The sequence below is a fragment of the Cupriavidus sp. 291-E7 genome, from assembly GCF_057798835.1.
The window spans coordinates 168,153-224,232 of record NZ_JBYOJV010000005.1; the positions used below are offsets into that span (position 1 = coordinate 168,153).

At 65.4% G+C, this 56,080-nt stretch carries 52 protein-coding genes, 1 tRNA gene, 1 pseudogene and 2 riboswitches (2 of these 56 only partly in view); of the genes and pseudogenes, 36 read left to right on the top strand and 18 right to left on the bottom strand.

The annotated features are described in order from the left end of the window. The 4 genes in view from AC3FLX_RS11220 to AC3FLX_RS11235 are tightly spaced (at most 36 nt apart) and all read left to right on the top strand, a layout consistent with a single transcriptional unit that may run on beyond the window. Positions 1–174, top strand: the 3' end of a protein-coding gene (locus AC3FLX_RS11220) for an outer membrane lipoprotein-sorting protein (RefSeq protein ID WP_488696489.1). 1,833 nt of this gene lie to the left of the window's left edge; the window shows 174 of its 2,007 coding nt (coding positions 1,834–2,007); the start codon falls outside the window, past its left edge; it ends in the stop codon at positions 172–174. Between the two features lie 27 nt (positions 175–201). Beyond that, on the top strand, positions 202–1,521 hold the full coding sequence (locus tag AC3FLX_RS11225; RefSeq protein WP_488696491.1) for an ABC transporter permease: 1,320 nt from the start codon (positions 202–204) through the stop codon (positions 1,519–1,521). Positions 1,522–1,557: 36 nt separating this feature from the next. Next, positions 1,558–2,433, top strand: coding sequence for a class I fructose-bisphosphate aldolase (locus AC3FLX_RS11230; RefSeq protein ID WP_488696492.1), 876 nt, complete (start codon positions 1,558–1,560; stop codon positions 2,431–2,433). Next, the gene (locus tag AC3FLX_RS11235; RefSeq protein ID WP_488696494.1) at positions 2,430–3,971 is read left to right on the top strand and encodes an AMP-binding protein; all 1,542 of its coding nucleotides are present in this window, start codon (positions 2,430–2,432) and stop codon (positions 3,969–3,971) included. Before AC3FLX_RS11230 ends, AC3FLX_RS11235 begins: the two co-directional genes overlap by 4 nt. A 49-nt stretch (positions 3,972–4,020) precedes the next feature. Here AC3FLX_RS11235 and dapF read toward each other — a convergent pair whose 3' ends face one another. Genes dapF through AC3FLX_RS11250 form a run of 3 tightly spaced genes read right to left on the bottom strand, consistent with a single transcriptional unit; the run spans position 4,021 to position 6,691 of the window. Beyond that, positions 4,021–4,893: a diaminopimelate epimerase gene (gene dapF / locus AC3FLX_RS11240; RefSeq protein WP_488696496.1), complete on the bottom strand. Its 873-nt coding sequence runs from the start codon at positions 4,891–4,893 to the stop codon at positions 4,021–4,023. A gap of 14 nt (positions 4,894–4,907) precedes the next feature. Beyond that, positions 4,908–5,801 (bottom strand): lipid A biosynthesis lauroyl acyltransferase, encoded by an 894-nt coding sequence (locus tag AC3FLX_RS11245; RefSeq protein WP_488696498.1) that lies wholly within the window; start codon positions 5,799–5,801, stop codon positions 4,908–4,910. Further along, the gene (locus AC3FLX_RS11250; RefSeq protein WP_488696500.1) at positions 5,798–6,691 is read right to left on the bottom strand and encodes a lysophospholipid acyltransferase family protein; all 894 of its coding nucleotides are present in this window, start codon (positions 6,689–6,691) and stop codon (positions 5,798–5,800) included. The genes AC3FLX_RS11245 and AC3FLX_RS11250 overlap by 4 nt, the downstream gene beginning before the upstream one ends. A gap of 257 nt (positions 6,692–6,948) precedes the next feature. Between AC3FLX_RS11250 and metK the strand changes: the two genes are divergently transcribed. Next, a complete protein-coding gene (metK, locus tag AC3FLX_RS11255; RefSeq protein ID WP_488696502.1) occupies positions 6,949–8,112 on the top strand; it encodes a methionine adenosyltransferase in 1,164 nt (387 codons plus the stop codon). A 152-nt stretch (positions 8,113–8,264) separates the two neighbouring features. Beyond that, positions 8,265–9,152, top strand: coding sequence for a Kdo hydroxylase KdoO (gene kdoO / locus AC3FLX_RS11260; RefSeq protein ID WP_488696504.1), 888 nt, complete (start codon positions 8,265–8,267; stop codon positions 9,150–9,152). A gap of 9 nt (positions 9,153–9,161) precedes the next feature. Here kdoO and AC3FLX_RS11265 read toward each other — a convergent pair whose 3' ends face one another. Further along, positions 9,162–10,565: a coniferyl aldehyde dehydrogenase gene (locus tag AC3FLX_RS11265; protein WP_488696506.1), complete on the bottom strand. Its 1,404-nt coding sequence runs from the start codon at positions 10,563–10,565 to the stop codon at positions 9,162–9,164. A 264-nt stretch (positions 10,566–10,829) separates the two neighbouring features. On the opposite strand from AC3FLX_RS11265, the gene AC3FLX_RS11270 reads away from it, so the two are divergent. Beyond that, a complete protein-coding gene (locus AC3FLX_RS11270; protein WP_488696508.1) occupies positions 10,830–12,512 on the top strand; it encodes a GMC family oxidoreductase in 1,683 nt (560 codons plus the stop codon). An 84-nt stretch (positions 12,513–12,596) separates the two neighbouring features. Here the strand turns inward: AC3FLX_RS11270 and AC3FLX_RS11275 are convergent, their stop codons facing one another. Together AC3FLX_RS11275 and AC3FLX_RS11280 are read right to left on the bottom strand one after the other, a co-directional pair. After that, the gene (locus AC3FLX_RS11275; protein WP_488696509.1) at positions 12,597–14,138 is read right to left on the bottom strand and encodes a methyl-accepting chemotaxis protein; all 1,542 of its coding nucleotides are present in this window, start codon (positions 14,136–14,138) and stop codon (positions 12,597–12,599) included. Between the two features lie 176 nt (positions 14,139–14,314). Continuing rightward, a complete protein-coding gene (locus tag AC3FLX_RS11280) occupies positions 14,315–16,021 on the bottom strand; it encodes an acyl-CoA dehydrogenase family protein (protein ID WP_488696511.1) in 1,707 nt (568 codons plus the stop codon). Positions 16,022–16,261: 240 nt separating this feature from the next. Further along, positions 16,262–16,364: riboswitch (TPP riboswitch) on the top strand. A gap of 125 nt (positions 16,365–16,489) precedes the next feature. On the opposite strand from AC3FLX_RS11280, the gene thiC reads away from it, so the two are divergent. The 6 genes from thiC (at position 16,490) to AC3FLX_RS11310 (ending at position 22,603) form a co-directional block, all read left to right on the top strand. After that, the gene (thiC, locus tag AC3FLX_RS11285) at positions 16,490–18,367 is read left to right on the top strand and encodes a phosphomethylpyrimidine synthase ThiC (RefSeq protein WP_488696513.1); all 1,878 of its coding nucleotides are present in this window, start codon (positions 16,490–16,492) and stop codon (positions 18,365–18,367) included. A gap of 177 nt (positions 18,368–18,544) precedes the next feature. Then, positions 18,545–19,750 carry an FAD-dependent oxidoreductase gene (locus AC3FLX_RS11290; protein WP_488696515.1) on the top strand — a complete coding sequence of 402 codons (1,206 nt, stop codon included), beginning with the start codon at positions 18,545–18,547 and terminating at the stop codon, positions 19,748–19,750. A 12-nt stretch (positions 19,751–19,762) separates the two neighbouring features. Further along, on the top strand, positions 19,763–19,960 hold the full coding sequence (gene thiS, locus AC3FLX_RS11295) for a sulfur carrier protein ThiS (RefSeq protein ID WP_488696517.1): 198 nt from the start codon (positions 19,763–19,765) through the stop codon (positions 19,958–19,960). An 8-nt stretch (positions 19,961–19,968) separates the two neighbouring features. Continuing rightward, the gene (locus AC3FLX_RS11300; protein WP_488696519.1) at positions 19,969–20,817 is read left to right on the top strand and encodes a thiazole synthase; all 849 of its coding nucleotides are present in this window, start codon (positions 19,969–19,971) and stop codon (positions 20,815–20,817) included. Further along, entirely contained in the window at positions 20,814–21,944 is a 1,131-nt protein-coding gene (locus AC3FLX_RS11305) for a thiamine phosphate synthase (RefSeq protein ID WP_488696521.1), read from the top strand. Before AC3FLX_RS11300 ends, AC3FLX_RS11305 begins: the two co-directional genes overlap by 4 nt. A 224-nt stretch (positions 21,945–22,168) precedes the next feature. Further along, on the top strand, positions 22,169–22,603 hold the full coding sequence (locus tag AC3FLX_RS11310; RefSeq protein WP_488696522.1) for a PaaI family thioesterase: 435 nt from the start codon (positions 22,169–22,171) through the stop codon (positions 22,601–22,603). On the opposite strand, the gene AC3FLX_RS11315 is transcribed toward AC3FLX_RS11310, so the two are convergent. Beyond that, a complete protein-coding gene (locus AC3FLX_RS11315; RefSeq protein WP_488696524.1) occupies positions 22,600–23,043 on the bottom strand; it encodes a PGDYG domain-containing protein in 444 nt (147 codons plus the stop codon). The genes AC3FLX_RS11310 and AC3FLX_RS11315 overlap by 4 nt on opposite strands. A 6-nt stretch (positions 23,044–23,049) precedes the next feature. Then, the gene (gene thiD, locus AC3FLX_RS11320; protein ID WP_488696526.1) at positions 23,050–23,880 is read right to left on the bottom strand and encodes a bifunctional hydroxymethylpyrimidine kinase/phosphomethylpyrimidine kinase; all 831 of its coding nucleotides are present in this window, start codon (positions 23,878–23,880) and stop codon (positions 23,050–23,052) included. 90 nt (positions 23,881–23,970) lie between these two features. After that, a riboswitch (S-adenosyl-L-homocysteine riboswitch) is annotated at positions 23,971–24,043 on the top strand. Between the two features lie 136 nt (positions 24,044–24,179). On the opposite strand from thiD, the gene ahcY reads away from it, so the two are divergent. The 5 genes from ahcY to AC3FLX_RS11345 all read left to right on the top strand — a co-directional run bounded on the left by ahcY (position 24,180) and on the right by AC3FLX_RS11345 (position 28,186). Next, entirely contained in the window at positions 24,180–25,598 is a 1,419-nt protein-coding gene (ahcY, locus tag AC3FLX_RS11325; RefSeq protein WP_488696528.1) for an adenosylhomocysteinase, read from the top strand. Positions 25,599–25,758: 160 nt separating this feature from the next. Then, a complete protein-coding gene (locus AC3FLX_RS11330) occupies positions 25,759–26,106 on the top strand; it encodes a phage holin family protein (RefSeq protein ID WP_488696530.1) in 348 nt (115 codons plus the stop codon). Positions 26,107–26,150: 44 nt separating this feature from the next. After that, a complete protein-coding gene (gene metF, locus AC3FLX_RS11335; protein ID WP_488696532.1) occupies positions 26,151–26,981 on the top strand; it encodes a methylenetetrahydrofolate reductase [NAD(P)H] in 831 nt (276 codons plus the stop codon). Positions 26,982–27,000: 19 nt separating this feature from the next. Next, positions 27,001–27,363, top strand: a complete 363-nt coding sequence (locus AC3FLX_RS11340) for a TfoX/Sxy family protein (RefSeq protein ID WP_488696533.1) — start codon at positions 27,001–27,003, stop codon at positions 27,361–27,363. A gap of 52 nt (positions 27,364–27,415) precedes the next feature. Beyond that, positions 27,416–28,186, top strand: a complete 771-nt coding sequence (locus AC3FLX_RS11345) for a Mut7-C RNAse domain-containing protein (RefSeq protein ID WP_488696535.1) — start codon at positions 27,416–27,418, stop codon at positions 28,184–28,186. Between the two features lie 11 nt (positions 28,187–28,197). On the opposite strand, the gene AC3FLX_RS11350 is transcribed toward AC3FLX_RS11345, so the two are convergent. Continuing rightward, positions 28,198–29,472 (bottom strand): S1 family peptidase, encoded by a 1,275-nt coding sequence (locus AC3FLX_RS11350; RefSeq protein ID WP_488696537.1) that lies wholly within the window; start codon positions 29,470–29,472, stop codon positions 28,198–28,200. An 84-nt stretch (positions 29,473–29,556) separates the two neighbouring features. After that, positions 29,557–30,165, bottom strand: coding sequence for a 5-formyltetrahydrofolate cyclo-ligase (locus AC3FLX_RS11355; RefSeq protein ID WP_488696538.1), 609 nt, complete (start codon positions 30,163–30,165; stop codon positions 29,557–29,559). A gap of 101 nt (positions 30,166–30,266) precedes the next feature. On the opposite strand from AC3FLX_RS11355, the gene AC3FLX_RS11360 reads away from it, so the two are divergent. The 4 genes from AC3FLX_RS11360 (at position 30,267) to AC3FLX_RS11375 (ending at position 35,435) form a co-directional block, all read left to right on the top strand. Next, positions 30,267–32,234: a lytic transglycosylase domain-containing protein gene (locus tag AC3FLX_RS11360; protein ID WP_488696540.1), complete on the top strand. Its 1,968-nt coding sequence runs from the start codon at positions 30,267–30,269 to the stop codon at positions 32,232–32,234. An 87-nt stretch (positions 32,235–32,321) separates the two neighbouring features. Continuing rightward, entirely contained in the window at positions 32,322–33,344 is a 1,023-nt protein-coding gene (locus tag AC3FLX_RS11365; protein ID WP_488696541.1) for a complex I NDUFA9 subunit family protein, read from the top strand. Positions 33,345–33,501: 157 nt separating this feature from the next. Continuing rightward, on the top strand, positions 33,502–34,191 hold the full coding sequence (locus AC3FLX_RS11370) for a glutathione S-transferase family protein (RefSeq protein WP_488696543.1): 690 nt from the start codon (positions 33,502–33,504) through the stop codon (positions 34,189–34,191). A 2-nt stretch (positions 34,192–34,193) separates the two neighbouring features. Then, on the top strand, positions 34,194–35,435 hold the full coding sequence (locus AC3FLX_RS11375) for a multifunctional CCA addition/repair protein (RefSeq protein WP_488696544.1): 1,242 nt from the start codon (positions 34,194–34,196) through the stop codon (positions 35,433–35,435). 197 nt (positions 35,436–35,632) lie between these two features. Here AC3FLX_RS11375 and AC3FLX_RS11380 read toward each other — a convergent pair whose 3' ends face one another. Both AC3FLX_RS11380 and AC3FLX_RS11385 read right to left on the bottom strand, forming a co-directional pair. After that, the gene (locus AC3FLX_RS11380; protein WP_488696546.1) at positions 35,633–35,827 is read right to left on the bottom strand and encodes a DUF2905 domain-containing protein; all 195 of its coding nucleotides are present in this window, start codon (positions 35,825–35,827) and stop codon (positions 35,633–35,635) included. Between the two features lie 9 nt (positions 35,828–35,836). Continuing rightward, positions 35,837–37,015, bottom strand: a complete 1,179-nt coding sequence (locus tag AC3FLX_RS11385; RefSeq protein WP_488696547.1) for a class I SAM-dependent methyltransferase — start codon at positions 37,013–37,015, stop codon at positions 35,837–35,839. Positions 37,016–37,031: 16 nt separating this feature from the next. Here AC3FLX_RS11385 and AC3FLX_RS11390 point away from each other — a divergent pair, with 16 nt between their 5' ends. The 3 genes from AC3FLX_RS11390 to ttcA all read left to right on the top strand — a co-directional run bounded on the left by AC3FLX_RS11390 (position 37,032) and on the right by ttcA (position 39,333). Beyond that, positions 37,032–37,841 carry an SDR family oxidoreductase gene (locus AC3FLX_RS11390; protein ID WP_488696549.1) on the top strand — a complete coding sequence of 270 codons (810 nt, stop codon included), beginning with the start codon at positions 37,032–37,034 and terminating at the stop codon, positions 37,839–37,841. Positions 37,842–37,865: 24 nt separating this feature from the next. After that, positions 37,866–38,264, top strand: a complete 399-nt coding sequence (locus tag AC3FLX_RS11395; RefSeq protein ID WP_488696551.1) for a dihydroneopterin aldolase — start codon at positions 37,866–37,868, stop codon at positions 38,262–38,264. A gap of 124 nt (positions 38,265–38,388) precedes the next feature. Further along, the gene (gene ttcA, locus AC3FLX_RS11400) at positions 38,389–39,333 is read left to right on the top strand and encodes a tRNA 2-thiocytidine(32) synthetase TtcA (protein WP_488696553.1); all 945 of its coding nucleotides are present in this window, start codon (positions 38,389–38,391) and stop codon (positions 39,331–39,333) included. Between the two features lie 36 nt (positions 39,334–39,369). On the opposite strand, the gene AC3FLX_RS11405 is transcribed toward ttcA, so the two are convergent. Continuing rightward, positions 39,370–40,176 carry a DUF6279 family lipoprotein gene (locus AC3FLX_RS11405; RefSeq protein ID WP_488696555.1) on the bottom strand — a complete coding sequence of 269 codons (807 nt, stop codon included), beginning with the start codon at positions 40,174–40,176 and terminating at the stop codon, positions 39,370–39,372. A 266-nt stretch (positions 40,177–40,442) separates the two neighbouring features. On the opposite strand from AC3FLX_RS11405, the gene glmU reads away from it, so the two are divergent. Beyond that, positions 40,443–41,807, top strand: a complete 1,365-nt coding sequence (gene glmU / locus AC3FLX_RS11410) for a bifunctional UDP-N-acetylglucosamine diphosphorylase/glucosamine-1-phosphate N-acetyltransferase GlmU (protein ID WP_488696556.1) — start codon at positions 40,443–40,445, stop codon at positions 41,805–41,807. Positions 41,808–41,820: 13 nt separating this feature from the next. Then, positions 41,821–43,659: a glutamine--fructose-6-phosphate transaminase (isomerizing) gene (glmS, locus tag AC3FLX_RS11415; RefSeq protein ID WP_488696558.1), complete on the top strand. Its 1,839-nt coding sequence runs from the start codon at positions 41,821–41,823 to the stop codon at positions 43,657–43,659. Between the two features lie 142 nt (positions 43,660–43,801). Here glmS and AC3FLX_RS11420 read toward each other — a convergent pair. Next, a pseudogene (locus AC3FLX_RS11420) lies at positions 43,802–44,647 on the bottom strand (sugar phosphate isomerase/epimerase family protein); the annotation flags it as partial. 131 nt (positions 44,648–44,778) lie between these two features. Here AC3FLX_RS11420 and AC3FLX_RS11425 point away from each other — a divergent pair. After that, positions 44,779–45,546, top strand: a complete 768-nt coding sequence (locus tag AC3FLX_RS11425; protein ID WP_488696560.1) for an IclR family transcriptional regulator domain-containing protein — start codon at positions 44,779–44,781, stop codon at positions 45,544–45,546. A 106-nt stretch (positions 45,547–45,652) separates the two neighbouring features. On the opposite strand, the gene AC3FLX_RS11430 is transcribed toward AC3FLX_RS11425, so the two are convergent. From AC3FLX_RS11430 to AC3FLX_RS11440, 3 genes are read right to left on the bottom strand one after another with little or no spacing between them, the layout of a single operon-like run. Continuing rightward, positions 45,653–46,717 carry a porin gene (locus tag AC3FLX_RS11430; protein WP_488696561.1) on the bottom strand — a complete coding sequence of 355 codons (1,065 nt, stop codon included), beginning with the start codon at positions 46,715–46,717 and terminating at the stop codon, positions 45,653–45,655. A gap of 48 nt (positions 46,718–46,765) precedes the next feature. Then, positions 46,766–48,091 carry an MFS transporter gene (locus AC3FLX_RS11435; RefSeq protein WP_488696562.1) on the bottom strand — a complete coding sequence of 442 codons (1,326 nt, stop codon included), beginning with the start codon at positions 48,089–48,091 and terminating at the stop codon, positions 46,766–46,768. Between the two features lie 58 nt (positions 48,092–48,149). Continuing rightward, on the bottom strand, positions 48,150–48,983 hold the full coding sequence (locus AC3FLX_RS11440) for a shikimate dehydrogenase family protein (RefSeq protein WP_488696564.1): 834 nt from the start codon (positions 48,981–48,983) through the stop codon (positions 48,150–48,152). A 245-nt stretch (positions 48,984–49,228) separates the two neighbouring features. Here AC3FLX_RS11440 and AC3FLX_RS11445 point away from each other — a divergent pair, with 245 nt between their 5' ends. The 7 genes from AC3FLX_RS11445 to AC3FLX_RS11475 all read left to right on the top strand — a co-directional run bounded on the left by AC3FLX_RS11445 (position 49,229) and on the right by AC3FLX_RS11475 (position 54,528). Next, complete coding sequence (locus AC3FLX_RS11445) at positions 49,229–50,350, top strand: 4-hydroxyphenylpyruvate dioxygenase family protein (RefSeq protein WP_488696566.1); 1,122 nt, start codon at positions 49,229–49,231, stop codon at positions 50,348–50,350. A 210-nt stretch (positions 50,351–50,560) separates the two neighbouring features. Continuing rightward, positions 50,561–51,157, top strand: coding sequence for a GTP cyclohydrolase II (gene ribA / locus AC3FLX_RS11450; protein ID WP_488696568.1), 597 nt, complete (start codon positions 50,561–50,563; stop codon positions 51,155–51,157). A gap of 184 nt (positions 51,158–51,341) precedes the next feature. After that, on the top strand, positions 51,342–51,797 hold the full coding sequence (locus AC3FLX_RS11455; protein ID WP_488696569.1) for a PA2169 family four-helix-bundle protein: 456 nt from the start codon (positions 51,342–51,344) through the stop codon (positions 51,795–51,797). Between the two features lie 189 nt (positions 51,798–51,986). Next, a complete protein-coding gene (gene bfr / locus AC3FLX_RS11460) occupies positions 51,987–52,466 on the top strand; it encodes a bacterioferritin (protein ID WP_488696570.1) in 480 nt (159 codons plus the stop codon). A gap of 121 nt (positions 52,467–52,587) precedes the next feature. Beyond that, a tRNA-Cys gene (locus tag AC3FLX_RS11465) sits at positions 52,588–52,662 on the top strand. 365 nt (positions 52,663–53,027) lie between these two features. Further along, positions 53,028–53,471, top strand: coding sequence for a GNAT family N-acetyltransferase (locus tag AC3FLX_RS11470; protein WP_488696572.1), 444 nt, complete (start codon positions 53,028–53,030; stop codon positions 53,469–53,471). Between the two features lie 73 nt (positions 53,472–53,544). After that, positions 53,545–54,528, top strand: coding sequence for a quinone oxidoreductase family protein (locus AC3FLX_RS11475; RefSeq protein WP_488696574.1), 984 nt, complete (start codon positions 53,545–53,547; stop codon positions 54,526–54,528). Positions 54,529–54,552: 24 nt separating this feature from the next. Here the strand turns inward: AC3FLX_RS11475 and AC3FLX_RS11480 are convergent, their stop codons facing one another. Continuing rightward, a complete protein-coding gene (locus tag AC3FLX_RS11480; protein WP_488696576.1) occupies positions 54,553–55,470 on the bottom strand; it encodes a LysR family transcriptional regulator in 918 nt (305 codons plus the stop codon). A 147-nt stretch (positions 55,471–55,617) separates the two neighbouring features. On the opposite strand from AC3FLX_RS11480, the gene leuC reads away from it, so the two are divergent. Next, on the top strand, positions 55,618–56,080 hold the 5' portion of the coding sequence (leuC, locus tag AC3FLX_RS11485; protein ID WP_488696577.1) for a 3-isopropylmalate dehydratase large subunit. It continues 953 nt past the right edge of the window; 463 of the gene's 1,416 nt are visible here — the first part of the coding sequence; it begins with the start codon at positions 55,618–55,620; its stop codon lies beyond the right edge, outside the window.

Consider the following 56,080-nt stretch of genomic DNA (forward strand, 5'->3'; position numbering starts at 1 on the left):
TTCGAATACGGCAACGCCGTCACCCTTGCAGGCAAGCGACATCCGTTCGTGTCCAGCATGACGATCGCAAATGCCGCGTTTCCCGACCGGTTCAGCCGGTTGACCTATCGCGGCGTTGCCACGGCGAGCCATCCGGCCACCGCGTTCTCGCGCGACCAGCTTACGTCGATGTGAGCGGCACTGAATAAGAGGAGAGCATCGATGCAGGGGAAACTGTTGGTGTCCTTGTCGGCTCGCAACGTCTGGCGGCATGGACGGCGCTCCGCCGGTACGTTCGTCATCATGCTGGTGTCCGTGCTGGCGCTGAATGTCCTGTTCGGCTACGTGGCAGCAAATCTGGATCTGACGCGGGATGCATTCATGCGTTGGGGCGCGCGAGGCCATCTGGTCATCGAACGTCCCACATCGCTGCTGGCGAAGCAATTCGAAGGCGTGGGCCAACGCCCTATCGAACCGCCGATGCAGCGTGCCATCGAAGGCATTCTGGCGGCGGACCCCGCCGTGGTGATCTTTTCGCGCTCCTTAGGTGTATCGGGGATGGTCGCGAGCGCGGGAGTGTCCGGCATCTTCGAGGGCGTGGGCTATGACGCGGATGCGGTGCGCGGGATCAAGGGATCAGCCTATGAATATGACGTCGTGGCAGGCCAGCCGCTCTGGATGACGGAGCAGTCCAATGCCGTGGTGCTCGGCCAGGGTCTTGCCGGCATTCTCGGCTGCGAAGTGCCGCAGGAGGGATTCGCGCCGCTGCGTGTGGGGGAATCGCCCACGGAGCGCGAGTTCTCGTGCCCGCCCGGCCCATTGCAGCTTTCCACGGTGACCGAGCGCACGGGCTACGTCAACGCGGCGTACGTAAGGCCGACAGGCGTGATGGACTGGGGCATCAAGGAAGTCAACGACCGGCTGGTGGTGCTTCCCCTGGCCACGGCGCAGCGGCTGCTGGCCACGGAGGATGTATCCGAGTACCGGTTGCTTCTGCGCGACGGGACCGACATGGCGGACGCCCAGCAGCGGATCGTCGACGCATTTCGCCGTGCCGATATCGATGCCAGTGTGTTCCGATGGTCGGACCGGGCCACCTTTTATCACGAGGTGCGAGGCGTGCTGCTGTCGTTCTTCGGCTTTGTCCTGGCGATTGCGGCGGTTGTCTCCTTCACGAGCCTGCTAAATGCCAGTTATATGAACTTCATGCGCCGCAAGCGCGAGCTGGCGACGCTGCGTAGTGTGGGCTACTCGCGCCGCTTTGTCGCGGGCATGGCCGCCTGCGAGAACATCTGGCTGGCCACCGCTGCGGCGATTTGCGGAACGCTTGGCGCGATGGCTGTGACGCAAGCGGTGCGGGCGGCGGGATGGATGTGGACGCCACCCGGGTCCAGCAACGCCGTTCCGGTGACGATCGCATGGGTACCCCTGACGTACGCAGCGGTATTCGTCGGCCTCGTGCTGCTGGCGGTCCTGGCCAGTTGGCTACCCACGCGCCGGATCCTGGCTGCCCCGATTCGTGCCGCACTTACCGATACCTGAAGTTGTTGCACTGACCATTCCTGTAAGGACATTGCTATGACTGACATTGCACGCGCGCGACGCTGGTCGCGGTTTCTCGATCCTTTGAGCGGTCTTGCGCTGATCGTCCCAATGGACCACGGACTCACGCTGGGCCCGGTTCGCGGCCTGGATCGCATGGAGACGATTTCCCGCTGGCTCTCGCCGGAGCTGGTCACCGGCGTCGTTCTGCACAAGGGCCTGGCGGAGCGCTTCGGCCTGGACATCGCCGGCTGCGGAATGATGGTCCATCTGAACGGTGCGCTGGCGCTCGATGAGGAGCCAGATCGCAAGGTGCTTCTGACCAGCGTGGAGGCCGCCGTCAGGCTCGGTGCCGATGCCGTGTCGATACAGACCAATTTCTCGGCGCACACGGCGGCCCACAACCTCAGACTGATCGGCGAAGCCGTGGAGCAGGCGCACTTGTACGGCCTGCCGCTGATGGCGATGGTCTATGACAGGATGGCGGGGCGGCCGGAGGAAGGCATCGCGCGAATGCGTCATTTCATGCGTGCTGCCGTCGAACTGGGCGCGGACGTGCTCAAGATCTGCGCGCCTGTTGATCCGGCACGGCTGGGCGAATTGCTCGATGGCATCCAGTCGCATACGCCAGTGGTACTGGCGGGCGGCGCGATGATGCCGGACGATACCCTGATCGCACTCGCGCATAGCATCGTCAAATGCGGCGGGGCCGGCCTGTGCGCGGGCCGCAACGTTTTCCAGCGGGACGACCCGCAGGCAATGCTGCGCAAGCTCGCGGGTGTCCTGCGTACGGGCTGTATCGACGATGCCGGTGATGCGCGCGATACGGATGAGGCTTCCGCGCACGTGATGCGGCCCGCGCTGGCGGCAGCGCGCGTACCGCTGATGAGTGGGCAGTGGGGGGCGGTATGACGCGCGCACCTCAGCCGTCGTCGAACTGCGCGGACTGGATGGTGGATCGCCATGTCAGGGCGGGGCGCGGGGACTGCGTGGCCCTTGTCGAGTGTGGCGTCGACGGGCGTCGCGCGCTGACCTATGCCCAGTTGCTTGCCGCGAGCATCCATATGGCCGAGACGTTTCGCGCCATGACGGCGGGTCGTTCGGAGCCGGCGCGGATTGGCATTGTTGGCAGCAGCACGCTCGAAACCGTGTGCGCGTGGCTGGGCGCCATGCGCGCGGGATGCTTGCCATGCGTGATGCACCCGGCATTGGGCGCGGATGCCCATGCCAGGCTGGCCGCCGATTTCGGTCCGGATGCCATCTTTCGAGACCGTACCGGCCCGGCAGGCGTCGGCGTCGAATTGCGCGCGATTTGCCACGCGGAGGCATCCATGCCGACGTCGACAGGCATGACGTCCGCGCTGGCCGTGGCTCCCGGAGATCCGGCCTTCTGCCTGGCGTCATCGGGGTCTACCGGCAGGGCGAAGCTGTGTGCGCATGCGCATGGTGCGATCCCGGGCTTCGATCATCACGTCACGCGGCCGCTCTGGAAGATGCACGCGGGCGACGTCGTGCTGGGTAGCAGCGGCCCCTATTTTTCGTTCGGATTGCAGGGAATCCATACGGCGCTGTCATTGGGGGCGCGAGCGATATTGCTGCCGGAGTGGACGCGCCACGAGGCATTTCTAAAAACCATCGAACGCGAGGCCGTCACGGTTTTTCTGGCAGTCCCCACGCTGTTTCACCTGCTGATGACCCGGGCCAGCCGGCGTTACCGGACAGGCTCGCTACGGTTTTGTCTGTCGGCAGGCGAGCGCTTGCCCGACGTGATTCGTACGCGCTGGGCCGCCTTTGCCGGCGCGCCCCTGGTCGATTCCGTCGGGACGACGGAGAGCTTCCTGCCGTATTTCACTGAAGTCCCGGGGGAGCCGCCGGGGCTTCGCGAGACGGGCGCGTTCCGCTACGCGTACGCGGTTGCGGACCGTACGCCCGGAGACAAGGCGGCGATGGCGGTATCGCTGGCCGGGTCGCTCATGATGCTCGGCTATCTTGAGCCGGGTGGCGATGTGCGGCAGCTGCGTCAACCGTCGTGGTTCGCAACGGGCGACCTGTTCTCCAGCGTTGCGGGCGGATGGTCGTTTCTTTCCAGATGCAGCGAGCGCGTCAAGATCGCGGGGCACTGGGTGTCTCCGCAGGGGCTGGAAAGCTTTCTGCTGACCGATGAGCGGGTACTTCAGGCGGCGGCTGTTCCCGTGACAACCGAGGGCGGCTTGCAGCGCCTGCGCGCATTTATCGTGTTGGGCGACGCTTACCGGGATGGGGATGCGGTCGTTGCGGCGTTGATGCGCCGCATGCGCGATGAGCTCAAGCCACGTGCGTTGCGGCCGGACCGCATCGAAATCGTGTCCGGCCTTGCCAGCTCCCCCAACGGCAAGCTCCGCCGGCGAGAGCTGGCTGCCGCCGTGGCTGGCCGGAGGATTGGCGCACAGCGCGGCGTTGTGCCGATCTGATACCGCTTCGACACGCAGCGCCACGGCGCCCGGTGTCGAGGGCAGGGAGTTACACGGACGTCTTCAGCAGATCGAGGTCAACAGACCCTTCGAACACGGTGGTGGCCGGGCCGGTCATCTGGACCGGCTGGCCCACGCCCTCCCAGGCGATGCTGAGGTCGCCGCCATGCGTATGCACCTTGACCGGCGAATCCAGCAGGCCGCGGCGGATGCCGGCCACCACGGCGGCGCAGGCGCCCGTGCCGCACGCCAGCGTTTCGCCGGCCCCGCGCTCAAATACGCGCAGGTTGATCGTGTGACGATCGACGATGGCCATGAAGCCGGCGTTGACGCGATTCGGGAACGACTTGTGATGCTCGATTACCGGGCCATCCTGCAGCACCGGAAATTGTTCCACGTCATCCACCACCTGCACGGCATGCGGGTTGCCCATCGACACGGCGGAAATCCATTCGGTGCGGCCGTTGACTTCCAGGCCGTACACGGTGTCGTCGCCCTCAGGGCGGGCGGGCAGGCCGTCGGCCACGAACGGCACGCGGACCGGCGTCAGCTCGGGGGCACCCATGTCCACGGTGACCTGGCCGTCGTCCCGCAGCGTCAGCGTGATCACGCCGTTCATGACCTCGACGCGCACGGACCGCTTGTCCGTCATGCCCTTGTCCGTGACAAAGCGCACGAAGCAGCGGGCGCCGTTGCCGCAGTGTTCCACCTCGCCGCCATCCGAATTGAAGATGCGATAGCGGAAATCGACGTCGTCGCGCTCGGACTTTTCGACAATCAGGATCTGATCCGCGCCGATGCCGAAATGACGGCTGGCCAGGGCGCGCCATTGCGCGTCGGTCAGGTCGAGTTTCTGGTGGATGCCGTCCAGCACGATGAAATCGTTGCCGGCGCCGTGCATCTTGGTGAACTGGAGTTTCATGGTGCCGATTGTAGTCAGTAGATGTCCGGTTCGCCGGGCGGCCGGTGCTTGAAGCGCTTGTGCACCCAGTAATAGTCGGCAATGCGCGGGCGGATCGCTTCCTCGAAAAAGGCGTTCATGCGCCGCGTGTCGTCCGTCACGGACTCGCCGGGATAATCGTCCCACGGAGGCAGCAGGTGCAGCACATAGCCTTCGTAGTTGGGTAGCTGCTCCGTGTAGATCGGCACCACCTTGGCGCCCGCCAGTCGCGCCAGACGCGACACGGCGGTCAGCGTCAGGGCCTGCACGCCGAAGAATGGCACGAATTCCGAGTCGCGCTCGCCAAAATCCATATCGGAGATCAGCTGCAAGGCCTCGCCCTTCTTGAGCACCCGGAGGATGTTCCGCACGCTGTCATTGCGCGAGATCATATTGGCGCCGAAGCGTCCGCGCGCAACCTTCAGGAAATCGTCGAACAGCTTGTTCTTCTGCACGGTGTAGAGCGATGCGCCTGAGCGGCCCACGTTGTCGCGCAGGTGCATGGTGAGGCGGATCGCGCCGGCTTCCAGGCCCGACAGGTGCAGCGTCACCAGGATATGGGGCGTACCGTCCAGAGCCAGCAGGTTGCCGTGATCCTTGATCTGCACCAGGCGGCGCATCTTGGCTTCGCCACAGGTCCAGAAAATGCCACCCTCGGCAAAGCTGCGGAACACCTTGCGGTAGCTTTCGCGCGACAGTGCGTCGATTTCCGCATCGGTGCGATCCGGGAAGCACAGGCGCAGGTTGGCGCGCACTACTTCGCGGCGGGGATTGGGCACCAGGTACAGGACGCTGCCCAGCGCCTCGCCAAAGCGGGCCACGAACGCATAGGGAAGTTTGCCCAGCACCGTCAGCAGGCCGATGCCGAGCCAGGTAAAGATGCGGCTCATTGAATCTCGTTGTTGGTAATCGCCGGGCCGGCACTGGCCGTCTCGGGCGGCAGTCCGGCACCAGCCGGATGCTTGTAGCGGTTGTAACCCCACAGATATTGGGTCGGGGCGATCTCGATCAACTTCTCGATCGCTGCGTTGATGACCGCCGAGCCATCCGCCGGATCATCGGGCAGCATGCCGCCGTCGCACAGCAGGCGCAGGTGCCCACGGTAGCCGGCGCCGCGCGGCAGGCGCTCGGCAAAGACCATCACGATCGGCGCCCTGGTCAGTTGCTGCAGCCGGTGCACCAGCGTCATCGAATAGGCGGGCTTGCCGAAGAACGGCGCCCAGGTGCCTTCGCCGCCGCTTGGAACCTGATCCGGCAGGATGCCGACGGCTTCACCGCGCTTGAGTGCCTTGACCAGCATGCGCACGCCGCGCGGCGTGGCCGGGGCCATTGCCACGTTGGGACGCGTGCGCATCTTCTCGACGAATTCACGCAGCCACGGCTGGTGCGGTGGCTTGAACAGCGACGTCACACGGCGCTCGCGGGCATGGTGCTGCGGCAGGACCTCGAAGCATCCCAGGTGCGGCGTCAGGATGATCACGCCGTTGCCGGCAGCCGCTAGCCGGGCCGTTTCGGCCCACATGTCTTCGAAGCCTTCCGTGTGCGCCACAAGGGTCTTGCGGCTCCAGAAGTACGGCATTTCGATGATCATCCGGCCGGTATTGCGCGCGGCCTCGGCAAGCATGGCGTCGGTGGCCTGCGGGTAGGCGTGGCGGAAGTTTTCCTCCAGCCGGCGGCCGTAGCGGCCGGGCAGGCGCGCCACAAGCAATCCCAGGGCGCCGCCGATGGCGTGCAGCACGCGCAGGGGCAGACGGGAGATGAGCCAGAACAAAAAGGTCATGTCGGTGCGAGAGAGACAAAACCGGAATAACCGGCAAAACGGCCGGAATTCCGAACAGCACGCTTTCCCTCCTGTTATTCAGGGGATTGGCGCGCTGCAGCGGGAGCGACAGGCCGGTATAATACCTGCCATCGCCGAGTTAACTGACAACTTGCGGGGCGACACCGCTCTACCGGAGCGGCCTGAAAATACCGCTAAAGCGTCGCCGCACTGTTTCGAAGGGTGGCACGCAATAGCCAACCTGGAGAAACCAGATCGTGTCGAACGATTTCCTCTTTACTTCGGAATCTGTCTCCGAAGGCCATCCCGACAAAGTCGCCGACCAAATTTCGGACGCAGTCCTGGACGCTATTCTTGCCCAGGACAAGTACGCGCGCGTGGCGGCAGAGACGCTTTGCAACACCGGTCTGGTGGTGCTCGCGGGCGAAATCACCACGACGGCGAACGTTGACTACATCCAGGTCGCACGCGACACCATCAAGCGCATCGGCTACGACAACACCGACTACGGCATCGACTACAAGGGTTGCGCGGTGCTGGTGGCCTATGACAAGCAGTCGCCGGACATCGCCCAGGGCGTGGACCGTGCATCGGACGACTACCTGAACCAGGGCGCTGGCGACCAGGGCCTGATGTTCGGCTATGCCTGCGATGAGACGCCGGAACTGATGCCGTTCCCGATCTACTACTCGCACCGTCTGGTGGAGCGCCAGTCGCAACTGCGCCGTGACGGCCGTCTGCCCTGGCTGCGTCCGGATGCCAAGTCGCAAGTGACCGTGCGCTACGTGGATGGCCGCCCGCACAGCGTGGATACCGTGGTGCTGTCGACCCAGCATTCGCCGGACATTTCGCAGGCGCAGATCCGCGAGGCCGTGATCGAAGAGATCATCAAGCCCGTGCTGCCGGCCGACATGCTCAAGGAAACCAAGTACCTGGTGAACCCGACCGGCCGTTTCGTGATCGGTGGCCCGCAAGGCGACTGCGGTTTGACCGGGCGCAAGATTATCGTCGATACGTACGGCGGTGCTTCGCCGCACGGTGGCGGCGCATTCTCGGGTAAGGATCCGTCGAAGGTGGACCGCTCGGCCGCCTACGCCGCCCGCTATGTGGCCAAGAACGTGGTGGCCGCCGGCCTGGCGCGTCAGTGCCAGGTGCAGGTCAGCTACGCCATCGGCGTGGCCCGCCCGATCAACGTGACCGTGTACACGGAAGGCACCGGCAAGATCTCCGACGAGAAGATCGCCCAGCTGGTGCTTGAGCACTTCGACCTGCGTCCGAAGGGCATCGTGCAGATGCTGGACCTGCTGCGTCCGATCTACGAAAAGACCGCCGCCTATGGCCACTTTGGCCGCGAGGAGCCGGAATTCTCGTGGGAAGCCACCGACAAGGCCGCCGCACTGCGCGCTGCCGCCGGCCTGTAAGCGCCCCCGGCGTCTTTCGGCTGCTGCATCGACCCCGCCGGTCCTTTGGGACTTCGCGGGGTTTTTTGTTGTCTTGACGTCACGGCAGGGCATCGGAGGCCGCGCGGAGTAAAATCCGGTCAACTTGAAATCAACGGAATAGCGGAATTGCCATGTCCCTGGACCTGATCCGTACCCAGCCTTATACCGACTGGTCACCCGAGGTATCGCCCGAGACGCGCGCGACGCTGCGCCGCGAACTGGAGCAGGGTGCCGTCCTGTACTTTCCGGACCTGCAGTTCCGCTTCCAGCCGGGAGAGGAGCGCTTTCTGGACCCGCGCTATTCAGACGGCAAGTCGAAGAACATCAACCTGCGCGCCAATGACAAGGCCGTGCGCGGCGCGGCCGGCACGGAGCAGGACCTGACCGATCTCTACAACCTGATCCACCGCTATGCGACGTCGAGCGAATCGCTGATCCAGGCGCTGTTTCCGGAGTACATGGGACATATGACGCGCGCTGGCACGTCGCTGCGGCCGAGCGAGATTGCCGGCCGTCCGGTGAGCTGGCGCAAGGACGATACGCGCCTGCACGTGGACTCGTTCCCATCGAATCCGATGCTCGGCAAGCGCCTGCTGCGCGTGTTCCATAACATCGACCCCGAAGCGCCGCGCGTGTGGCGCGTGGGCGAGCCGTTCGGCGATTTCGCGCAGAAGTTCGTGCCGAAGACGCATGGCATGTGGCCCGGCCAGGCCTGGCTGATGAAGACGCTGCATATCACCAAGCGCGAGCGCAGCGAATACGATCACCGCATGCTGCAGCTGCATGACCTGGCCAAGGCCGACCTGGACTACCAGAAGACCGTGCCGCAGCAGGAATTCCACTTCCCGCCGGGCGCCACCTGGATCGTGTTCAGCGACCAACTGCTGCACGCGGCCATGCGTGGCAAGGCGATGATGGAACAGACGATCTACCTGGACCCGGCCGCGATCGGCGACCGTACCCATTCGCCCGAGGCCGTGCTGTCGCGCATGCTCGGCAAGCCGATGCTGGCCGCCTGACGACCGCGGTTATCGCAGCAGCATCTTCAGCATCGATTCAAACCGCTTGCCATAGGGCGGCTTGAGCAGCCCCGCACCGTTGAAGCCGGACTGGTAGAACACCGGCTTCAGCTTCGAGAACGTCTCGAAGCCGGCCTCGCCGTGATAGCTGCCCATGCCGCTCGGCCCCACGCCGCCGAACGGCAAATCGTCCTGGGCGATATGGAACAGCGTGTCGTTGACGGTCACGCCACCGGCCACGGTCTGCTGCATCACGCGGTCCACCACGTCGCTGCCCTTGTCGAACACATAGAGCGCCAACGGGCGCGGCCGTGCGTTCACGAAGCGGATGGCGTCATCGATGCTGCCGTAGGTCACCACCGGCAGCACGGGTCCAAAAATCTCCTCCTGCATGGCGCGCACGTCTTCGGGGACGTCCGCGAGCAGCACCGGCGGCAACCTCCGCGCCGCCGGGTCCGGTTCGGCATCGGTCAGCGGCGCCACGCGCGCCCCGGCGGCCTGGGCCGCATCGATCAGCGATACCAGACGATCAAAATGGCGCGGGCTGATGATGCTCGTGTAGTCCGGGTTGCGCGCGATATCGGGATAAAGGCGGCTCACCACGCGCCGTGCCGTTTCCAGCAGACGGTCGCGCTGACCGGCGGGCACCAGCACATAGTCGGGCGCGATGCAGGTCTGGCCCGCGTTGAGCAGCTTGCCGACCAGGATGCGCTCCACGGCGCGTTCAAAATCGGCGCCGGGGCCGATGATGGCCGGCGACTTGCCGCCCAGTTCCAGCGTCACCGGCGTCAGGTTGGCGGCCGCGGCCTTCATCGCGTGATGCCCGACGCTCGTCGACCCGGTGAACAGCAGATGGTCGAAGGGCAGCGTGCTGAAGGCGGCAGCGACCTCGGCGTCACCGTTGATCACGGCCACCTCGTCGGGCGCGAACGTCGCCTGCACCAGCCTCGCAAACAATTCTGAAAACCGTGGCGTGTATTCGGACAGCTTGATCATGGCCCGATTGCCTGCCGCGAGTGCGCCGGTCAATGGCCCGATGGTCAGGTAGAGCGGGTAGTTCCACGGCACCACGATGCCGACCACACCTAGCGGCTGCGGCACCAGGCGCGACTTTCCGGGCTTGAACCAGAGGCCGGTCTTCACGCGGCGCACTCGCATCCAGCGTTTGCCATGCCGCAGTGCGTCATCGATGCCCGACAGGCTCGGAAACACTTCCAGCAGCGCGGTTTCCTGGCGGGGACGGTTGGTGAAGTCGGCGTGGATTGCCGCGGCAATGGCGTCGTGATTGTCACGCACCAGCGATTTGAGGCGACGCAACCGGTCGGCCCGGACATGCCATGCCGGGGCCTGATCGTGGCGCGATGCCGCGTGCATGGCATTGAACACCGTGGACATGGCGGGCACTTCTCTCATCGGCGCTCTCCTTTGGCGGGATCGGTTTCCCCGTGGGCCATCGGGCACCATAAGGCAGAGTGGGCGTTATATCAATGGAGGACATCTCCCAAACGCCCTGGGCGCCCCCCCGACGCCCCGGATGCTGGACGTGCGGCACCGCCCCCAGGCGCCCGGGATTTTGGGGATGACCCGCTTCACCAGCCCGGCGGCAGCGCCTACACTGGATTTTCGCGGCAGGCCTCCGCCGGGGACATGACCGGTACCGGACTCGCGGGGAGACAGATGGAAACAACTTTTGACTATCTCGTCGTGGGCGCTGGCTCGGCCGGCTGCGCATTGGCGGGGCGGCTGGCAGACAGCGGCAACGACACCATCGCGCTGCTCGAAACCGGCGCGCACGATCACCATGTGCTGGTGCGAACACCTGTCGGTTGCGCGGCCGTGCTGCCGCGCGCGGGCGCGCGCAACTACGGCTATCAGACCTTGCCGCAGCCGGAACTGGACGGGCGGCGCGGTTTTCAACCGCGTGGCCGGGGCCTGGGCGGGTCATCGTCGATCAACGCCATGATCTATGTGCGGGGCCGGCCCGCCGACTACGACGACTGGGCAGCGGCTGGCTGCGACGGCTGGTCTTGGGATGACGTGCTGCCGTACTTTCGTCGCGCCGAATGCAATGAGCGCGTGGCGGGCCACGACGACGATCCGCTGCATGGCGGTACCGGCCCGCTGCATGTGAGCGATCTGCGCTCGCCGAATCCGTTCGGTCAGCATTTCATCGACGCCGCGCAGCATGCGGGCATCGTGCGCAACGACGATTTCAATGGCGAGGAACAGGAAGGCGTGGGCTGGTATCAGGTCACGCAGCATGACGGCGAGCGCTGGAATGCCGCGCGCGCCTACCTGCATGGCGGTAACGCCAGGGACCGCAATTGCAATGGCGGCCGAAGCCATCTGCACGTGATGACGGGAACACAGGTGCTGCGCATCCTGTTCGAGAAGCGCCGCGCGGTTGGCGTGCTGGCCTGGCGCGATGGCCAGGAAGTGGTGCTGCGCGCGCGCCGCGAAGTCATCGTGGCGGCGGGCACGTTCGGGTCGCCGCAACTGCTGATGGCGTCGGGCGTGGGTCCGGCGGCGCATCTGCTTGAACATGGCGTTGCCGTGGTGCACGACCTGCCCGGCGTGGGCGGCAATCTGCAGGATCACCTGGACATCATCCTGCACAAGCGCGTGGCGGCGTCTGAGCTGTTCGGCGTGTCATTGGGCGGCGCGCGCCGTCTGATTGCCGAATACCTGCGCTACCGCCGCGAGCGTACCGGCATGATGACGTCGAATTTTGCCGAGGCCGGAGCTTTCGTGCGCAGCCGGCCGGGCCTGGCGGAACCCGATCTGCAGTTGCACTTCGTGGTCGGCATGGCCGATGACCACATGCGCCGCGTCAATCTCGGGCATGGGTATTCGTGCCACGTCTGCGTCTTGCGTCCGCGAAGCCGTGGAGAGGTGCGGCTGGCGTCCGCGGACATGCGCGATGCGCCGCGCATCGACCCGCGCTACCTGTCCGATCCGCAAGACATGGAAGACATGCTGGCCGGCCTGCGCATCGTGCGCCAGATCTTCATGCAGGCGCCGCTGGCCGTGTTCGGCGGACGTGAACTGTATTCGGAAGCATTGCGGCTCGATGGCAGCGATGACGATGCGGCGCGCGCATTGATCCGCCAGCATGCGGATACGATCTATCACCCCGTGGGCACCTGCCGCATGGGCATGGATGCGCTGGCCGTCGTGGACCCGCAGCTACGGGTGCGCGGCGTGGAGGGACTGCGGGTGGTGGATGCGTCGATCATGCCAACGCTGATCGGCGGCAATACCAATGCGCCGGCAATCATGATCGGCGAGCGTGCGCACGACCTGATCCGCTACGCGCCGCATGTGACGCTGCGGATTCGGGAGGCAGCGGTGGCGGACTGAGGTTCGTTTTGCTCCCTCTGCCTCCATGTGGCGAGAGGGAGCAAACACAACACACAACACACGACACACAACACGCGCGGCAGCTTATCCGCGCATCTGGAACTGCCCCACCATGTCGCGCAGGCGGCCGGCCTGTTCGTCCAGCGATTGCGCGGCGGCGGCGGCTTCTTCCACCAGGGCGGCGTTCTGTTGCGTGACCTGGTCCATCTGGCCCACGGCGTGGCCCACCTGCTCGATACCGGCGCTCTGCTCCTGCGAGGCCGCGGAGATTTCTCCGATGATGTCGGACACGCGCTTCACGGCCTGGCGGATGTCGGTCATCGTCTTGCCGACTTCCTCGGCCTGACCGGAGCCGGTGCGCACCGTGTCGACCGATGCCTCGATCAGTTCCTTGATTTCCTTGGCCGCGCTCGACGAACGCTGCGCCAGGCTGCGCACCTCACCGGCCACCACGGCAAAGCCGCGACCCTGTTCACCGGCGCGCGCCGCTTCCACGGCCGCGTTCAGCGCCAGGATGTTGGTCTGGAACGCGATACCTTCGATCAGGTTCGTGATTTCGGCAATGCGCTCGGAGCTGCTGCTGATGGCGCCCATCGTCCCCACCATCTGCTGGACCGAGTGGTTACCTTCGTCGGCCACGAGCGCCGCGTTCGATGCCAGCGTCGAAGCCTGGCGCGCGTTCTCGGCGTTCTGGCGCACCGTGGCGGTGAGCTGTTCCATGCTCGATGCCGTTTCTTCCAGCGACGCGGCTTGTTCCTCGGTGCGCGAGGACAGGTCGACGTTGCCAGCGGCGATCTGCGCGGCGGCCACGCTGACCGAATCGGTGGAGCGGCGCACTTCGCGCAGCGTGCCCGCCACGCGCTCGATCAGTTCGTTGAACGACCGCGCGGTCAGGCCGATTTCGTCGAGACGATCCACCGGCGCGCGGTGATCCAGGTCCAGCGTCTTGCTGACGTGTTCCAGCGTGCCCTGGATCTCGTCAAGGCTGCCGCGGATACGCCGGTACAGGCCGAAGGCCAGGAAGGCGGTCAGTGCCACGGCGACCACGATCACGATCGTGAAGACGCGCACGGACAAGTGGTACTGGTCCTTGTTGTAGGCCACGGCCTGCTCGCCAAGCTTCGTGTTGTATTCAAGGTGCTCGTCCAGGGCCTTGCGTACCGTGCTCGACGACTTGTTCAGTTCGCCCGAGGTCAGCATCTGCTGCGTGGCCGCCCGGTCATCGGCGCGCGAGCGTTCGAGGAAGGCCGGAATCAGTTCGCGGAAGCGCTGGGCCGCCGCGCGATCGGCTTCGAGCAGCTTGCGATCGGTATCGTCGGAGATGTCCTCGCGCTCGTACTTGGCCATCAGGTCGTCGAAACGCTTGATCGACTTTTCAAGCGCCGCGTCGGCGTCGGCCTGGGCAGCCTTGTCCTCGGCCAGGGCGTGGCGATACAGGGCAACGCGCGTCATGGCGAACGCATTGCTGGCCGTGTTGAGGTCACGCACGCTGGCCAGCGTGTTGTCGTTGAAGTATTCGAATCGGTCTTCCGCCTTGGATAGTTGCCAGATACCGCCTAGGCCAACGAAGAGAAGGGCGATCAATGCGAGGGACAGCGTAAGAAGCAGACGTTTGCTGATATTCATGGGGTGGCTTGGCGGCCACGTTGCTTGGCGTGGACCGTCCGTTGTGACGACTTGTTGGCTTTCGCTGGCGGGCCACACAGCCCGTCGCCACAACGTTTACGGCAGGGGAGCTATCCCCTGAAGGTGGGGATTCGACTCCACTCCAAGCAATGTGCGATGTCCGCACGGTCGGCTTTTCAGGCCGGCCAGGTACGCGCCGCGATACGGCCAAGAGTGACGCTATCGGCATCCAGCGTACCGAACACGCGACCATGCTGGCGGCCCAGGCGGCTGGCAACGAAGTGTTCGGCGGACTCCGGGTCGGCATGCGCAATCATCAGCGCCGCCTGCGCGGTCAGCACCAGGCCTTGCGCAAAGCGGCGCGCGTTGGCTTCGAGCGCATCGGCGGGGCCATGCAGCATGGCCTGCAGCGATGCCAGTTCCGCGCGCGCCGCTGCATGGCCGTTGGAAAGGCGCGCCAGATCCTGGAGGATGCGCGCGCCATCGTCGGGATTGCGCTGCAGCGCGCGCAGCACGTCCAGGCACATGATGTTGCCCGAGCCTTCCCAGATCGAATTGACCGGCGCCTCGCGGTACAGCCGCGCCATCGGGCCTTCTTCGACATAACCGTTGCCGCCCCATACTTCCATCGCCTCGCCAGTGGCTTCGAGGGCGCGCTTGCAGATCCAGAACTTTGCCGCCGGTGTCATCACCCGCTTCCAGGCGGCGGCGAGCGGATCGTCGTCGGCATGCTCGAAGGCGTGGGCCAGCGCCATCATCGTCTGCGTGGCGGCATCGGACTCCAGAGCCAGGTCGGCCAGCACATTGCGCATCAGCGGCTGGTCGGCCAGCAGACGGCCGAACGCCATGCGATGGCGCGCGTGATGCAGCGCCTGCACCAGCGCCGCGCGCAGCAGCGCGGCGCTGCCGATGACGCAGTCGAGCCGCGTGTTGGTGGCCATTTCGATGATCGTGGGAATGCCGCGGCCTTCCTCACCGATCAGGATGCCCGTGGCGCCGCGGAATTCCACCTCGCTGCTGGAATTCGAGCGGTTGCCGAGCTTGTCCTTGAGCCGCTGGATCAGGATCGGGTTCTTGCTGCCGTCGTCGCGGAAACGCGGCACGAAGAAGCACGACAGCGGACCATCGGCCGCGCCCATGCGCGCCACCACCAGATGCGCATCGCACATCGGCGCGGAGAAGAACCACTTGTGGCCGGTCAGCGCATATTCGGCCCCGCGCCCTTCGCCGCGTACCGGCATGGCCACGGTGGTGTTTGCGCGCACGTCGGACCCACCCTGCTTTTCGGTCATGCCCATGCCGATCATCACGGCGGTCTTGTCGCGCCAGGGCAGGTCGCGGGCATCGTGCTCCGTGGAAAACAGGCGCGCTTCGAGATCGCGGTACAGCGCGGGCTCCTTGCTGAGCACCGGAATGCTGGCCAGCGTCATCGTGGTCGGGCACAGCGAGCCGGATTCCACCTGGGCCTGCAGGAAATAGCCGACCGTACGCGCGGCCCATGCGCCCGCACGCGGTTGCGCAAAGGGCAGGGCTTGCAGTTGCTGGCTGCGCAGCAACGCGAGCAGGTGGTGCCATGCGGGATGAAACCGCACCTCGTCGATCCGTTCGCCCGTGCGGCTGTGCGTGTGCAGTTCAGGGGTGAGACGGTTGGCATCGGCCGCCCAGGCCTGGACTTCGGGGTCTCCCAGCCGCGATCCAAAGGCGGAGAGCTGCCCGGCATGCCAGCCGCCACCAAGGCGATCCAGTGCGGCGCGCAGGCCAGGGTCCGACGCGAACAGGTTGTAATGGGCCAGGTCGGGCACCTGGTTGAACACACTGTGGGTTTGCGCGGCGTCCTGACTGGTCTGGCTCACGCCGGTATCGGCGGCGGATGTGGCGGTCATGGCATCTCCTGTGGCGGCAATGCGATTCGGCACTTCGGCGGGTTGCGGGCATGGTACGGCAACTTCCACGTTCGCAATACCCGAGCAACTCCCGCGTAATCCCTCGCCAGACACGCCGCCTGGCCGGCATTTGCCGGCATCGTGCTGCGGAGCAACAAGATTCCGATACTGTGACGCACGGCAGCCGCAACAAAATTTCGGGTGGCGCAGGGGGGTGGCTTGTGCTTAAATTCACCCCGTTGGATGAAACAGGGGTGCCGTCCGGATGGGCCGGGCGCGCTGAGAGAGTCCCTTCGAACCCGATCCGGCTAGTACCGGCGTGGGAAGTTTCACAAAAACCGAATTGCTCTAGTCCCGCGGAAGATCCGCCAGTTTTCGCAACGGGACGCCGCCGCCGGCCATGCCGCGCGCAGCCGGTCTCACAGGGCTCCTGGTTTCGTCCATCCCCGCAAGAGAGAGGACGACACTATGGCCCGTACTGCCCCCGCCGCTTCGTTTGAATCGCTGGAAAGCGATCTCGACCAGAAATTTGCCTACCCGGCTTCCAGCAAGACCTACCTGACCGGCAGCCGCCCGGACATCCGCGTGCCGTTGCGCACGATTCTGCAAACCGCCACGCGCACCGATAAGGGCGAGATGGCGAACCCGCCGATTCCCGTCTACGACACCTCGGGTCCGTACAGCGATCCCGACGTGCATATCGACCTGAAGGCAGGCCTGCCGCACGTGCGCGCCAAGTGGATCGAAGAGCGCAACGACACCGAGGTGCTGACGGGCCTGTCGTCGGAATACGGCCTGGCCCGCGCCAACGATCCGGCTACCGCGCACCTGCGCTTTGCCCAGCTGACGAATCCGCGCCGCGCCAAGGCCGGTGCGAATGTGTCGCAGATGCACTATGCGCGTCGCGGCATCATCACGCCCGAAATGGAATACGTGGCGCTGCGCGAGTCGCTGAACCTGCAGGCGCTGTACGACAAGCCCGAATACAAGGCGCTGCTGCGCCAGCACCCCGGCAATGCGCTGGGTGCCGCGCTGCCGCTGCGTCCGGAAGACATGACGCCGGAATTCGTGCGCCGCGAAATTGCCGCCGGCCGCGCGATCATCCCCGCCAACATCAACCACACGGAACTGGAGCCGATGGCTATCGGCCGCAACTTCCGCGTGAAGATCAACGGCAACCTGGGCAATTCGGCGGTGACGTCGTCGCTGGCCGAGGAAGTGGAAAAGATGGTGTGGTCGATCCGCTGGGGCGCCGACACCATCATGGACCTGTCCACCGGCAAGCACATCCACGAAACGCGTGAATGGATCCTGCGCAACTCGCCGGTACCCATCGGTACGGTGCCGATCTACCAGGCGCTGGACAAGACCGGCGGCATCGCCGAGGACCTGACGTGGGAAATGTTCCGCGACACGCTGATCGAGCAGGCCGAGCAGGGCGTGGACTACTTCACGATCCACGCCGGCGTGCTGCTGCGCTACGTGCCGATGACGGCCGACCGCGTGACCGGCATCGTCTCGCGCGGTGGTTCGATCATGGCCAAGTGGTGTCTGGCGCATCACAAGGAAAACTTCCTGTACACGCACTTCGACGAGATCTGCGAAATCATGAAGGCGTACGACGTGTCGTTCAGCCTTGGTGATGGCCTGCGTCCGGGTTGCATCGCCGATTCGAACGACGACGCCCAGTTCGGCGAACTGCGCACGCTGGGCGAGCTGACGGCCAAGGCCTGGGAGCACGACGTCCAGGTCATGATCGAAGGCCCGGGCCACGTGCCGCTGCAGCGCATTCAGGCCAACATGGACGAGGAACTGAAGCACTGCTACGAAGCCCCGTTCTACACGCTGGGACCGCTGGTCACCGACATCGCGCCGGGCTACGACCACATCACCAGCGGCATCGGTGCCGCCAACATCGGCTGGATGGGCACGGCCATGCTGTGCTATGTCACGCCGAAGGAGCACCTGGGCTTGCCGGACAAGGAAGACGTCCGCGAGGGCATCATCACGTACAAGATTGCCGCCCATGCCGCCGACCTGGCCAAGGGCTGGCCCGGCGCTCAGCTGCGCGACAACGCGCTGTCCAAGGCGCGCTTCGAGTTCCGCTGGGAAGACCAGTTCAACCTTGGCCTCGATCCCGAGCGCGCGCGTTCGTTCCACGATGCCACGCTGCCGGCGGAAGGCGCGAAGATCGCTCACTTCTGCTCGATGTGCGGTCCGAAGTTCTGCTCGATGAAGATCACGCAGGAAGTGCGCGATTACGCGGCATCGCTGCCGGACGCGCAGAAAGGCATGGAAGAAAAGTCGATCGAGTTCGTGAAGTCCGGCGCGAAGATCTACTCGTAAGCCACAAACGTTGTCTTGCAGGACGGGCGGCGCTCCGCTGGGACGCCGCCCGGCAGTACCCGTAGCACGTAGTACCCAGAGTCCCGCGCGCGGCGCCCCCACGCGGCGCGGCGGTATTCACCCAACTGGAGGCCGGTCGGCGCAACTTCTTTGCCAACGCCGCCGGCATACAAGCCCATGACAGCAGTACAGTCCTTCGATGTCGCCATCCTCGGCGCCGGCCTGGCCGGGCGTTTATCCGCCTGGCAACTGGTGCGCGCGGGCGCCCGCGTGGCGCTGGTGGAGCGTGGCGGCCCCGATGGCAGCGGCTCCGCCGCGCATGTAGCCGCGGCCATGCTCGCGCCGCTGGCCGAATCGGCCATCGCCGAACGACGCATCGTCGATCTTGGCATCGCGAGCGTCGACCTGTGGCGCACCTGGATTCAGGAACTGCCCGAGCCCGTGTTCTTTCAGGAGGATGGCACGCTGGTGGTCTGGCACGCGCAAGACCGTAGCGAGGTGTCGCTGTTCACCGGCCGCATGCGCGCCGTGGCGCCTCCCGACCTGGTGCAGGCGCGCCTGCGCGCGCTCGACGGCAATGGCGTGGGACAACTGGAGCCAGCGCTGACCGGCCGCTTTCCACAGGGCCTGCTGCTGCAGGGTGAAGGACAGCTCGATAACCGTGGTGCCATGCGCGCGCTGCTTTCATGCGCCATCGAGGAAGGGTTGCATTGCGTCTGGGAAGCGGGCGAGATCGATGCCGCCGCGCTGCCCGCGCTAGGCATCCAGGCCGGCGTGGTGCTCGATTGCCGTGGCCTGGGCGCGCGCGCCGCGTGGACCGATGCCGGTGCGCAAGGCCAGACACTGCCGGGTTTGCGCGGCCTGCGCGGCGAGGTGGTGCGCGTGCATGCGCCGGACGTGAAGCTGCATCGCCCGGTGCGTCTGCTGCATCCGCGCTACCCGATCTACATCGCGCCGAAGCCGAATGACCTGTACGTGATCGGCGCTACCGAAATCGAAAGCGAGGACGACTCGCCGATGAGCGTGCGCTCGGCGCTGGAACTGCTCTCGGCGGCCCATTCGCTGCATCCCGCGTTCGGTGAGGCGCGCGTGCTGGAACTGAACGTGCAGCGCCGCCCGACACGCCCCGACCACCTGCCCGCAATCCGCGTGGACCAGCAATCGCGTGTGGTGCGCGTGAACGGCCTGTATCGGCACGGATGGCTGATCGCGCCGGCCGTGACCGAGGCCGCATGCCACGTGGTGCGCGCGATGCTGAACGGCGACCCCGCGGCGCACGCGGTACCCGCCGCGCTGCGCTGGCCCGGCATGATCGATGCCGTGCGGGAACCCGCCGAAAGTTCGCGTGACGCGCTGGCCGATTCCGGCGGCACGCTGCATTAACCAGAACACACCATGCAAATCCTGCTCAATGGCCAACCGCTGGAGCTGTCGGACGCCGCCACGCTGGCGGATGCCGTGACGGCAGCGGCCATCGCGCCGCCGTTCGCGGCCGCGGTGAACGGCCAGTTTGTCCCGCGTGCGGCGCATGCAGCCACCACGCTCAATGCAGGCGATCAGATTGACCTTGTGCAACCCGTAACGGGAGGCTAAGCACTGTTATGACATTCGAACCGACTGAAACGTTGCGCGATCCGTTCGTGCTCTACGGCGAATCCTTCAACTCGCGCCTGCTGCTGGGCACCGCGCGCTATCCGTCGCCTGCCACGCTGCAGGCAGCCGTGGAGGCATCGCGCCCGGCCATGATCACCGTGGCGCTGCGCCGCCAGACCGCCGTCGGCAGTGGTGACGGCCAGACGCTCGGTGGCGACACCTTCTGGCAGATGCTGCGCACGCTGGGCGTGCCGGTGCTGCCGAACACCGCCGGTTGCTTCACGGCTCAGGAAGTCATCAATACGGCGATGATGGCGCGCGAGGTATTCGAGACCGACTGGATCAAGCTGGAGCTGATCGGCGACGACTACACGCTGCAGCCCGATACGCTGAACCTGCCGGCCGTGGCCGAGACGCTGATCAAGGAAGGCTTCAAGGTGCTGCCGTACTGCACCGAGGACCTGGTGCTGTGCCGCCGCCTGCTCGACGTCGGCTGCCAGGCACTGATGCCGTGGGCCGCGCCGATCGGCACGGGCCGTGGCGCCGTGAATCCGCACGCCATGCGCACGCTGCGCGACCGCCTGCCCGATACGCCGCTGATCGTCGATGCCGGCCTGGGCCTCCCGTCGCATGCGGCGCAGGTGCTGGAATGGGGCTACGACGGCGTGCTGCTCAACACTGCCGTGGCTCAGGCCGCGTATCCGGTGAACATGGCGCGTGCGTTTGCGCTGGCCGTGGACGCCGGCCGTACCGCGTACCTGGCTGGCCCGATGCCCGAGCGCGAAGTGGCGCAGGCCAGCACGCCGGTGGTCGGCATGCCGTTCTGGCACGCCGAAGGCGCGGAGGACCGCGCATGACGCGACAAGGCGTTGCCGCGGCCATCGATGCCGCACTGTTCGACGATTTGCTCAAGCGTTACGCGGCGATGTTCGGACGCGACGAGACACCGTGGCAGGCATGGCCGCTGGCCAATGCGCCCGCCACGTTGAGCCGCCATGACGTGGTGTTGTTCGATGGCGAAGCCACGCCCGATGCGATCGACCGCGTGGTCGCCGCCAATGCGGTGCTGATCAAATCGGAGCGCGAAGGCGGCCGCTGGATCGACACCGTACGCTCGCCGATGGGCACCTGGGTGCTGGAGTCCCACGCCGAGGGTGACACCGCGCATTCGCCGGCCTTTGTGGCCGTCTTGTGCGCCGCGCTGTCGCTTCACTTCCCGGCGCATGACGCGCTGTGCATCGCGCGTGCCTGGCAGCCCGCCACCACGGCATGGCCGGCGGACTTCACGCGCTTTCCGCGTGTGCGGCATGCCGCGCTGGTGTCGCCCGACCAGCCGGTGCCGGCCTTTGCGCCGTGCCCGCCCGGGCTTGGCCTGTATGCCGTGATGCCCACCGCCGAATGGATCGAAAAGCTCGTGCCGCTCAAGGTGCCCACCGTGCAGCTGCGCTTCAAGTCCGATGACGCGGCCGCTGTGAAGGCTGAAGTGGTACGCGCAGCCAATGCCGCAAAGGGTTCGGCATCGCGCCTGTTCATCAACGACCACTGGCGCGTGGCCATCGATCACCACGCGGCCTGCGGCGGTGACAGCGGTATCTACGGCATCCACCTCGGACAGGAAGATCTGGACGAAGCGGATCTCGATGCCATTCGCGCGTCTGGCCTGCGCCTTGGCGTGTCGACGCACGGCTACGCGGAGATGCTGCGCGTGGCGGCGATCCGGCCCAGCTACCTGGCGCTCGGCGCGATCTTCCCGACCACGACCAAGATCATGCCGACCCAGCCGCAGGGCATGGGCCGCTTCCAGTCGTACGTGAAGCTGATGCAGCCGGTGATTCCGTCACTGGTGGGTATCGGCGGCGTGAACGCCGGCAACATGCGCGAAGTGCTCGATGTTGGCGTGGGCAGCGCGGCCGTGGTGCGGGCGATTACCGAGGCGGGTGACGTGCCGGCCGCCGTTGACGGGCTACACGCGCTGTTTGGCTGACCGCCGGCCGACGGCCGGGCAACTGCCGGGCAATTGAACGGTTTGACCATTTCCCGCCCCTCTCCCGCCTCCCGGGAGAGGGCGGCGCGATACCACCCCATTCAGTTTGGGCGCTAACCGGCCACCCCGCTAGCCACCCCGCGTTCAATCCGCATATCCTCTCTGTTCCAACGGAAAAAGGATCGAGGTTCCGCCATACGGAACCCGCACGAGAGGAAACAGCAGTGAACGAGATCATCCCCGCCGCACCCGGCACCCCCGACAAGCCCTATTTCGGTATCGAGATTCCGCTGATGCGCCTGCTGGGCCTGCAGCCGGTGCATATGGAGGAGGGCCTGTGCCGCACCCGCCTGCCGGCCAATCCGAATGTGGTGAACAGCCGTGGCGATGTGCACGGCGGCACGCTGATGGCGGTGCTCGACTTCACGCTGAGTGGCGCCGCGCGCTCGCATGCGCCGCTCGACGTGGGCGTGATCACGATCGACATGTCCACGCATTTCCTGGCCGCCGCGCGCGGCGAGCTGACGTTCGAGGCTCGCACCATGCGCCGTGGCAACAAGATCGCCTTCTGCGAAGGCGAGGCCCGCGACGCATCGGGCACGGTCTGCTGCGTGGCCCGCGCGTCGTTCAAGCTGGTGCAGCTGGTCGGCGGCAATTAAGCCTTGGGGCCTTCCGCAGGTCGATAGACCGCCAGAAATCTTGCGCGCTCGGTGATGCCATAGTCACCGGGCGCGTATTGCATCAGCCAGTCGCCGGGCTTGCCCGTCAGCACATCCCCGCCCGCCGACCGTTCGATCGCGAAGGCATCTGGCATTTCCTTCACCAGCACCGGCACGGGCTTGTTGCGATATGGCCCCGATTCGCCATGCGTCAGCGGCCCCTGCGCCACGTAGCGCGCATCGAACCGTTCGCGCGACACCACCCAGCGGTCGCCGGTGGCGCCGGTCACGATGGCGTCGGCGCGCTGATAGCGGTTCGGCCCCTCGCGGCTGATCAGTTCGCCCGGCTCGGCGGCGAACAACACCTGCACGGTTTCATCCTTGACGTACCAGCGCGCGGCGGGGTCGTCGCGCAGGTCGATATCCTTCAGTGTTTCCATGTCGGGTCAGCCCAGGGGGCGCGGGGCGAAGCTGTGATTGAGCGGGCCGTTGCCGGCACCGAAGCGTAGTTGCGCGCCGGCGGCAATGGCATGAGCCACGTAGTCGAGCGCGGTACCCACGGCATCTGGCAGCGCGTCGCCGCGAGCCAGTTGTGACGTGATGGCCGCGGCCAGCGTGCAGCCGGTGCCATGCAGGTTCGGGGTGTCGATGCGCGGATGCGTGAACACGCGCACGGTACCGTCGGCCAGCATCAGCAGGTCGTCCAGTCCCTTCGCGCCGGGGCCGTCGTCCTCCAGATGCCCGCCCTTGAGCAGCACGGCCTGGCAACCCATCGCCAGCAGCTCGGCCGCCGCAGCTTCCATTTCCGCGCGGCGCGTGATGCGGCGGCCGAGCAGGTACGACGCCTCGGGCAGATTGGGCGTGACCAGCATGGCGCGCGGAAACAGCAGCTTCACCATCGCCTGGCTCGTCGCGTCGTCGGACAGCGTGGCGCCGGAGGTGGAGATCATGACCGGGTCCACCACCAGCTTGCGGATGGCATGACGGTCCACCGCGCCGGCCACGGCCTCGACGATGGCGGCCGTGCCCAGCATGCCGGTCTTGGCCGCATCCACGCCGATATCGCTGGCTACGGCGTCGATCTGGGCGGCCACCATGTCCGCGGGAATGGCGTGCACGCCGGTGACACCGAGCGTGTTCTGGGCCGTGATGGCCGTGATCGCGCTCATGCCAAAGCAGCCGAGCGCGGCAAACGTCTTCAGGTCCGCCTGAATGCCGGCGCCGCCACCGGAGTCGGAGCCGGCGATGGTCAGGGTGCGGGGTGGCGTGGGGAGCATGTGCAGGGCGGGAACAGTCGGAAACAAAATAGCGGGAAAAAATCTGGCATTTCAGCCCGCCGCAGGAGAACAGGCACGCTACAATACCGCCACTCCGAGGAGCGTTGCAACGGATGCCTTGTCATCCGCCAGGCTCGGAATGTCTCAACGGCGCTCGCTGTTCCGTGGTTTTCGCACGGGGCGCGAGTCGACCTGTCTGCCCGTCATGTCCGTCATGGCCTTCATCGGAGGCCGCTGCATGGCGCGGTCTGAATACATCCTCTCGTCCCATGCGTGCCACTCTTACACCGGAGTGACTCATGAACGCTGTGACTGACCTGAAGCAGGATTACCTGATCGCCGACATCGGCCTGGCTGGCTGGGGCCGCAAGGAAATCGCCATCGCCGAAACCGAAATGCCGGGCCTGATGGCGATCCGTGACGAATTTGCCGCCGCGCAGCCGCTCAAGGGCGCGCGCATCGCCGGCTCGCTGCACATGACGATTCAGACCGCCGTGCTGATCGAAACGCTGAAGGCACTGGGCGCCGACGTGCGCTGGGCCTCGTGCAACATCTTCTCGACCCAGGACCACGCCGCCGCCGCCATCGCTGCATCGGGTACGCCGGTGTTCGCGTTCAAGGGCGAGTCGCTGAAGGAATACTGGGACTTCACGCACCGCATTTTCGACTGGGCCGACGGCGGCACGCCGAACATGATCCTGGACGACGGCGGTGACGCCACGCTGCTGCTGCACCTGGGCGCCCGTGCCGAAAAGGATGCGTCGCTCATCAGCAAGCCCACGAGCGAAGAAGAAACCTTCCTGTTCGCCGCGATCAAGGAAAAGCTGGCCAAGGACGCCACCTGGTACAGCCGTAACCTGGCCGCCATTCGTGGCGTGACCGAGGAAACCACCACGGGCGTGCACCGCCTGTATCAGATGGCACAGCGCGGCGAACTGAAGTTCCCGGCCATCAACGTGAACGATTCGGTCACCAAGAGCAAGTTCGACAATCTGTACGGCTGCCGTGAATCGCTGGTCGATGGCATCAAGCGCGCCACCGACGTGATGATCGCCGGCAAGATCGCCGTGGTTGCCGGCTACGGCGACGTGGGCAAGGGCAGCGCCCAGGCCCTGCGCGCGCTGTCGGCCCAGGTGTGGGTCACCGAAATCGACCCGATCTGCGCCCTGCAGGCCGCGATGGAAGGCTACCGCGTGGTGACGATGGACTACGCCGCCGAGCACGGCGACATCTTCGTGACCTGCACCGGCAACTACCACGTGATCACGCACGACCACATGGCCAAGATGAAGGACCAGGCCATCGTCTGCAACATCGGCCACTTCGACAACGAAATCGACATCGCGTCGATCGAGAAGTACGAATGGGACGAGATCAAGCCGCAGGTTGACCACGTCAAGTTCCCGGACGGCAAGAAGATCATCATCCTGGCCAAGGGCCGCCTGGTGAACCTGGGCTGCGCCACGGGCCACCCGTCGTACGTGATGAGCAGCTCGTTCGCCAACCAGACGATCGCGCAGATCGAACTGTGGGCCGAGCGTGACAGCGGCAAGTACCCGGTTGGCGTGTACACGCTGCCGAAGCACCTGGACGAAAAGGTGGCGCGCCTGCAGCTGAGGAAGCTGAACGCGCAACTGACCCAGTTGACCGAGCAGCAGGCGGCCTACATCGGCGTGAAGAAGGAAGGCCCGTACAAGGCCGACCACTACCGCTATTGATGCACCGCTACTGATCCCTCTCGGATATTTCCCCGTGGCTTTGTCCCACTCCCGCGCGGGAGTGGGACGGGGGAGAGGGTGTTGAGCCGGCCGCGCGCGCCTGGCCTTGCCAGGTTGCGCGCGGCATCGATGTCATCCAAACAAGAAGAAGGAGTTTCCAATGCGACTGTTGGCCGTGTGGATTATCAACGCCGCTTCATTGTTTCTGGTGAGCTACCTGCTCAGCGGTATCGAACTCGGGGGCTTTGGCTCCGCGATGGTCGCGGCGCTGGTGCTGGGCCTGGTCAATACGCTGATCCGGCCGATCCTGGTGATCCTGACGTTGCCGGTCACGCTGCTGACGCTGGGCCTGTTCATCTTCGTCATCAACGCGCTGCTGTTCCTGTTTGTCGGCAATCTCCTGCAGGGGTTCGTCGTGCAGGGATTTGGCGCTGCGCTGCTTGGGTCCATCCTCTATAGCGTGATTTCGACGATTCTTGCCAGCGTGTTGCTGGGAGAGCGCAACTAAGCGCGAATGACTTTTACGGGGCGCCGCCGCGCGGCGTGCCAACCATGACTGATCGCTACTACAGCTTCGAATTCTTCCCGCCCAAGACGGCGGAAGGCGCCGAGAAACTGCGCAACACGCGCGCGCAGCTGGCGCCGCTGCAGCCGAAGTACATTTCGGTAACGTTCGGTGCCGGCGGCACCACGCAGCAGGGCACGCTGGACGCCGTGCTGGAAATCCAGCGCGAAGGCATCGAGGCCGCGCCGCACCTGTCGTGCGTGGGGTCCTCGCGCGAGAGCATTCGCAATATCCTGAAGACGTATCGTGACAACGGCATCCGCCATATCGTCGCGCTGCGCGGCGATATGCCGTCGGGCATGGGGGAAATCGGCGAGTTCCGCTACGCCAATGAACTGGTGGAGTTCATCCGCGCGGAAACCGGTGACTGGTTCAATATCGAAGTGGCGGCCTACCCCGAATACCATCCGCAGGCCCGCTCGCCACGCCACGACCTCGATAACTTCGTACGCAAGGTGAAGGCCGGCGCAAACTCGGCCATCACGCAGTATTTCTTCAACGCCGACGCTTACTTCCGCTTTGTCGACGACGTGCGCGCGATGGGCGTCGAGGTGCCCATCGTGCCGGGCATCATGCCGATCACGAACCATTCGCAGCTGATGCGCTTTTCCGAGATGTGCGGGGCGGAAGTGCCGCGCTGGGTGGCAAAGCGGCTTGAATCGTTTGGCGACGACAAGGAATCGATCCGCGCGTTCGGTCTGGACGTGGTGACCGGCCTGTGCGAACGCCTGCTCGAAGCCGGCGTGCCGGGCCTGCATTTCTACACGCTGAACACGGCGTCGGCCACCAAGGCGATCTGGCAACGCCTGAAGCTGTAAAAGAGAACGTAAAGGTACGATGCCCGCCGCGCGCCGCCCCGATCCTTTCATCGAGCATCTGCTTGAACTGATGGGGCCGCTGGCGGCCGGCATTGGCCCGGTGACGGCCAAGCGAATGTTTGGCGGGCACGGGTTGTTCTATGACGGCCTGATGTTCGCGCTGGTCAGCGGCGGACAGTGTTACCTGAAAGCGGATGACATCACCTTGCCCCGGTTTGCGGCCGAAGGCAGCGAGCCATTCCGCTACCAGTCCGCGCGGCGCGAAGTGACGATGCGTCACTACCTGAGTCTGCCGGCAGCCTGCCTGGAGTCGCCGGGCGCGATGACGCCGTGGGCGCGCATGGCCGTGGAAGCCGCGCTGCGGCTGGGCAACGCGAAGTAAGCGCGGTCCGGCGCCTTTCACTGGCGCGCGCGATGGTGGCATACTCGCCCGCATGGTCACCGCCACCTTCCGTTTCTACGAGGAACTGAACGACTTTCTGGCGCCATCGCAGCGCCGCCGGGACCTGTCGTGCCCCTGCGCGCGGGCTTCCACCGTCAAGCACATGATCGAGTCGCTGGGTGTGCCGCACACCGAGGTGGAGCTGATCCTCGTGAATGGCGAATCGGCACCATTCGCCCGTATCGTTGCGGACGGTGACCGCGTCGCCGTCTATCCGAAATTCGAATCGCTCGATATCACGCCGCTGCTACGTGTGCGTGAGCACCCGCTGCGACACATCCGGTTTATCGCCGACGCCCATCTTGGCGGCCTGGCCCATCTGCTGCGCATGACCGGATTCGACACGCTCTATGACAATCATTTCGAAGACAGCGAGATCGCGCGCATTGCGGCTGACGAACATCGGATCGTGCTGACGCGCGATCGGGAGCTGCTCAAGCGGCGCGAGATCACGCACGGGTGCTATGTGCGCGCGCTCAAATCGTCGCTGCAGGCCCGCGAGATATTTGCGCGGCTGGATCTGGCGCGAAACGCGAGGCCATTTTCGCTATGCCTCGACTGCAACGTGCCGCTGCACCGGATAGACAAGGCCGATGCGGCCGGCCGCGTGCCCGATGGCGTGTTCGAACGCCATGAACGATTCGTTACCTGCCCGCATTGCCGCCGGGTGTTCTGGGAAGGCTCGCACTGGAAGCGGATGCGCGAGCTGGTGGATGCGCTGACGCGCGGCCCGGAAACATCGCCGGACTGCGCGCCAGGCTGACTGGGGGACGGCTAGTTGAAGCGGTGCTCGACCAGCACCAGGCTTTCGTCCATACGGTCGTACCGATGGATGAACGTGGCATCGAAACGAACCACCCGCTTCAGTTCCGGCGCATACCAGACCGTGATTTTGTACGGTACGTGCACCAGACTGCCTGTTGCGCCGGCAGCGTAGAACGAACGCAGCATGCCGCCCTCGTAGGCGATACGCAACGCGCGGACCTCGCTGGTGCCGACGCGGACCGAAGTTTCGCCCATCACGCGGCCGTTCAGCTCCGTCTTGGCGTCGCTGCCCGGTGCACGGTAGCTGTATTTCCAGCTCATGCCGACGCGCGGATCGGCGGGTACCCAACCGCCCGGCGGGCTGATGCTGTCGAATTCGCCGCCGATGGCCGTGCCGATCTTCTGCAGGCGGCCGTCCCGCGACTCCACGCGCGCGCCCTGGTTGAAGGTGACCTTGTCCCCGTCGATCCCGTCCACGCGATAGACGACCTCACGCTTGAGGCCGGTCAGGCGGTCGGTCAGCTCGTAGCGCCAGGTTTCGCCAACACGCGGCGATTCGCCCGGCACAGCGGCGGCGGCCGGCGCTGCCGCGGCGGTGGCTACCGTTGGGGCGGTGGCGGGCGCCGGAGCCGGCTTGTAGTTGGCCAGCGCGCTCGCGCTGCGTGCCTGAGCCGTGGCGAGCCACGCGGAAGGCAGGGCGCTGGTCAGGGTTTCGCCCTGCGCGGCACGTGTCAGCACGCCAACCAGTCGTCCGCTGTCATCGAACAGGCCGCCGCCGCTCATGCCGGCAGCGGGTGCAATCGATGCCTGGATGCGGTCGAGTCCGCCGTCGGCGCCCGCGCGCAGGCCGGCTACCGTGCCCTGGCTCATCGACACCCGGCCTTCATCGTTGGCGACGGCCGAGAACACGCGCTGTCCGAACGCGGGCGCACCGGCGGCAATGGCCACGGGCGGCGCGTTGAAATTGGCCACCTTGAGCAGGCAGATATCGCGTTCGACGTCGGGCGCTTCAAGCGTCGCGCCGTAGCTGACATTGTCGCGCTGGATCATCACAGTCTTGGCGCCAGTCAGCAGGTGGCAGGCCGTGACGAGCTGGCCTGGCCCGGTGACCACGGCGGACCCTGTGGCAAGCGGTGCGCGTTGCGGGCCGAGTGTCATCACGGTGTAGACGCTGGGAGACACCCTGGCCAGCATCTGGGAGGCGTCCAGTGCCAGGGCGGAAGCAGGCGACAAGGCGTACACGGCGAGCAGACCCGTGGCTGCCGCGAAGGTTGTGTTGCGCATGGTGTTTTTTGTTCTTTTGATCGCGCCGTGGTGTGGCGTCTGTTGTTGTGATCCCGGCGTACCCGGCCGTCCAGTTCCGGGAGCTTACAACACCCCTTTCTCCGTCACCAACCAGTCCATCGGCAGGTCGTGCATTTGCGCAACAAGCGGAATCTGGCAGGCGCTGAAGCCGATGCCGATGGCCACCGCCGTCGCGCCCTGACCGGCAAGGGCCGCCAGGGTGCGGTCATAGAAGCCGCCCCCATAACCCAGGCGGAACTTGTCGGCGCTGAAACCGACACAGGGAATGAGTAGCGCGTCGGGCGTTACGGCATCTGTGCCGTCAGGGACTGGAATGCCGTAGTGGCCGGCACGCATCGCCGTGTCAGGGGTCCAGAAATGGAAGTCGAGCGGCGTACCCGGCGCCGTGACGACTGGCAGGGCCGCCACACGGCCCGGCATGCCCGCAAGCCACCGGGCCACCGCGGCGCGGGCATCGAACTCCTGCTGGATCGGCCAGTAGAACCCGAGCCGGCGCACGCCCAGGCGCTCCAGCAATGGGCCAAGGGCGTCGTCGATGCATGCATCGGAGGCGGCGCGGTCGGGCAGGGCGGCACGCAGCGCGAGCAGTTCGCGCCGCAGTGCGCGCCGGTCGGTGCCGGCTGGGAATTGGCGGGCGTCCGGGCCGTTGTCCGGGGCTTGGGTCGGGGGCATGGCGTGCAATAATGGCCAGCGAACAGACATTCAAAGACTAACGAACACAGCGTGCCCGTCTACGATATGGGCACGCGCGAACACATAAGGGATAGCAAAGCATGCCGAAGGGAGTATATCTGCGCCGCGCGGGCCGCATTGCATGGCTGGCATTCGCAGGCGCATTGCTGGCCACGCCGGCGCTGGCCCAGAAGAAGCCGGCGCCTTCGCGCCCGGCGCCGCAGCAGCCGGCCGCGCAGACCGTTATTCCGTCCAACCCGGACGATGCCTTCGTGGCCCTGCGCGAAGCGGCCCGCAAGAACGACGCGGACCGCGCCGCCGCTATCTCGGCCACGCTGGTCGACTACCCGATTCCGTCGTACGTCGAGTATTTCCGCATCAAGCCGCAGATGTTCGACACCGGCGGCCAGGCGCGCATCGATGCGCCCGACGCCGAAGTTGCCGCCTTCCTGCAGCGCTACCAGGGCGAGGCCATTGCCGACCGTATGCGTAACGACTGGCTGCTGGTGCTGGGCAAGAAGCGCGACTGGGCCAATTTCGACATCCAGTATCCGCAGTTCGTATTGAAGGACGACACGCAGGTGGAGTGCTACGCACTGCTGTCGAAGGCACTGAAGGGCCAGAACGTGGCCGCCGAGGCGCGCGCCACGCTGGTGGACCCGCGCTACTACGGCGACGGCTGCGTGGACCTGGTCGGTTACCTGGCGCAGAGCCAGCAGATTCAGCGCAGCGACGTGGCGTTTCAGGCGCGTCAGGCCCTGGAGCAGAACTACACGACGCTGGCTGGCAAGATTGCCGCCACCGTGCCCGATTCCCGCGTGGACGGCGATTCGCTGGCTACCGTGGTCAAGATGGCCCGCAACGACCCGGCGCAGGCCGCGACCTACCTTGGCACGATCGTCGGCACGCTTTCGCGCGACGAACAGGGCGCCGCGTGGGGTGTGGTCGGCCAGTTCGCCGCCAAGAAGCTGATGCCGGAAGCGGCGCAGTATTACCGCCGCCAGATGGACCTCGGCGGTAACCAATGGCTGTCCGATGAGTCGCAGGAATGGCGTGTGCGCGCCGCGCTGCGTCTGGGCGACTGGAAGCAGGTACGCCAGTCGATCGAACTGATGCGCGCCGAGCTGCGCGCCAAGGACCCGGCCTGGACGTACTGGTACGGCCGCGCGCTCAAGGCCGATGGCCGCACCGCCGATGCGCAGGCGCAATTCCAGTCGATCTCCGGCCAGTTCAATTTCTACGGCCAGCTGGCCAGCGAGGAACTGGGCAACCGTATTGCGCTGCCGGCGCGTACCGCGATCAGCGACGCCGAAGCCATGTCCATGCGCACGCGCCCCGGGTTTGTGCGGGCGCAGAAGTTCTACGACCTGAACCTGCGTTTCGAGGGCAACCGCGAGTGGAACTGGGAATTGCGTGGCATGACCGACCGCGAGCTGCTGGCGGCGGCGGAATATGCGCGCAAGGCCGAGCTGCTGGACCGCACCGTCAACACGTCGGACCGTACGAAGGCCGAACATGATTTCGCACAGCGCTTCCCGATGCCGTATCGCGACATCATGCAGCGTGCCACCGATGATGTGGGCCTGGACATGGCATGGGCCTACGGCCTGATCCGTCAGGAATCGCGCTTCATCATGAACGCGCGCTCGTCGGCGGGCGCGCATGGACTGATGCAGGTGATGCCGGCCACGGCCAAGTACGTGGCCAAGAAGATCGGTATGACGGACTTCTCGCCGTCGATGATGAGCGATCCGAACATCAATATCCTGCTCGGCACAAATTACATGAGCATGGTGCTGACGGATCTCGATAGTTCATGGACGCTGGCCTCGGCAGGCTACAACGCCGGCCCGGGACGCCCGAAATCGTGGCGTTCGAGCCTGTCGCGGCCCGTGGAAGGCGCGATCTTTGCAGAGACGATTCCGTTCACGGAAACGCGAACGTATGTCAAGAATGTGCTTTCCAACGCTACGTACTATGCTGCATTGATGAGTGGCCGACCCCAGTCGCTGAAAGACCGGCTTGGGGTGGTCGCGCCGTCCTCGGTCACGACGACCAGCCTGCCCTGACCCTGCATCGGGACGGGGCGGCGGCTCCGTGACTGTCGGCACGCCTGCATCAACGCAAGCGTCACACGAAACGTCACGGAGCCCACCATGAAGACCAGCAACGTCCTTGTCGTCGGGGGTGCCGGTTTCATCGGCAGCCACCTCGTGTCCCGCCTGGCCGGCGCGGCGTCCGCCTCCGGCGCGCCGCTCGATCCGGCTTCCAATCCCGATAGTCCCATCGCGCCCGACCGCATCGTGGTCGGCTCGCGCAGCGTCGAGCATGCCCAGCACCTGCTGCTGCTGCCGCGCGTGGAAGTGGCCGAGCTGGGACTGGCCGATTCGGCCTCTCTCGATGATGCGATCGGCCCGCTGGGTGTCGACGGCATCGTCGTCAACCTGGTTGGCATCCTGCACGGCGACCGCGCCGACCCGTACGGGCCGCAGTTCGCCGCCGCGCATGTCGACCTGCCGCGCCAGATCGTCGAGGCCTGCAATCGCACCGGCGTTCGGCGCCTGATCCATATGAGCGCGCTTGGCGCGGACACGCATGGTCCGTCGATGTACCTGCGCAGCAAGGGCGAGGGCGAACGCATCGTCCGCGACAGCGGGCTGGACTGGACGATCTTCCGCCCGTCCGTGGTGTTTGGCCCCGACGACCACTTCCTGAACCTGTTCGCCCAGTTGCAGCAGATGGCCCCGGTGGTGCCGTTGGCCTGCGCCCATGCGCGCTTTCAGCCCGTGTTCGTCATGGACGTCGTGCAGGCATTCGTCAACGCGATGGTGAACGGCACGACGGTTGGCCAGGCCTATGAGCTGGGTGGCCCCCAGGTGTACACGCTGGAGGAACTGGTGAAGTTTGCCGGCCGCGCATCGGGCCATCCACGGCCCATCATCGCGCTACCCGATGCGTTGGCGCGCATGCAGGCCGCGGTGCTCGAACATATGCCCGGCGGCACGGTGCTGTCGCGCGACAACCTCGACTCGATGCGCCTGGACAACGTGCTGGGGCAGCCGATGGCGGACGAGCTGGGCGTGCATCCGGTGAGCCTGGAAGCGGTGATGACCGACGTGCTGGCCGGCCGCAACCGCGACGCATTCCTGCAGTCGATGCGCGGCAGCGTGCATCGCTGACCCACCTGGCGCGCGTGGCCGATGTGACTTGTGCTCACAGGCTTGCGAGCGCAATTCATTTGGAGGCCGCGCGCCGCGCCGATAGAATGTCTGGTTCAGGACGCACGGCCGCGTGCCGGCGCCCGCTTTTCCCGTTTCCGCCCCCAAGGAATTCACGATGAAGCTCGTCATCGGCAACAAGAACTACTCTTCCTGGTCGCTGCGTCCGTGGCTGCTGTTGCGCCATGCGGGCATCGACTTCGAGGAAATTTCGCTGCGGCTGTTCACGAAGGAATTTAACGCCGAGATCGCGCGCTACTCGCCGGCCGGCAAGGTGCCGGCGCTGATCGATGGCGGCGTCACCGTATGGGATTCCCTGTCGATCTCGGAATACGTGGCCGAGCGCTTTCCGCAGAAGCAACTGTGGCCGGCGGACGCCGCGGACCGCGCCTGGGCGCGTTCGGTCTGCGCCGAGATGCATTCGGGATTCGGCAACGTGCGCAGCCAGATGCCGATGAATGCCACCGCCGTGCTGCCGGGCCTCGGCTGGAACGTGGCGGTCCAGCAGGATATCGACCGCATTGCCGCGATCTGGACCGACCTGCGCGCGCGTCACGGTGCCAAGGGACCGTTCCTGTTTGGCACGTTCACCATTGCCGACGCATTCTATGCGCCGGTGGTGAGCCGCTTTGCCACGTACGGCGTGCATCTGCCCGAGGCAGCAAAGGCATACGCCGATTTCATTCTGGCCTTGCCGGCCATGCAGGAGTGGGTGGCGGCGGCCCGCGAGGAACGCGACTTCGTGCCGGCCGACGAACCGTACCGCCTGCAGCCTGAACGGGCCGACGCCATTATCGTCACGGGATGACCATGCAGGTGTACGCCGTCGGCGGGGCTATCCGCGACCAACTGCTGGGCAAGCCCAGCCAGGACCGCGACTACGTGGTGGTGGGGGCCACGCCGGCCGAGCTGGAGGCCGCCGGCTACAAGCCGGTGGGCAAGGATTTTCCGGTCTTTCTGCATCCACAAACGAAGGCCGAGTACGCGCTGGCGCGAACGGAGCGCAAGACGGCCGTCGGCTACAAGGGGTTTGCGTTCTATACCGGCCCCGACGTCACGCTCGAAGACGACCTTGTGCGGCGTGATCTGACCATCAACGCGATGGCGCAGGCCGTGGACGCCGACGACAACCTGGTTGGCCCGATCATCGATCCGTACGGCGGCCGGCAGGACCTGCAGGCGCGGTTGTTCCGCCATGTGTCGGACGCGTTTGCCGAAGACCCGGTTCGTATCCTGCGCGCGGCGCGCTTTGCGGCGCGTTTTCATGAATTCACGGTGGCGCCCGAGACCGTCGCGCTGATGCGCCGGATGGTGGAAATGGGCGAGGTCGATGCGCTGGTGCCCGAGCGCGTATGGCAGGAACTGGCGCGCGGCCTGATGGAGGCGAAACCGTCGCGCATGTTCGATGTGCTGCGCGAATGCGGCGCGCTGGCGCGGCTGATGCCGGAGCTCGATCGCCTGTGGGGGGTGCCGCAGCGTGCCGACCATCATCCCGAGGTCGATACTGGCGTGCACGTGATGATGGTGGTCGATTACGCGGCGCGGCGCGGCTTTTCATTGCCGGTGCGGTTTGCGGCGTTGACGCATGACCTGGGCAAGGGCACCACGCCCGACGATGTGCTGCCGCGCCATATTGGCCACGAGCAACGCAGCGTCGACCTGCTTGAGGATGTCTGCAAACGGCTGCGCGTGCCCAACGATTGCCGCGAGCTGGCAATGCTGGTGGCGCGCGAGCACGGCAATATCCATCGCTCGAACGAGTTCGGCGCGGCGGCGCTGACGCGGCTGGTGGAGCGCTGCGACGCCCTGCGCAAGCCTGATCGCTTTGCCGAGGCGCTGCAGGCATGCGAAGCCGATGCGCGCGGCCGGCTGGGCTTCGAGGATCGCCAGTATCCGCAGACGCAACGGCTGACGGATGTGCGCGAAGCGGCGGCATCGATAGATGCCGGTGCGATTGCGAAGGCGTGCGAGGACCGGGTCGAGCTGATCAAGGACCGGGTTCACCAGGCGCGCGTGGCGGCGGTGGCGGAAAGGCTGGGGCTGTCGGACTAGACGCGCCGGCCCTCTCCCCCGGCCCCTCTCCCGCAAGCGGGAGAGGGGAGCAAACCGCGGGGGATTTCAATCGCAGGGGCACGTCCCCGGCCCGCTAAGCGGGCGAGAGAGCTGGCCACGGGTTCTTCAAATTGCGGGGGCACGTCCCCTCTCCCGCGTGCGGGAGAGGGTTAGGGAGAGGGCGGGCGCATCAATCCCTACAGCACTTTCCCAATCACCAACGCCACCAGCGACAGCAATATCGTCGACGCAAACGGCAGCACGTATTCACGGCCGAACAGCCGGAATCGCACGTCGCCCGGCAGGCGTCCCAGGCCGATCTTCTGCAGCCACGGCAGCGCCGCCGACAGCACGATCACGCAGAGGAAGATAGTGAGGGTCCAGCGCAGCATGATGTCGAATCAGAGCGAGTAAGCGCGGTCGCCGCGAGCAAATCCGGCCAGCGGTAGCGCATTGTCGAGATCGCGCGTCAACGCGATGACCTTGAACAGCTCGCCCATTTCCGCTTCGCTGAGCAGCTTCTGCACGGCATTGGCCTGTGGCAGAAAGCTGCGCGCGTCGGACGGGTCCAGCGACATCATCAGTTCCGTGATGCCGGCGTTCATCAGAAAACGTGCCTGAGAGGCAAAGCCCGCCACGCTCAGGCCGGCGTCCACAGCGGCCTCGGCAATGCCACTGAAGTTCACATGGGCCGTGATGTCCTGCAGGCCCGGATACAGGAACGGATCGGGGTGCGCATGATGCCGGTAGTGGCACATCAGCGTGCCGCCGACGCGCTGTGGATGGTAGTACTCCGACGCCGGAAAGCCGTAATCGATGAAGAACGCCGCGCCACGCTTCAGCAGGGCGCCCACGGCGCGCGTGAAACCCTCGGCTTCGGCGTGGGTTTCGGTGACCACGTCGTGGTCGCCGGGGACGTCATGCAACTGCGCCGGCACCGCGGCCGGGTCGAGCGGCCGGTCTTCGAATGCGAATCCATCGCCCTGCCGTACCACGCCGCGCTCGTGCCAGCGGCCGCCAACGCGGGAGAACAGCCGCACCGGCATGGCATCGAGCACCTCGTTGCCGACGATCACGCCCGTGAAAGCGTCGGGCAGCGCATCGAGCCATTGCACGCGGCTGGCCAGGTGCGGCGCGCGCCGGGCCAGCGTTTCCTGCTGCCGTGCACGCAACTCGCCGGACAGTTCGACGATGCTGTAGGTTTCCGGCAGCGCGGCTTCAGATTCCAGTGCCAGCAGCAGGTCGGACGCCAGGCGGCCGGTGCCGGCGCCGAATTCCATCACATGCGGCAGGGACATGCCCAGCAGCGGTGCGAACTGGCGTGCCAGCGTGCGTGCGAAGAACGGGGTCAACTCGGGGGCGGTGATGAAGTCGCTGCCGTCGTCGGCACTGCGTCCAAACTTGGCGGCGCCGCCGCTGTAGTAGCCCAGACGCGGGGCATAGAGCGCGAGCGACATATAGCGGTCGAACCCGATCCAGCCACCGGATGCCGCGATGGCGTCGCCGATGACGGTGGAAAGGGCGGTCGACGCGTCAAGCGCATCCGCGGAGGGAAGGGGTAGACTAGCGACTTTCTGCATACCGCGAATTGTAGCAATGCCAGATTCCAAGACTCAGGGCGCCGTTGGCGCCCAATCGCGCGGCGTGGCGCTGGTCACCGGCGCGGCGCGCCGCCTGGGCCGTGCCATCGCGCTGGAGCTAGCCGTGCAAGGCTGGGACGTAGCCGTCCACTGCAACCGCTCGCGCGATGAAGCCGAAGCGTTGGCCACGCAGATCCGTGGGCTGGGCCGCCGGGCCGCCGTGCTGCAGGCCGACCTGGCCGACGAAGCCGCCACGGGCAGGCTGATTGCCAGCTGTGTCGCCGAACTCGGCGTGCCGACGTGCCTGGTCAACAATGCATCGCTGTTCCAGTACGACGTGGCCACGAGCTTTTCATACGCGTCGCTCGACACCCATATGCGCACGAACGTGGCGGCGCCGCTGCTGCTGGCGCGTGAGATGCACAAGGCGCTTGGCGCCGACGGCAACGATACCGAGCAGCGTGGCGTGGTGATCAACCTGCTCGACCAGAAGCTGAACAACCTGAACCCGGACTTCCTGTCGTACACGCTGTCGAAGGCCGCGCTGCAGACCGCCACGGTGCAACTGGCGCAGGCCCTGGCGCCGCGCCTGCGCGTGGTGGGCGTGGCACCGGGCATCACGCTGGTGTCGGGCGATCAGTCGGACCCGGGCTTCGTGCGTGCCCACGGGATGACGCCGCTCGGCAAGTCGAGCACGCCCGACGATATCGCCCAGGCCGTTGCCTATCTGGCGCTGGCGCGCGCCGTGACCGGCTCCACGCTGTACGTCGACGGTGGCCAGCACCTGATGCCGCTGGCCCGCGACGTGATGTTCCTGACTGAATGACGCTGTATCTTGATTGACCCTGCCATGACTTTTGCCGCCCTTTCCCATCCCAGCCTGCAAGACTGCCGTCGCATGTTCCTGCGCAACTATGAAGTGCAGATCAACATCGGCGTGCACGAATTCGAGAAGAAGGGCGAACAGCGCGTGCTGGTGAACATCGACCTGTTCGTGTCGCTGGCGGAAACCACACCGCAGGCCGACAAGCTCGAGGAAGTGGTCGACTACGACTTCATGCGCAACACGGTGGCGGCCCGCATGGCCCAGGGGCACATCCACCTGCAGGAAACGCTGTGCGACGATGTGGCTCGCGCCATGCTGCTGCATCCGAAGGTGCGTGCCGTGCGCGTGTCGACCGAAAAACCCGACGTCTACCCGGACTGCGAATCGGTCGGCGTCGAGGTGTTCCACATCAAGCAGGGCTGACGACGGCTGGGACGGGGCAGCGCACCGGGCGAGCCGGTCCAGTAGAATATCGCCCCGTCAATTCCGGCATTTCTTTCGGGCGAATGGCCATTATTCAGCGCCGCGCCCGTTACAGGTACGTCTTATGAGTCACTCGGCTAACTTCTATCGCCTTGAAACCCGTCTGCAGTCGCTGACCGGCAAGGCCATTGGCGACTTCGGCATGATCGAGGACGGTGACACCGTCATGGTCTGCATGAGCGGCGGCAAGGACTCGTACACGATGCTGTCGGTCCTGACGGCGTTGCAGAAGCGGGCACCCATCCAGTTCAAGCTGATTGCGATGAACCTGGACCAAAAGCAACCCGGCTTCCCGGAACACATCCTGCCCGAGTACCTGAAGTCGCTGGGCGTGGAATATGTGATCGTCGAGGCGGACACGTATTCGATCGTCAAGGAGAAGGTGCCCGAGGGCAAGACCACGTGCTCGCTGTGCTCGCGCCTGCGCCGCGGCGTGATCTACCGGACGGCCAAGGAACTGGGCGCGAACAAGATTGCGCTGGGCCACCACCGCGACGACATCGTCAACACGTTCTTCCTGAACATGTTCTTCGGCGGCAAGATGAAGGCGATGCCGCCCAAGCTGGCCACGGACGACGGCCAGCACATCGTGATCCGGCCGCTGGCGTACTGCCCGGAAAAGGACATCGCGTCATACGCGCGCGCAATGGAATTCCCGATCATCCCGTGCAACCTGTGCGGCTCGCAGGAAAACCTGCAGCGCAAGCGTGTGAACGAGATGATCCAGCAATGGGAGCGCGAGCACCCCGGACGTATCGACAATATCTTCGCGTCGCTGCGCAATGTCGTGCCGTCGCACCTGGCCGATACCGATCTGTTCCCGTTCACGGGCCTGGCCACCGGGCTGGCCAAGGTCGACGAGGCGTCGCTGTTCGGAGAGACCACCTACAGCCAGCAGGCGCTTCAGTTCACCGGGAACGTCGAGCCGAACCGCATGGAATTCGTGCGCTTCGACAAGATCCAGAAGGCTGCCGAGCCTTCCGGGCCGGCATCCCAGCCGGCAGCCTGACTCTCAGCCTGACCGGCTGGCCGCCGTTGGCGCGGGCTACTTGGCGGCCTGCGCCGATTCGCCGCCTCCGCGCATCAGCGACCGCGTATCGTCGATCCAGCCTTCGAACCGTTTCACCGCGTGGGCCTTCTGCTCGGGCGTGGTCATGTTGGCGATCTTGACGGTCAGGTCCACGCCGGCGGAAGTGCTGCGCTGCTCGCCCGTCGAGGGCCGCTGCCAGTGATCCGCATATCTGCGCAGCATCTCTTCAACCTGGGCTTTGGGTGGGTGGTTCGTGGAGGCCTCGCGCGCAATGCCCACCCACTCCTGCTGCCGCTTCACGCGCTCCGCGTAGCGTGCCTCGGCGCCCTGCATGTACGGCCCCATCGAGGCGCGGATGTCGTCCCGCTGTTTGTCGGAGAACCGGCCATAGACCAGCTTGGAGTAGTCCATGATCTTGTCGAACCGCGCCTCGGTGCGTGCTTCGGGGTCCGGTTTCAGGAAGTCCTTGCGGTACTTGGCGTTGCTTTCCGCAAACTTGGACTCCATGCGCTTGATCTGGTCCGGAGTCAGCGTCAGTAACAGGTCGGCCAGGTCGGGAATCGTGTTCTCGAACGCCTGCCGACCCAGCCGGTTGGTGTCCTGCTGGACCTGCCGGATCATCGTGGCATCCACCGGGCCGGAAACTTCCCCCTTCACGCGGGTCAGGACTTTCTCAATTTCGGGCAACTGGGCCCGCCGGTGCCAGCTGAAGAAGCGTGCGATCGCCTCCTTGGTGGGCGGCTCTTGCTCGTCCGATACATCGACATAGCGATCCACCCACCAGTAGGCCAGGCGGTCGCCCTGCTGGTAGCCCATTTTCATGGCGTTGCATCCGGCCAACGCCGCAATCATGGTAATTGCTGCAAACCATGCAAAAACGCCGCGTGTCGAAATGTGAACAACCGTAACACCAAGTGATCGACCCGGTGCGGCGCAAGCCCGCGTGCTAGAATCGGCGCGCATGTTTCCGGGGCCGGTCAATCGCCCGCCAGCCCAGTCCTGGCAACGGTTCAGCCATATCGGCCACAGTGCTCCCAGGCTCGGATTCTTCAGCTTTTTCTCAGACACACTCACTTAGGAACCTCCTTGTGAATATCGTCATTCTTGCCGCGGGCATGGGCAAGCGCATGAATTCCGCGCTGCCCAAGGTACTGCACCCGGTTGCCGGCCAGCCCATGCTGGCCCATGTGCTCGATACGGCTCGCACGCTCGCGCCGTCGCGGATGGTCGTCGTGGTCGGCCACGGCGCCGACCACGTGCGCCAGGCCGTGGCTGCCGACGATGTTGCCTTTGCCGAGCAGGCGCAGCAACTGGGCACCGGCCACGCCGTGATGCAGGCCCTGCCGTTGCTCGATGACGCTCAGCCGACCCTGGTGCTCTATGGCGATGTGCCGCTGACGTCGGCCGCCACGCTGAAGCACCTGGTGCAGGCCGCCGGCAGCGGACGCCTGGGCGTGCTGACCGTCGAAATGCCCGATCCCACCGGCTATGGCCGCATCGTGCGCGACGCCGCCGGCAATATCGTACGCATCGTCGAGCAGAAGGATGCCAACGATGAAGAACGCGCGATCCGCGAGATCAACACTGGCATTATCGTCTGCCCGACCGGCCATCTGCGCCGCTGGCTGTCCACGCTGCGCAACGACAACGCGCAAGGCGAGTACTACCTGACCGACACCATCGAGCGCGCCGCCACGGACGGCGTGGAAGTGGTGTCGTCCCGGCCCGCCGAGCTGTGGGAGACGCTGGGCGTCAACAGCAAGGTCCAGCTGGCCGAAATCGAGCGCATCCATCAGCGCAACATCGCCCAGCGCCTGCTTGAAGCGGGCGTCACGCTGCTCGATCCCGCGCGCATCGACGTGCGCGGCCAGCTTACCTGTGGCCGGGACGTGACCATCGACGTCGGCTGCGTGTTCGAAGGCCGCGTGCACCTGGAAGATGGCGTGCATATCGGTGCGCACTGCGTGATCCGTAATACCACCGTGGGCGCCGGCGCGCGCGTGCAACCGTTCTGCCATTGCGAGGAAGCAAAGATCGGGCCGGACGGCCGCATCGGTCCCTACGCGCGGCTGCGGCCTGGCACCGAACTGGGCCAGGATGTGCACATCGGCAACTTCGTCGAAGTAAAGAACAGCCAGATCGCCGATCACAGCAAGGCCAACCACTTGGCCTATGTGGGCGATACAACGGTCGGCCAGCGCGTGAACATTGGGGCGGGTACGATTACCTGCAACTATGACGGCGTGAACAAGCATCGCACGATCATCGAGGATGACGTCTTCATCGGTTCCGATACACAGCTGGTGGCGCCAGTCACGGTGCGCCGCGGTGCCACGATCGGCGCCGGCACCACGCTGACCAAGGAAGCACCGTCCGACAAGCTCACGCTGTCGCGCGCAAAGCAGATGACGATCGACGCTTGGCAGCGTCCGGTCAAGCAACCGAAAAAATAAAGGGGGTTTAGCTATGTGTGGCATCGTCGGCGCGGTTTCGCACCGCAATATCGTTCCCGTCCTGGTCGAAGGGCTGCGTCGCCTGGAGTACCGCGGCTATGACTCGTGCGGCGTGGCCGTGGTGCGCGACGCCATCCTGGAGCGCGCCCGTACCGTTTCGCGCGTGGCGGACCTGGACACGCAGACGCAATCGTCGGGTCTGGGCGGCAACCTGGGCATCGCGCATACCCGCTGGGCCACGCACGGCAAGCCCGACACGGTCAACGCCCACCCGCACTTTTCGGACGAGACCATCGCGCTGGTGCACAACGGCATCATCGAAAACTACGAGCCGCTGCGCGACGAACTGCGCGCCGTTGGCTACGGTTTCGAGTCGCAGACCGATACCGAAGTGGTGGCCCACCTGATCCACCAGGCCTATACGTATCCGAGCAGCGCCACGCGTGGCGACCTGTTCGGCTCCGTGCGCGTCGTGACCAAGCGCCTGCATGGCGCCTATGCGATTGCCGTGGTGGCCAAGGACCAGCCCGACGTGGTGGTCGGCGCGCGCGCCGGATCGCCGCTGGTGGTGGCGTTGGGCACCGACGAGTCGTTCCTGGCGTCGGACGCGCTGGCCGTGGCCGGCACCGCCAATCGCATCATCTATCTGGAAGAGGGCGACGTCGTGGAACTGACGCGCGCCGGTGCCACCATCCGCGACGTCAACGACGTCGAGGTGAAGCGTGAAGAGCGCGTGGTGGAAGCGCATGCCGCCGCCGTGGAGCTGGGACCGTACCGCCACTTCATGCAGAAGGAAATCTTCGAGCAGCCGCGCGCACTGGGCGACACGCTGGAAGGTATCGCCGCCATTTCGCCGGAGCTGTTCGGTCCCACCGCCGGGCAGGTATTTGCCGGCATCGACAGCATCCTGATCCTGGCCTGCGGCACGAGCTACTACTCGGGCTGCACGGCCAAGTACTGGCTGGAGTCGGTGGCCAAGATCCCGACCCAGGTGGAAGTGGCAAGCGAGTACCGCTACCGCGACACCGTGCCGAATCCGCGCGCGCTGGTGGTGGTGATCTCGCAATCGGGCGAGACGGCCGACACGATGGCTGCGCTGCGCCATGCGCGCTCGCTGGGTCATACCCATACGCTGGCCGTCTGCAACGTGGCGACGAGCGCGATGGTGCGTGAAACCGAGCTGCGCTTCCTGACGCGGGCCGGAACCGAAATCGGCGTGGCGTCGACCAAGGCATTCACGACGCAGCTGGCCGCGCTGTACATGCTGACGCTGGCACTGGCCAAGGTGCGTGGTCACCTGACCGAGCAGCAGGAAGCCGACGCCCTGACCAACCTGCGCCACCTGCCCGCCGCGCTGCATGGCGTGCTGGCGCTGGAGCCGCAGATCATCGCCTGGTCGGAAGATTTCGCGCGCCGAGAAAACGCGCTGTTCCTGGGCCGCGGGCTGCACTACCCGATCGCGCTGGAAGGCGCGCTCAAGCTCAAGGAAATCTCGTACATCCACGCCGAGGCGTATCCGGCTGGCGAGCTGAAGCACGGCCCGCTGGCGCTGGTGACCGAAGCCATGCCGGTGGTGACGGTGGCGCCGAACGACGCGCTGCTGGAAAAACTGAAGTCGAACATCCAGGAAGTGCGCGCTCGCGGCGGCCGTCTGTACGTGTTTGCCGATGCCGACACGCATATCCAGTCGTCCGACGGCATCCAGGTAATCCGCATGCCCGAGCACTACGGCGCGCTTTCGCCAATCCTGCACGTGGTGCCGCTGCAACTGCTGGCGTACCACACGGCCTGCGCACGTGGCACGGACGTGGACAAGCCGCGCAACCTGGCGAAGTCGGTGACGGTGGAGTAAGGACCGGAGCCGCGGGGTTTGAGACCGCACAGACCGCATAAAGGCCGCCTTCGGGCGGCCTTTTTCATATCTATCCAACCGCCGTGCGCGTACTGCCCGGCACGGTGGCTCTGTTCTACGAACGCAGGACTGCCGCCGTGGTGGCCTGATCCTCGATCCATCGCAGCGATTGCAGCCCGTTACGCGCCACCGGCAGCGGTGGCGTCACGCGGAACACGTCGTTGAAGATTTCCAGCGACAGCGGGCCCGTGTAGCCGGTGCGCAGCACCGCGCGAGCGAAGTCGGCGACGGCCAGATCGCCCTGGCCGGGGAAGTTGCGGTGATGGCGGCTCCAGGACAGCACGTCCAGCGCCAGGCGCGGTGCATCGGCAAGCTGGACGAAGAACAGCCGGTCGGCGGGAATCGTGTCGAGGCCACGCAGCGAGTCTTCCACCGATTCGCCTTGTGAAGCGCCTAGCGCGAGCGTGTGAAAGCTGTCGACGATCAGACCCAACGCGGGATGGTTGGCACGCTGCACGATGTCCCAGGCCTGGCGCCAGTGCCTGACGTGGCGCCCCCACGCCAGCGCCTCATATCCAATGCGCAGCCCGCGTTGCGACGCCGCTTCGGCCATCCGCCACAGGTCGGCGGCCGCGCGTTGCGGGTCGTCGATCGCGGAGTCCTGGACGTTGCTGCAGACCAGGACCAGATCGGTGCCAAGCGCCTCCATCTCGTCGAATGCCTGCGCGGCGCGGGCCATTTGGCCGGCGAACTGGTCCGCCGGCATGGCTTCGAAATCGCGGAACGGCTGGTAGATCACGATATCGAGGCCGAGACTCGCGGCCAGCCTGCGCACATCGGCGGCACTGCCTTCAAAGTCCTGCAGGTCCTTGGCGAAGATTTCCACGCCGTCGAATCCTGCCGCCGCCGCTGCCTCCAGCTTCTGCGGCAGTGAGCCGGAAAGCGACACCGTGGCAATCGAGGTGGCGTGAGGGCGGATGGCTGGCATGGCATGGGTCCGGGAGAAGCGATACGGCTAGGTTAGGATCGGGCGTTCGGCCCAACAACCACTATTCGCCCTCCAGCGTGCGACAATCGCGCCATCTGGATCGACTGCCGCGCGGGTCGCGGGTTTACCCTATGACGGACGACAAGCTGAATCGCCGGGACTGGATCGCCGGTCTCGAAAAAGGACTGGCCATCCTGGAGGCGTTCGACAACGACCATCCCCGGCTGACTCCCACGCAAGCCGCGCAATTGACGGGGCTGACCCGCACGGCGGCGCGGCGTTATCTGCTGACGCTGGAACACCTTGGCTATACGACCAGCGAAGGCACGCTGTTCAGCCTGACGCCGCGCGTGCTGAAGGTGGGCTGGTCGTACTTCGACTCCGCACGGCTGCCGCGCGCCGTCCAGCCGTTTCTGCAGCAGATCACGGCGGCGGTGGGCGAAGCGGCCTACCTGAGCGTGCTCGACGACTGGGAACTGGTCTTCATTTCGCGCACCAGCACCAGCCGGGTCATGAGCACGGGCTTTGTGCTGGGCGCGCGCGTGCCTGCACCGCTGGCGTCGGCGGGCGTCATGATGCTGGCCTCGTTGCCGGAGGAAAACGTACGCGACTGGCTCGAAACCGTCGTGCTGACGCCCTATACGCCGTACACGATCCTGCAGCGGGACCGCTTGCTGCAGGAGGTCCGGAAGGCCGGCGCGCAGGGATATGCCGTGGTGGAGCAGCAGTTGCAGATTGGCGTGCGCGGCGTGGCTGTGCCGTTGCGCGACCGGCATGGGCGTGTCATCGGCGCGCTGTCGGTCAATATGCAGATCGCCGACGAGACCGCGGAACAGGCACTGGGCCGTGTGCTGCACGTGCTGCAGGACACGGCTCTGTCGATCATGCGGGTGCTATAGGGCAAGGCCCGCCCACGTGTTGTCGATATCGGGCGGGTTGCGAAAGGCGGGGCAAAGTGGCGGCGATGCGCCACGGCGATGGCCGCGCGAAGCGCGGCCAGGGTGATCAGAACTTGTGCCGCACGCCCGCCATCACGCCCAGGCGCGTGCCGTTGCCGTAGGTGTTGCCGCTATTGGCGAAGTTCGGCGAGCTGTTCAAGGCGATCCACTGTCCTTGCAGATGTGTGTAGTCGACCTCGACATAGACGTCGGTGCGCTTGCTGAACGCGTAGTCGAGCATGCCAGCCGTGGTCAGCCGCTTGCCCCCTTGTCCGGCATGGCGGAGCCAGTCGTATTGCAGCGTGCCGATAAAGCTCAGCGCGTCGGTAATCGAATAGCGGGTGCCGATATAGCCGACGTTGTTGCGATAGTCGGCCACGTCGAGCCGGTTGTTCGTATAGCCGAGGTAGTACTGCGCCCGCGACGCCTTGTAGGTGCCACCGACGCCCCATACGGTCTGCTTGCTGGCCTGCGCGGCGGGCACCGCGCCGAAGAAGGCCGAGGTCACGTTCTGGGTCTGCTGGTAGACCGCGCCCACTTCCCACGGTCCCCGGCTGTAGACCACGGAGCCCGCCGCCGCCGAGCTGGCCTTCATGCTGCCGGGCACTTCGCCGAACGTGTAGGCGGCCGCCAGTTGCAGGCCACCGAAGCTCTTGATGTACTTGAGGGTGTTGTCGTAGCGCAGGCCGGTATAGTTGCCGCCCTGGTATCCGACGATCGAATTGTTGGCGAAGGCCATCGCTTCATACGATGACAGCACTTCATGGGCCAGTGTGTATTGCCGGCCCAGCGCGAGCTTGCCGTAGTCGCCATCGAAGCCCACCACGGCGGTGCGGCCGAACAACCGGCCGCCTTGCTGGCTGGTGCCCACTTCCGGGTTGAAGCCGGATTCGAGGATGAACCAGGCCTTGAGATTGTTGCCCAGGTCCTCGGTGCCGCGTATGCCCCAGCGGCTACCCGTCAGTACGCCGTCGGTCATCTGCACCTTGCCGTGGCCGGCTGCATCTTCGTTCGTGCTGTAGCGGATCGTGGTGTCGAGCAGGCCGTACAGCGTGACACCGCCGGTCGTCTGGGCGAGCGCCCCCGCACTGCCCGCGCCGAACGCGAGCAGCGTCATCAGTTGCTTCTTCATGTGGATTCCCTGTGGGTGTGTTTCCGGACTGGTGACGAAAGGCGGCGGTTATTCCGCCGGAACCTCCCGCGGGGCCATCAGGAACATCCAGGTCAGCGCGATGAAGTACGCGCAGGGAATCATCGTGAACAGCACGGCGTAGTTGTTGTGCGTGGTCGTCAGTACGTAGCCGACGAGCTGCGTCATGAACATGCCGCCGATCGCGCCTATCATGCCGCCAAAGCCGAACACGGAGCTGATCACGTGCTTGGGCGTGTAGTCCATCACCATGCTCCAGATATTGGCGGTCCAGGCCTGGTGCGCGCCGATTGCCACGGAAATGGCGGCAACGGCCATCCACAGGCTGCTGGCACCCGCCGCGAAGACGATCGAGGCGATACACGCGGCGAAGATCAGCATCGACAGCAGGCGTGCCTTCACGGCTTGCATGCCACGGCTGATCAGCCAGGACGACAGTGCGCCGCCGCCGACGCTGCCGACATCGGCCGACAGGTAGATCACGATCAGCGGGATGCCCATCTGCGTCACGCTGATGCCAAGCTGGTACTGCTGATTCAGGAAGGGCGGCAGCCAGTACAGGTAGAACCAGAATACCGGCGTGGTAATCGCGTAAGCCAGTGCAAAGGCCCAGGTGCCGCGCATGCGCAGGATGCGCGAATACGGAATGCGCTGCGGCGCCGGCTCGACGTCCTTGGTCACATACGCCAGTTCGGTGGCGCTGACGGTCGGATGCTGGTCGGGGTTCGCATACTTGAGCCACCAGATCACCAGCCAGATGGCGCCGAGCGACCCCACGACCAGGAACGCGGCCTGCCAGCCCCAAGCCTGCAGGATCAGCGGCAGCATCACCGGCGTGATCATCGCGCCGACGTTGGTGCCGGCGTTGAAGATGCCGGTTGCCATCGCGCGCTCTCCAGCCGGAAACCACATGCGCGTGGTCTTGACGCAGGCCGGATAGTTGGCGGCCTCGGTCAGTCCCAGGAAGAACCGGCAGATCATGAAGCCCACCGCGCTGGCCGCGAGGGCGTGCGCGCCGCAGGCGATGCTCCATAGCAACACGGCCAGCGCGAACGCGCGCTTGACGCCCACCATGTCGATGAATCGGCCTTGCAGTGCAAAGCCGATCGCATAGCCCACCTGGAACCAGAAGTTGATATTCGCGTAGTCCTGCGCCGTCCAGGACATTGCCTTGGCCAGTACCGGCTGCAGCACGCCCAGCGCGGCGCGGTCGATGTAGTTCAGCGTGGTGGCAAAGAACACCAGGGCCAGCATGCCCCAGCGAACCTTGCCGATGGCCAGGCATGAACGGATCTTGCCCAGCATGGAGCCGTCGAGGGCCGGGGGCGCGGCCAGCGGCTTGTGAATGGTTGTCATCTGTCTGTCTCCACCGGTGATCGGTTGATGTATGTGTAAGGACTTGCGCGCCGTGTCGTCAGTAGCGGATCTCGGCGACCTCTCGCAGTGCGTCTGGCGTGGCCGTGCCAAAGCCGAAGAATTCCAGATAGGCCGGGATCATTTCGAACAGCATGTCGGTGCCAACCTGCACCTTGCAGCCGCGCGCTGCCGCGGCCGTGAGGAACGGCGTGTATTCGGACTTCATCACGACCTCGCCGACCATCGCGCCGGGCGAGATGCGCGAAACATCGAACGGCAGCGGATCTCCGGGCTGCATGCCAAGCGGCGTGGCGTTGACCACCACGTCGTAGCCGTGCGGGTCGTTGACGCCGGTTACCACGCGCAGCGCGGGGTAGTGGGCGAGCAGGCGGTCTCGCAGGCCGCCTGCCGTGGTGTCGCGCGTGTCATAGAGCGCCAGCTCCGCCACGCCCGCAGCGGCCAGCGACGCCGCAATGGCCGAGCCGACACCACCGCAGCCGGACACGATCGCGCGGGCACCGTCCAACTGGCAGCCCTTGCGGCGGATGCCGTTGACGAAGCCGGCCCCGTCGAACTGATCGCCCTCCAGCTTGCCGTCCTGGCGCAGCCGCACGGCGTTGCATGCACCCGCGATGCGCGCCGTCGGCGTCAGGTCGTCGACCAGTTCCACCGTGGTCACCTTGTGCGGCATCGTCACCAGCGCGCCACGGATGTTGGTCAGGCGGAACAGCGTGCGGAAGAACGCCGGATAGTCCTCTGCCTGAACGCCCATCGGTACCACTACGGCGTTGATCCCCTGCTTCTGGAACCAGGGGTTGTAGATCATCGGCGCCTTGAACGATTCGGTCGGATAACCGATGTGCGCGATGAGAAGCGTCTTGCCATTGATCATGAGCGTATGGGGGCGTCAGTCGTCGGAGTTGTCTTGGCGGCGGCCTGGATGCGGACACCCGGCGGCCTTGTCATGCCGTAACAGTAGATCGCTCCAGTGGGGCAGGCCAAGCGTTGGATACTGCGCTTTGCGCGATAAATGAACGCAAGTGGGCGATCAATGTCCGGAGCGCGGGTTTTCACGGAGAGGTTGCCAATCGGCGGCGGGGGCATGATCCCGATGCCCCCACTCGCACAGGAACGACGATGACTGATGCCACCGCCCCTGCCTCCGCCACAGCCTTCGCGCCCGACACGGATGGCTTCGCGCCTTGGGACAATCCGCTGGGCATTCAGGGCTACGAATTCATCGAATTTGCCTCGCCGGACCCGGCGCAGCTTGGCCGGACCTTCGAGCGGTTTGGCTTTTCCGCAATCGCGCAGCACCGCCACAAGGCCGTGCGGCTGTACCGGCAGGGCGAGATGAATTTCATCGTCGATGCGGAGCCGGATTCGTTCGCGGTGCGCTATGCGTCGGAGTACGGCTTGTCGATCTGCGCCATCGGGCTGCGCGTGCAAGACGCCGCCACTGCCTATGCGCGCGCCGTGGACGCCGGGGCATGGCCGTTCGAGGGTGGCACCGTGGGACCGATGGAGCTGAATATCCCGGCCATCCAGGGCATCGGCCAGTCCCTGATCTATTTTGTGGATCGCTGGCGCGGCAAGGAGGGCCAGCCCGGTGACGTGGGCGATATCTCGATCTACGACGTCGACTTTCGGCCATTGCCTGCAACCGGGCGCGTGCCCGATGCGGGATTGCTGCGCGTGGACCATCTCGCCCAGGCCGTCGATGCCGGGCATCTCGACGAATGGATGGAGTTCTATCGGCGCGTGTTGGGATTCCGCGAGATCCACGAGGTTAATCCGCAATGGCAACTGGCCGGCGATTCGCGCGTGCTGTTGTCGCCGTGCGGCCGCATCCGGATTCCGCTGTACGAGAAAGGCACTGTGCGCCACGACCAGATGCGTCACTACCTGTCGGACGCGCACGGCGAGGGCATCCAGCATATCGCCCTGGCCACGGACGATCTGGTGGCAAGTGCCGCCATGCTGGCCCGCAACGGCGTCTCTTTCGTCGAGCCGCCAGCCGGCTACTACGCATCGATCGACGCGCGGCTGCCGGGGCATGGGCTTGATCTCGATGCGTTGCGCCGCTACGGCATCCTGGTGGATGGGGCGGTGCGCGCCGATGGTGGCCAGGAGCGATTCCTGCAGGCATTCGCAAAGAGCGAGGCCGGCGAGTTCCACTTCGAAATCGTCCGGCGCGAGGGGCACCACGGGTTTGGCGAGGGCAATCTGCCGGTGCTGGAAGCGTTATATCGCGGCTGACGGGATGATGGCGCGACAGCGCCGCTAATCCCTCGCCGCAGGCCCGCTGGCCTACCTGCCGGTAACCCCTACGCGGATGGCGGATTGCATTTCGCGGTATCCTTGCCGGCATGCCGCGTTCGCGCCTCTCCCAATCGGCGCTCCGTGGCGCGCCTGCCCCGTACCTGCATCATGCCGCGCGGGCCCCAGGTGCTTCCAGCGAACATCAATATGAAAGACCTAGAAAGTGAGCTGATCGGCTCCGCCCGGCTGCCGACCCGCTATGGCCAATTTACCGCCCATGCCTTCCAGGGCGTGGATACGGGCACCGAGCACCTGGCGCTCTCGATCGGCGATATCTCCGGCGAAGACGTGTTGCTGCGCCTGCATTCCGAATGCCTGACCGGTGACGTGTTCGGCTCCTGCCGCTGTGACTGCGGCGAGCAGCTGGACCTGGCCATGAAGAAGATCGCGGAAGAAGGCCGTGGCGTTCTGCTGTATCTGCGTGGCCACGAAGGCCGCGGCATCGGGCTGTCGAACAAGATCCGCGCGTACGCGCTGCAGGATGGCGGACTCGATACCGTCGATGCCAATCTCGCGCTCGGACAAGCCATCGATTCGCGGACCTATGCGTTCGCCGCCGATTTCCTGCGCCAGTGGGGCGTCACGTCGGTTCGCCTGATGAGCAACAATCCCGTCAAGATCAAGGCGCTGGAAGACGCCGGCATCAAGGTGACGGAACAGATGCGTCACATCGTGCCCGCCAATTCGGAAAACGAGAAATATCTGGCGACCAAGCGGTCCCGCATGGGTCACCTGCTGGATTGATGCGCCACGCTTCTGGCCTGTAGGCATAGACCGACAGCGCCTTGCGAGCCGCCCCGACATCCTGTGCGGGGACGCTCCTCTATCTTGGAATCAAGGGCCGCGCGGCCATGCAGGACGCGCGGAGTGTTCCATTCGCGCATTGCGCGGCGCGCGTCACGCGCGCGACTGAGATGAGGAGTCCGTCATGGCTGACAACAACGTGTCCGTACTCAATGACCTGATCGAAGTTTCCTGCGACGGCGAACAAGGTTTTCGCAAGGCAGCCGAAGATGCCAAGAATCCGGAACTGAAGACGCTGTTTTCCAGCCGCGCCACTGAAATCAGCGCCTCCGTGCGCGAGCTGCAAAGTCAGGTAACGGCCCTGGGTGGCAAGCCGGAAGATCACGGCAGCGTGGCCGGCGCACTGCATCGCGGCTGGGTCAGCTTGCGATCCGCCGTAACGGACCGCACCGACCTTGCGATCCTTGAAGAGACCGAGAAGGGCGAGGACGTCGCCAAGAAAAAATATGCCGATGCGCTGCAGGAAACGGATCTCAGTTTCGATATCCGCGCCCTGATCGAGCGTCAGTATCAAGGCGTGCTGCGTAATCACGACCTGATCCGGGACTTGCGTAACCGCTATCGCGCAAGCGGCGAATGATTCCATCGATTCAGGTAAAAGCGCCTCTTTTGCGAGGCGCTTTTTATTTTGTCTGAATCGGAATCAGTATCACTCGCATAATCTCACCTATGACGCATCGCGTTGGCTGGAAAGCCGCGCCGGGCTTGAACTTCCGGTTTTGAGAATTACCATGAAAAACATCGCCGGGGATTTTTGAGGACTGCTGTCATGAAGACTGACAAGAAGGTAATTCAGTTGTTGAATGGCCAGCTCAAGCACGAGCTAACCGCGATCAATCAGTATTTCCTGCATGCCCGGATGTATCGCCATTGGGGGCTTACTGCATTGGGCAAGCATGAGTATGAAGAGTCGATCGAGGAAATGAAGCATGCGGACCGCCTGATAGAACGTATCCTCATGCTCGATGGCCTGCCCAACCTGCAGGACCTGGACAAGCTGATGATCGGCGAGAACACCGAGGAAATGCTCGGCTGCGATCTCAAGCTCGAACAGGTGTCGCAGGCGAGCCTCAAGGAAGCGATCAAGTACTTCGAATCCGTAAGCGACTACGTATCGCGTGACATCGTCACCGACATCCTCGACGACACCGAAAACCACATCGACTGGCTGCAGACGCAACTGGAGCTGGTGAGCAAGGTCGGCCTGCAGAACTATCTGCAATCGGCAATGGGCAGCCAGGAAGAGTAGCGCTTCAAGCGCGGCCGCGTCGCTGCTGCCTGGCGGGAAAGTCCTCACTCTGCAGATTTTTTCCACTTCGGCTACACTGCGCCCCGCACCACAGAACGGCTCACCTGGGCCGTCTTCCCGGGGCGGGGTGGCAGAGTGGTTATGCGACGGCCTGCAAAGCCGTTTACGACGGTTCGATTCCGTATCCCCGCCTCCATTTCCCTTGGTTCGACGCATCCGAACCCTCCGCTTCATTCCCCTGTTTCCGGTCCGCGTTTTGCGCGCGCATTTTCTTCACGAAACTTGCCGATACTGACGTGCAGAGCTGGCGCATTTCATGCTCCGAATTCGGTCATGCATGGCACCCGTCGCATTCGGTGATTCCCCTCTGGAATCCCGGGCGCGATTGCGATACTGTGGGGCGCTCGCGCACCAAACGTCAGCATTTCACCGCTCTCTTGGCGCGCGCGTTGTCGTACGACTACCGGTAATGTTTGTCCGGTAATCCGCGCACCAGGTATCACCATGCAGGGCTTCCATGGCGTATCCGTCGCAACGTGATGAGAGAAACAGAGGCTCCAAATGATTAAAGACATGCGAATCCGGATGGCACAGCCAACGGATGCGCCCGCCATCGGGGCCGTTCTTGAGCGGTGCGGCCTCCCGGTGGACGATCTGGCACGGCTGGTTGGTGAGTTTCATGTGGCGATTATCGAATCGCAACTGGTGGGCTGCGCATGCGCCGAGTTGTTCGGCGACACGGCGATCGTCCGCTCGGTGGCCGTCCTGCGCGAATGGCGCGACCAGGGCGTGGCCAGCCATCTCGTGAACGCGGTGATGATGCGCGCGCGCGCCAACGGCAGCCGTCGCGCGGTATTGCTGACCTCCACGTGTCCGAGCTATTTCGCTCGCTATGGTTTCTCGCTGGTTCACGCATCGAAGCTGCCGCGCGAGGTGCTTGAGAGCCAGGAGTTTCAGCGTTTGCGCGATACCAGCGCGTTATGCATGAGCGCCGAACTCATTTGAGCGCCGGCAGGGATTCGCAAAAGCGTCAATAATCGGGTCTTCACTTTTTGCCAGCACATTGAGGAGACCCCCCATGCCGACGACCGTCCGCGCCATCCGCCTCCACGAATTCGGTTCGCCGCAGGTCATGCGGATGGAACAGGTAACGTTGCCCGAGCCGGCTCCCGGCGAGGCGCGCGTGAGGCATACCGCGATCGGCTTCAACTTCATCGATATCTACCAGCGTCGCGGCACGTATCCGCTGCCGGCCGGTACCGGCCTGGGCTTTGAAGCCGCCGGTGTCGTGGAGGCCGTGGGGGATGGCGTCACCGATGTTGCCGTGGGGGATCGCATCGCCTATATGAACGCGGGGCTGGGGGCCTATTCGGAAGGCCGCAACGTGGCCGTCGACAAGCTCGTCAAGCTGCCAGACAACGTGAGCGACGAGCAGGCCGCGGCAACCATCTTCAAGGGCATGACCGCGCAGTACCTGGTGCGGCATACCCACGCGGTCAAGCCCGGCGATACGGTGCTGGTGCATGCCGCCGCCGGCGGGGTAGGGCAGATTCTCAGTGGCTGGGCCAAGGCGCTGGGCGCGCGCGTGATCGGCACGGCCGGTTCGGCGGCCAAATGCGAACGCGCGAAGGCGGCCGGTTGCGATATCGCCATCGACTACAGCCACGGCGACTGGGTCAAGCAGGTGCGCGATGCCACCGACGGGCGCGGCGTGACCGTGGTCTACGACGCCGTGGGCAAGGACACGTTCCTGGGCTCGCTCGATTGCGCGCAGACCTTCGGCATGGTGGTGCTGTACGGCGGTGCATCGGGTCCGGCACCGGCCATCGAGCCCGAACTGCTCAACAAGAAGGGTTGCCTGTTCCTGACGCGGCCCTCGGTGTTTCCGCACAACGCGGATACCGCGCGCTTCCGTGCCAACGCGAAGGACCTGTTCGACGCCATCGCGGCCGGCCATGTGAAGGTCGATATCGGCGCGCGCTTTCCGCTGGCCGATGTGGCACACGCCCATGAGGCGGCGGAGCGCCGCGAAACCACCGGCGCGATCCTGCTGCTGCCCTGAGCCACGGGGCTTCGGGATTCGGCGCTACCAGCCGTGATGGTCGGCCGACGTGTCGTAGCGGCCGAAGCGGTCGGCCATGAAATCGACGAACGCGCGCACGCGGGCGGACAGCTTGTCGCGCGACAGGTAGACCGCGTAGATGTCCGCCGGTGGCGCCGACCATTCGGGCAGCACCTGTTTGAGCCGTCCGGAGCGCAACAGTGGCGCCACCTCCCATTCGGACCGTAGCAAAATGCCGTGCCCCTGCAGCGCCCAGTTCACCGCGACTTCGCCGTCGTTGGTCGCCGCGGGACCGCGCACCTTGACCGTCTCCTGACGTCCCGACGCAAGCAGGTGCCAGGTGCCGTAGGCCGTCTCGCTTTCACGGATCACGATGCAGCGATGCTGCTGCAGCGCGCGCGGCGACGCCGGCTCGCCGTGGCGTGCCAGGTAGGCGGGCGCCGCGCACAGAATCCGGCTGTTGGGGGCGAGCTTGCGCGCGTTGAGCCGCGCGTCCGGCAAGTCGCCAATCAGGATGCCGATGTCGAAACCTTCCTCGGCAAGGTTCAGGGCGCGGTCGGTCAACTGCAGCTGGACTTCGACATCGGGATAGGCCAGCAGAAAATCGCCAACGGCCGGTGCCAGGTGCCGGCGTCCGAAACCCAGCGTGGCATTGACGCGCAACAGGCCGCGCGGCGCCACGCGGCTGCCGCCCAGCCCCTGTTCCAGTTCTTCCAGTTCGGCCAGGATGCGCCCGCCCTGTGCCAGGTAAGCCTCGCCCTCGGGTGTGACCGATAACCGGCGCGTGGTGCGATTGAGCAGCCGCACGCCGAGCCGCGCTTCCAGCGACGCCAGACGTTTGCTGGCCGCCGACGGCGTCAGGCCCAGCTGCTGGGCGGCCCCGGCCAGGCTGCCACGCTTGACCAGCAGGATGAAGAAGGCGAGATCGGAAAAGGCGTCCATGACGGGGATCGTGCGGATGCGGGTCCGTATCCGGGGATACGACTCCTGAATCCAGCGCACGAATGAAGTGCAATCCGCGAAATTATAGCGATGGATTCCGCGATTAGACTGCCGTCAGACCGATTCACCACCCCACAGGCAGGCAACATGGCCGGACGAACGCTGTATCGCAAGCTCGTGGAGTCGCACACAGTCGTCACGCTCGACGCGGACAACGTGCTCCTCTACGCGGATCTGCACATCATGAACGAGTACACCAGCCCGCAGGCATTCGCCGGTCTGGCGGAGCACGGCCGCAAGGTGCCCACGCCGGGGCAGCAGTTGGCGGTGGTGGACCACATCATTCCCACGCACGCCGAATCGCCGCGCGTGATCCAGGACCCCGCATCGGCGCTGCAGGCGCGCAACCTGAAGCGCAACTGCGATATCCACGGCATTCCCCTGTTCGATACCAATGACCCGCTGCAGGGCATCGAGCACGTGATCACCCCGGAGCACGGCATGATCCGCCCCGGCATGGTCGTGCTGTGCGGCGACAGCCATACCACCACGTACGGAGCATTCGGCGCGCTCGGGTTTGGCATCGGAACGTCCGAGGTCGAGCACGTGC

Coding starts and splice junctions, on each gene's coding strand:
- AC3FLX_RS11235 (WP_488696494.1), top strand. CDS start 2,430: ATGACGCGCGCACCTCAGCCGTCGTCGAACTGCGCGGACTGGATGGTG.
- AC3FLX_RS11445 (WP_488696566.1), top strand. CDS start 49,229: ATGACTGATGCCACCGCCCCTGCCTCCGCCACAGCCTTCGCGCCCGAC.
- AC3FLX_RS11360 (WP_488696540.1), top strand. CDS start 30,267: ATGCCGAAGGGAGTATATCTGCGCCGCGCGGGCCGCATTGCATGGCTG.
- thiD (WP_488696526.1), bottom strand. CDS start 23,880: ATGCTCCCCACGCCACCCCGCACCCTGACCATCGCCGGCTCCGACTCC.
- AC3FLX_RS11475 (WP_488696574.1), top strand. CDS start 53,545: ATGCCGACGACCGTCCGCGCCATCCGCCTCCACGAATTCGGTTCGCCG.
- dapF (WP_488696496.1), bottom strand. CDS start 4,893: ATGAAACTCCAGTTCACCAAGATGCACGGCGCCGGCAACGATTTCATC.
- AC3FLX_RS11455 (WP_488696569.1), top strand. CDS start 51,342: ATGGCTGACAACAACGTGTCCGTACTCAATGACCTGATCGAAGTTTCC.
- ribA (WP_488696568.1), top strand. CDS start 50,561: ATGAAAGACCTAGAAAGTGAGCTGATCGGCTCCGCCCGGCTGCCGACC.
- AC3FLX_RS11305 (WP_488696521.1), top strand. CDS start 20,814: ATGACGCGACAAGGCGTTGCCGCGGCCATCGATGCCGCACTGTTCGAC.
- metF (WP_488696532.1), top strand. CDS start 26,151: ATGACTGATCGCTACTACAGCTTCGAATTCTTCCCGCCCAAGACGGCG.
- AC3FLX_RS11340 (WP_488696533.1), top strand. CDS start 27,001: ATGCCCGCCGCGCGCCGCCCCGATCCTTTCATCGAGCATCTGCTTGAA.
- AC3FLX_RS11225 (WP_488696491.1), top strand. CDS start 202: ATGCAGGGGAAACTGTTGGTGTCCTTGTCGGCTCGCAACGTCTGGCGG.
- AC3FLX_RS11330 (WP_488696530.1), top strand. CDS start 25,759: ATGCGACTGTTGGCCGTGTGGATTATCAACGCCGCTTCATTGTTTCTG.
- AC3FLX_RS11300 (WP_488696519.1), top strand. CDS start 19,969: ATGACATTCGAACCGACTGAAACGTTGCGCGATCCGTTCGTGCTCTAC.
- AC3FLX_RS11440 (WP_488696564.1), bottom strand. CDS start 48,983: ATGATCAATGGCAAGACGCTTCTCATCGCGCACATCGGTTATCCGACC.
- AC3FLX_RS11315 (WP_488696524.1), bottom strand. CDS start 23,043: ATGGAAACACTGAAGGATATCGACCTGCGCGACGACCCCGCCGCGCGC.
- AC3FLX_RS11380 (WP_488696546.1), bottom strand. CDS start 35,827: ATGCTGCGCTGGACCCTCACTATCTTCCTCTGCGTGATCGTGCTGTCG.
- AC3FLX_RS11290 (WP_488696515.1), top strand. CDS start 18,545: ATGACAGCAGTACAGTCCTTCGATGTCGCCATCCTCGGCGCCGGCCTG.
- AC3FLX_RS11425 (WP_488696560.1), top strand. CDS start 44,779: ATGACGGACGACAAGCTGAATCGCCGGGACTGGATCGCCGGTCTCGAA.
- AC3FLX_RS11365 (WP_488696541.1), top strand. CDS start 32,322: ATGAAGACCAGCAACGTCCTTGTCGTCGGGGGTGCCGGTTTCATCGGC.
- AC3FLX_RS11405 (WP_488696555.1), bottom strand. CDS start 40,176: ATGAAAATGGGCTACCAGCAGGGCGACCGCCTGGCCTACTGGTGGGTG.
- AC3FLX_RS11345 (WP_488696535.1), top strand. CDS start 27,416: ATGGTCACCGCCACCTTCCGTTTCTACGAGGAACTGAACGACTTTCTG.
- AC3FLX_RS11350 (WP_488696537.1), bottom strand. CDS start 29,472: ATGCGCAACACAACCTTCGCGGCAGCCACGGGTCTGCTCGCCGTGTAC.
- AC3FLX_RS11435 (WP_488696562.1), bottom strand. CDS start 48,091: ATGACAACCATTCACAAGCCGCTGGCCGCGCCCCCGGCCCTCGACGGC.
- AC3FLX_RS11390 (WP_488696549.1), top strand. CDS start 37,032: ATGCCAGATTCCAAGACTCAGGGCGCCGTTGGCGCCCAATCGCGCGGC.
- ahcY (WP_488696528.1), top strand. CDS start 24,180: ATGAACGCTGTGACTGACCTGAAGCAGGATTACCTGATCGCCGACATC.
- AC3FLX_RS11230 (WP_488696492.1), top strand. CDS start 1,558: ATGACTGACATTGCACGCGCGCGACGCTGGTCGCGGTTTCTCGATCCT.
- AC3FLX_RS11395 (WP_488696551.1), top strand. CDS start 37,866: ATGACTTTTGCCGCCCTTTCCCATCCCAGCCTGCAAGACTGCCGTCGC.
- AC3FLX_RS11470 (WP_488696572.1), top strand. CDS start 53,028: ATGATTAAAGACATGCGAATCCGGATGGCACAGCCAACGGATGCGCCC.
- thiS (WP_488696517.1), top strand. CDS start 19,763: ATGCAAATCCTGCTCAATGGCCAACCGCTGGAGCTGTCGGACGCCGCC.
- AC3FLX_RS11265 (WP_488696506.1), bottom strand. CDS start 10,565: ATGAGAGAAGTGCCCGCCATGTCCACGGTGTTCAATGCCATGCACGCG.
- AC3FLX_RS11355 (WP_488696538.1), bottom strand. CDS start 30,165: ATGCCCCCGACCCAAGCCCCGGACAACGGCCCGGACGCCCGCCAATTC.
- glmS (WP_488696558.1), top strand. CDS start 41,821: ATGTGTGGCATCGTCGGCGCGGTTTCGCACCGCAATATCGTTCCCGTC.
- AC3FLX_RS11270 (WP_488696508.1), top strand. CDS start 10,830: ATGGAAACAACTTTTGACTATCTCGTCGTGGGCGCTGGCTCGGCCGGC.
- AC3FLX_RS11370 (WP_488696543.1), top strand. CDS start 33,502: ATGAAGCTCGTCATCGGCAACAAGAACTACTCTTCCTGGTCGCTGCGT.
- AC3FLX_RS11245 (WP_488696498.1), bottom strand. CDS start 5,801: ATGAGCCGCATCTTTACCTGGCTCGGCATCGGCCTGCTGACGGTGCTG.
- kdoO (WP_488696504.1), top strand. CDS start 8,265: ATGTCCCTGGACCTGATCCGTACCCAGCCTTATACCGACTGGTCACCC.
- AC3FLX_RS11375 (WP_488696544.1), top strand. CDS start 34,194: ATGCAGGTGTACGCCGTCGGCGGGGCTATCCGCGACCAACTGCTGGGC.
- bfr (WP_488696570.1), top strand. CDS start 51,987: ATGAAGACTGACAAGAAGGTAATTCAGTTGTTGAATGGCCAGCTCAAG.
- AC3FLX_RS11430 (WP_488696561.1), bottom strand. CDS start 46,717: ATGAAGAAGCAACTGATGACGCTGCTCGCGTTCGGCGCGGGCAGTGCG.
- AC3FLX_RS11250 (WP_488696500.1), bottom strand. CDS start 6,691: ATGACCTTTTTGTTCTGGCTCATCTCCCGTCTGCCCCTGCGCGTGCTG.
- AC3FLX_RS11280 (WP_488696511.1), bottom strand. CDS start 16,021: ATGACCGCCACATCCGCCGCCGATACCGGCGTGAGCCAGACCAGTCAG.
- ttcA (WP_488696553.1), top strand. CDS start 38,389: ATGAGTCACTCGGCTAACTTCTATCGCCTTGAAACCCGTCTGCAGTCG.
- AC3FLX_RS11480 (WP_488696576.1), bottom strand. CDS start 55,470: ATGGACGCCTTTTCCGATCTCGCCTTCTTCATCCTGCTGGTCAAGCGT.
- AC3FLX_RS11385 (WP_488696547.1), bottom strand. CDS start 37,015: ATGCAGAAAGTCGCTAGTCTACCCCTTCCCTCCGCGGATGCGCTTGAC.
- AC3FLX_RS11275 (WP_488696509.1), bottom strand. CDS start 14,138: ATGAATATCAGCAAACGTCTGCTTCTTACGCTGTCCCTCGCATTGATC.
- thiC (WP_488696513.1), top strand. CDS start 16,490: ATGGCCCGTACTGCCCCCGCCGCTTCGTTTGAATCGCTGGAAAGCGAT.